Source organism: Novosphingobium chloroacetimidivorans, from assembly GCF_014204535.1.
In the GTDB taxonomy this organism is placed as follows: Bacteria; Pseudomonadota; Alphaproteobacteria; order Sphingomonadales; family Sphingomonadaceae; genus Novosphingobium; species Novosphingobium chloroacetimidivorans.
The window spans coordinates 54,857-111,599 of sequence record NZ_JACHLR010000003.1 but is presented as its reverse complement, the minus strand read 5'-3'; the positions used below and the strand labels follow the sequence as shown (position 1 = coordinate 111,599).

Here is a 56,743-nt window from a genome sequence, read left to right as displayed (position 1 = left end):
GTCATCTGCGATTCGATCTCGGCCGCCTTGGCTTCGACGAGCGCGACGATGTGGTCGAGCATGTCGGCCGACTGCACATGATGATCGGTCACGCCCGAGAGATAGACCATGTGCTTGCCATTGCCGCCGCCGGTAAGGCCGATGTCGGTCTCGCGCGCCTCGCCCGGGCCGTTGACGACGCAGCCCAGGACCGAGAGCGAGAGCGGCGTCTTGATGTGCGACAACCGCTTTTCCAGCGCCTCGACCGTGCGGATCACGTCGAAGCCCTGGCGCGCGCAGGACGGGCAGGAAACCACGCGCACGCCGCGGGTGCGCAGGCCCAGGGACTTGAGGATCTCGAAGCCGACGCGCACTTCCTCTTCCGGCTCGGCCGAGAGCGAGACGCGCAGGGTGTCGCCGATGCCGGCCCACAGCATGTTGCCGATGCCCAGTGCCGACTTGACGGTGCCGCCGATCAGTCCGCCCGCCTCGGTGATCCCCAAGTGCAGCGGACAGTCGGTCGCCTCGGCCAGGCCCTGGTAGGCGGCGACGGCGAGGAACACGTCGCTGGCCTTCACCGCCACCTTGTACTCGTGGAAATCGTGGTCCTGCAGCAGCTTGATGTGATCCAGCGCCGATTCGACCAGTGCCTCCGGGCAAGGCTCGCCGTACTTCTCCAGCAAGTCGCGCTCCAGGCTGCCGGCATTCACGCCGATGCGGATGGCGCAGCCGTTGGCCTTGGCGGCGCGCACCACTTCGGCGACGCGCTCGTTGGAGCCGATGTTGCCGGGGTTGATGCGCAGGCAGGCGGCGCCGGCATCGGCGGCTTCCAGGGCGCGCTTGTAGTGGAAATGGATGTCCGCGATCAGCGGCACTTTCGCCGCGCGGGCGATCTCGCGGAACGCCGCCGTGCTTTCCACGTCGGGACACGAGACGCGGATCAGGTCGGCGCCGGCATCCTCGCAGCGGCGAATCTGGTCGATCGTCGCCCCGGCGTCGCTGGTCAGCGTGTTGGTCATGGTCTGCACCGTGATCGGGGCATCACCGCCGACGGGGACCTTGCCGACCATGATCTGGCGGCTCTTGCGGCGCTCGATAGTGCGCCAGGGACGAATGGAGGACATGGGCGCTCATATACGCGCTTCGTGCGACAGGTGAAAGGCGGCTGTTGCGTCCGTGATCGACCAACGTGCGAGCCCTTGCGACGGGCGCGATTTCCTCGGTTGCGCCCCTGCGGCATGAGGCGGCGACCGTCAGGACCCGCTGACGACGACGAAGAGAACCACGACAAGAGGAGAGCAAATCCCATGAGGATCTCGCATCATTGGCTGCTCGTCGCCGCGCTGCTCGTGGCCAGCGCCGCGCCTTTCGCCGCGCCCCTGCTCGCTGCGCAACCAGCGCCGTGCCCGATGACGCAAGGCGACGACGGATACGGCTGTGCCCCGCCGCAGCCGCACGGGAGCGGGTACGGTCGACGTCCGCTTCGGCTTGACCAGCCGATGCGGGTTTCGCTGGAGGACAAGCCGACGCTCGCGATGGAGCAGCACATGCGGGCCTGAAGTACACGTGCGCGCGTCCGGTGAGATGGCACCTTTCGCGCGGTCCATCGTTCGGGCATGCAGCGCCGATGCTCGACCCGACCCACAACGACGATTGCGACCTCGACGGACCGCTCCTGTTCGGCCGCGTGCTCGACGGCCGGGGCGGCGCACGCGCGATCGGGTGGGAGGAGGCGCAGAACTGGCGATCCTCGCAAGCCGGGGAAGTGCTCTGGCTGCATATGTGCCGCACGGTGCCCGGCGTCCGCGCATGGTTGATGGACGCGCTCGCCGTGCCCGAGCCCACTGCCGAGCTGCTCACCAGCGACGCCACGCGTCCGCGCGCCTTCCGCGAGGGCGAGGCATTGGTGGCGACGCTGCGCGGCATAAACTTCAATCCCGGCGCCGAGCCCGAGGACATGGTCTCCATGCAGGTCTGGTGCGACGGCCAGCGGCTGATCACCCTGCGCCGCGTCGCCCTGCAGACCCCGCGCGATACGCGGCACGAACTGGACGAAGGGCACGGCCCGGTCGATGCCGGATCGCTGATCACATCGCTGACCGAGCACATGATCGACCGGATGAGCCACGTCATCCTCGATCTGGACGAGGCGATCGATACGCTGGAGGCCGGCGAGGTCGATTGCGCCGACAAGGCGACCCTCAATGAAATCACGCGCATCCGGCGCGAATGCCTGGCGCTCAAGCGCTACATGTCGCCACAGCACGAGGCGCTCGAGAACATTTCCCGCGATGCGCCCGCCTGGTTCGAGGAGCACGACCGGCGCGAGATCGCCGAATCGATCGATCGCCTTCGTCGTTATGTCGAGGATCTCGACATCAGCAAGGAAAGCGCGCTGGTTCTGCAGGACGACGTGCGCGCACGGCTGCTGGAGCGCAATGCGCGCACCCAGTCGCAACTGGCGGTCGTGGCGACGATCTTCCTGCCGCTCAACTTCATAGCCGGTCTGCTGGGCATGAACGTGGAAGGTATCCCGCATGCCAAGGACCCCTTCGCGTTCTGGGAAGTGGTGATGATCGGCGCGGCGATCGCGGGCGCGCTGTTGCTGCTGTTCCGTCGCCTGAGGTGGTTCTGAGCGACTGCCTGGTTCGCGGTGGGCTCAGGTCGCTCCGGCAAACACCCTCCGTCCAAACATGGCCGGCGAGAGCCACGGCGCCATCAACCCGTTGCTGCGCGAGGACGAGCCGGCGGCCGAATACGCCTATCGATGGGCGTCGACCCCTTTGATCAAGCCCGGACCACCCTATAACACCCGGCTGAACAGGAATTCCTCGTCGCGCTGTTCGCCGACCATGAAGTGGATGTCGGCCACCTTCTCGAACCCGTAGCGTGCGTAGAAGCGCTGGGCGCCATGATTGTCGCTGTAGACCGAGAGTTGTATCTCGCCTGCGTTTTGCACCCGCGCTTCGTCCAGGACCCAGTCCATCAGCGCGGCACCGATGCCGCGCCCGGTGACGGCAGGATCGGTGTAGAGCTGCTTCAACTCGATCACCCTCTCCGCCCGCGCGTGCTCGGGCCAGCCGCAGGCAAGGACCAGCTTGCAGAAGCCGATCAGCTTGCCATCGTCGTCGATCGCCAGGCGGATGCGCATGCCGGGATCGACGATCTCGGCGGCAGTCCTGGCGGGCGAGTGGCTGGCGGCGAGGAAGCCGCCGAGGTCCTGCTGGTTGTAGAGGTGTGCGAAGGCGGCGCAGAATGCGTCCGCGCCGAGCTGGGCGATGGTGGTGGCGTCTTCGGGAGTGGCGTCGCGCAGGATCATCCTCGCGACATTGCCGGATTGAGGGGACGCGTCAATCGGCGTAGTTGCGCCATACCTCTCCACCCCCAGCCTGCGGCTCGCGATCCCCCTCCCCAAGCAAGCTCCGGGAGGATTTCAGGACCGACCTAGGATCCTCCTCAAGCAAGCTCGGGGAGGGGGACCGCTCGGGGAGGGGGACCACCCACGAAGTGGGTGGTGGAGGGGTTAAGTGGTTTACTCTCCGCCGGCATCGCCCGAACCGGGCTGCGGCTGGCCCTGCTTGGTCGTGGGCGCGGCAGTCTCGATGCCCATGCACAAGTACTTGAGCTCCATGAAGTCCTCCAGACCGTACTTGGAGCCTTCGCGCCCCAGGCCCGACTGCTTGACGCCGCCGAACGGCGCGACCTCGGTGGAGATCAGGCCGGTGTTGATGCCGACCATGCCTGCTTCCAGCGCCTCGGCCACGCGCCACACGCGGCTGATGTCGCGCGCGTAGAAGTAGCTGGCGAGGCCGAACTCGGTGTCGTTCGCCATGCGGATAGCGTCGGCCTCATCGGTGAAGCGGATCACGCCGGCGAGCGGCCCGAAGGTCTCTTCCCTGGCGATCTTCATGTCGGCCTTCACGCCCGAGAGCACGGTGGGCTCGAAATAGCTGTGGCCGAGCGAGCTGCGCTTGCCGCCTGCCAGGATCTTGGCGCCACCGGCGAGGGCGTCCTGCAGATGCTCCTCGACCTTCTCGACCGCCTTCTCGTCGATCAGCGGGCCGACTTGCGTGCCCTCGTCCATGGCGTAGCCGATCTTCATCGCCTTGACCCGGTCCGCCAGTTTGCCAACGAATTCATCATAGACGCCGTCCTGCACGTAGAAGCGGTTGGTGCACACGCAGGTCTGGCCGCCGTTGCGGAACTTGGAGATCATCGCGCCTTCGATTGCGGCATCGACATCGGCGTCGTCGAACACCAGGAACGGCGCGTTGCCGCCCAGCTCCATCGAGCACTTCTTGATCGTCTCGGCAGACTCCTTCAGCAGCTCGCGGCCGATCTCGGTGGAGCCGGTGAAGGTGATCTTGGCGACTTTGGGGTTGCGCGTCAGTTCCGAGCCGATCTGGCCGGCGCTGCCGGTGACGACGTTGACCACGCCCTTGGGCACGCCCGCCATCTCGCACAACCGGGCGATCGCGAGCGCCGAGTAGGGCGTGGCCGAAGCCGGCTTGATCACCATGGTGCAGCCGGCGGCCAGCGCCGGGCCCAGCTTGCGGGTGATCATCGCGTTCGGGAAGTTCCAGGGCGTGATCGCGCCGACCACGCCGATGCCCTGCTTGATCACGACGATGCGGCGATCGGCGGCATGCCCCGGGATCACGTCGCCATAGGCGCGCTTGCCCTCTTCGGCGAACCACTCGATGAAGCCGGCGCCATAGGCGATCTCGCCCTTGCCTTCCGCGAAGGGCTTGCCCTGCTCGCGGCTGAGCAGTTCGCCCAGGTCGTCATGGTGCTGCATCATCAGGTCGAAGAGCTTGCGCATGATCCTGGCGCGCTCGGCGGCGGTCTTGGCGCGCCAGCCGGGCAGGGCGGCCTCGGCGGCCTCGATCGCGCGGGCGGTTTCAGCGGCGCCGGCCTTGGGCACCGTGCCCAGCACCTTGCCCGAGCCGGGATCGGTAACCTCGAAAGTCGCGCCGTTATCCGCGTCCACCCACTGGCCGTCGATGTAGCACTGCTGCTTCAGGAAATCGGTATAGGCCATGGGAAGAGGCATCCTCTCGCTTGCAAGCTGGGCGCCAAGGCTGAACGCAGTCAGCGTGGCGCGACGACGGCAGTGGAATAGGGATCGGTCCCGCGCGATGCAACCATGCGCCGATGCTGCAGGTGCCGATCGCATGTGAGTTCGATTGACGGCAACCAGCGCCTCGTTTAGTCTCAAGTTCGAACAATAATTCGCTATAGCGAAAAATCATGGAGAGGCGTTCTGGACTACGCAGGCTACATCGATGGCGCGTTCGTCGAGGGCGAGGGCACGGCCTTCGATGTCGAGAATCCGTCGGACGAAAGCATCGTCGATACCGTAACCGGCGTCTCCCAGGCGCAAGCGGTCGCGGCGATCGCCGCCGCGCGCCGCGCGTTCGACCACGGTGGGTGGTCGGGCCTGTCGATGAAGGAGCGGGCAAAGTACATGACCCGCTATGCCGAGGCGCTGCGGGCCCGTGCCGATCGGCTGAAGGAATGCGCGATCCTCGAAGCCGGTTGCCCGGTTTCCTCCAACGTCATGGGCGCGCAAGTGCACACGCCGCTGCGCATGACGGACGAGATCGTCGACCTGTTCCTGCGCCTGCCAGAGCACGAGGAGAACCCTCTCCCCATCCACGAGCGGGTGAACCCCTTCTTCACGGTGCAGAGCCTGAAGCGCTGGTCGCCGCTCGGGGTGGTTTCAGCGATTTCGGCTTACAACGTGCCGTTCTATACCGCGTTCTGGAAGGTGATCCCGGCGCTGATGGCGGGCGACACGGTGATCCTGCGGCCCAATCCACTCACCCCGTTGTCCTCGCTGGTCTTCGCCGAAGCGGCGGACGAGGCGGGTCTGCCCAAGGGCGTGATGAACGTGATCATGGAGCAGGGCCTTGAAGGCGGCCTGGCCATGACCACGCACCCGGACGTCGACATGGTCAGCTTCACCGGATCGTGCACCGTCGGCGCCAAGGTGGCCGAACAGGCCGCGCCCACACTGAAGCGGCTGGTGTTGGAGCTGGGCGGCAAGTCGGCGCAGATCTACCTGCCCGACGCGGTCGGCCGCGCGGCTTCGGCGGCGTCTTCGGTCTGCCTCTCGCACGCCGGCCAGGGCTGCGTGCTGGGCACGCGCGTGTTCGTGCCGCAGGAGAGCAAGGACCAGGTGCTGGAAGGCATGGCCAAGGCACTGGAAGGCGTGAAGATCGGCCCGGCGAGCGACCCCGCGACGGTGCTCGGCCCCGTGATCAGCGCCGGCCAGCGCGCACGGTGCGAGCACTTCGTCGAGGCGGCGGTGGCCGAGGGTGGCAGGGTGGTCGCGGGCGGCAAGCGGCCCGAGGGCCTCGACAAGGGCTTCTACTTCGAGCCGACCGTGCTCGACTTGCCGGACAACAAGAACCCGGCCGCGCAGGACGAGATCTTCGGGCCCGTCATCGGCGTGATCGGCTATCGCGACCTCGACCACGCGGTGGAGATGGCGAACGACTCCAAGTTCGGCCTCTCGGGCTGGGTGCACGGCGCGGACAAGGTCAAGGCGCTGGAAGTCGGCCTCAGAATCCGCAGCGGCGCGGTGAACATCAACGGCGCGCTGATGTCGAGCTACGCCAGCGGCGGCGGCATCAAGATGAGCGGCCAGGGGCGCGAGCGCGGCATCGAGGGCCTGCGCGAGTTCCAGATGATGACCACGCTGAACATCGGCGGGTGATGCAGGTGCGCTCCCAGATCCTCCCCTGCAAGGGGAGGTGGCAGTCCGCAGGACTGACGGAGGGGTGTCACCGGTGAAGGCGTGCGCAACCGAGAGGGTGACACCCCTCCACCACCGCCTTCGTCGGCGGTCCCCCTCCCCTTGCAGGGGAGGATCTTGGAGAGCGGCACACACATATAAGAACAAATACGGGAGAGCATGATGGACGGTCTGGTCCAAGGAAAGGTCGCCGTGATCACCGGCGCAGGCTCGGGTCTGGGCCGCGCGGCGGTGCTGCTGTTCGTGGAGCATGGCGCCAGGGTCGTTGCCGCGGACATCGATGCCGCCAACGCCGAGGAGACCGCCGCCGCGGCGAGGGCGAGTGGCGGCGAGGCGATCGCGATCGGCTGTGACGTGTCCGATCCCGCTTCGGTCGACGCCGCGGTGGCCAAGGCGGTCGAGGCGTTCGGCCGGCTGGACATCATGTACAACAACGCCGGGATCACCGTGAACCCGATCCCCGGCAAGGGCCTGAAAAGCCTGGTCGAGCTCGATCCCGCCGAGATGAAGCGCGTGCAGGACGTGAACGTCAACGGGGTCGTCTACGGTTGCCAGGCGGCGATCCGCCAGTTCGATCGGCAGGCAGAAGCGGGGCAGGCCGGGGCGGGGCTGGACAGCGGCGGCTGCATCGTCTCCACCGCGTCGGTCGCCGGGCTGATGGGCTACGGCGGCGTGTTCTACGGCACCACCAAGGGCGCGGTGGTCCAACTCACACGCGCGCTGGCGATCGAGGTGGCGGGCAAGGGCATTCGCGTCAATGCGGTATGTCCGGCCGGCATGCTCACCCGCTACGCCGGCATGGACCCGGACGGCGAGCACAAGGACCGGATCCTGGAGAGCATGGGCAACGCCCACCCGCTGGGCAAGGCGATCGCGCCGCGCGACACCGCCTCGGCGGCCCTGTTCCTCTGCTCCGACCTCGCATCGAACATCACCGGCGTGAACCTGCCGGTGGACGGCGGCCTGATGGCCGGCCGCAAGACAGGAGCCTGATCGATGGCGACGTGCCCCATGACCGGACGCAACTCGAACGCGCTCAACTCGCTGATGAGCGACAATCCGCGATATGCCGAGATGTTCGACGTCAACAGCCAGAGCGCCAATGTCGGCGTCGATGGCGACCGGGACTACACCGACGACATGAACACGCTGCGCGATCGGGCCCCCGTGCACCAAGGGTCGTTGCGCGGGTTGCTTGGCGTGCCCGAGATCGCCGGCCATGCCATGGGTCCGCCGCGTAACGAGATGACCTTCTTCTCGTACCGCGCCTGCGAGATCGGCTTTCGCGAGAACCTGCTGTTCTCCTCGGAAGGGTATAACGAGAGCGCGGGAGTGCGCACGATCGGCACCACGATCCTGTCGATGGTCGGCAAGCCGCACAAGCGCCTGCGCTCGGCCGCGCAGCCGTTGTTCAAGCGGCCCAAGGTGATCGACTGGTGGAACAAGCGCTGGATCGAGGAAACGGTCGACACGCTGCTCGACCGGCTGCTGGACCAGGAAACCACCGACCTGAATTTCGAGCTCTGCGCGCGACTGCCGATGGCGACGGTCACCCGCGCGATCGGGCTGGAGGGCGAGGACGTGATCGAGTTCCGCTACCAGCTGGACCGCGCGACCTTCGGAGCCGCCAATCTGCCGCCCGAAGAGTCCGCCGCTTCGCGCGCCTGGGTCGACCAGACCTTGCGCGACCTGATCGCCGAGAACACCCGCGCGCCGGGCGACAACCTCATCGCCGGGCTGCTCGCCGCCGAGATCGTCGACGAGGAGGACGGATACAAGCGCAAGCTGACCGAGGACGAGATCTTCGGTTACTGCAAGCTCACGATCTTTGCCGGCGGTGGCACCACCTGGCGGCAGCTGGGCATCACCATCGATGCGCTGATGAATCACCGCCAGTTCTGGGACGCCTGCCGCGAGGACCGCAGCCTGGTCGATGCCGCGGTCGAGGAGTCGCTGCGCTGGCGCTGTACCGATCCGATGATGCCGCGCGTCAGCACCGCCGACGCCGAAGTCGAAGGCGTGTTCGTGCCGGAAGGGACACGCGTCTACCTCTGCTTCGGCGCCGCCAACCACGACCCCGCGATCTTCGAGCGGCCGCTGGAGTACGACATCTTCCGCAAGAAGCAGGCGAACATGGGCTTCGGCTTCGGCCCGCACCGCTGCCTGGGCATCGAAGTCGCGCGCCAGGAAATGATCGTCGCCATCAACGGGTTGCTCGATCGCTTCCCGGACATGACGCTCGATCCCGCCAAGCCCAAGCCCGAGTATCGCGGGCTCGAACACCGCGGGATGACCGCCGTTCCCGTCAAGCTGCGGTGAGCGCCATGAAGCAGGTCGTCGTCGCGCGCTATGCCCAGGGCAATCCCAAGGCTTCGGACTTCCGGATCGAAGAGGCGGCCGAACCGCAGGCGGCCGAGGGCGAACTGCTGCTGCGGACGCTGTACATCGCCGTCGATCCGCTGCTGCGCTTCTCGCTGGACGAGAGCACGCTGACGGGCGGCGGGCGGATGGATCTGGGCGCGCCGATGATCGGGCCGACGGTCAGCCAGGTGATCGCCTCCAACCACCCGGACTATGCGGCGGGCGACTATGTCGAGGGCCGCACGGCGTGGGCCGAGACGACCGTCGTGGCGCCGGACAAGAGCGACTATCGCGGGCCCCCGCGCAAGCTCGACCCCGCGCTCGCGCCGGTATCGACGGCTCTGGGTGCGCTAGGCGGGCCGGGGCAGACCGCCTACGAAGGCGTGATCAAGGTCGGGCGGCTGCAGGTGGGCGAGACGATCGTGATCTCGGCCGCCGGCGGCGCGGTCGGCTCGATGGCGGGGCAGATCGCCAAGGCGCTCGGCGCACGCGCGGTCGGCATCGCCGGCGGGCGGGAGAAGTGCCAGGGCCTGCTCGACCTCGGCTTCGATGCCGTGGCCGACTACAAGGCGTCAGATTTCGCCGCGCAGCTCAAGGCGGCGCTGCCCGACGGCGCGGACGTGTATTTCGAGAACGTCGGCGGCGACGTGACGCTTTCCGTGCTGCCTCACCTCAAGCGGGGCGCGCGCATGCCGATGTGCGGGTTCATCGCCTATTACGGCCTCGGCATGGAAGGGCCGGGGCCAGATCACCTGCCGGGCTTCTACCGCCAGATCATGAACAAGGCGCTGGAGATCAAGGGGTTCGCCGGGCTCTTCGCGGGGCAGAAGGGCCTCGACGACATCGCCGGCTGGATGAAGCAGGGCAAGATCCGCTTCGCCGAGTCGTTCGTCGACGGCATCGATGCCGCGCCCGAAGCCTTCGCCAGCGTCTTTGCCGGCCACAATCACGTCGGCAAGCTGCTGGTGCGCGTGGCGCCCGCGATCTAGGGATCGAGCTGTGGGTGCAAGCTGGCGCCGCACACCAAACGAATTACCGTCACCCCGGGCCTGCTTCGGGGTCTGACGTGGCGGCGCAGCCCATCCAGAGTGCGAGGACCGGACGCGCCGCGCCGGCCTCTACGGGTTCTGGCTCGTGCTGGCGCTGGCGCCGAACTCGTTGTTGTCGCCGGGGAAGACCTCGACCCGGTCCCGCTCGTCCGCAGCGCCACCCTTGAGCACGAAGCGGCGGTCGCAGTAGCCGCACTCGACATAGCCCTTCTGGTCGATCTCCAGGTACACGCGCGGATGGCCCAGTGCGGCTCCGGCGCGAATGTCGGTGGCGCCATCGCAGTACACGCGGCGCTTGTCGGTGGTGACGGTCTCGGGCGGGTTGATCATGGGATCGCCATTATCAGCGCGAGGCGAAGCGATCCAGAGGCTTGCAGCACTACGTCGTCCCGCGCCTGACCCGGGACCGGTTCCGGCATCGACGAACCTGGCTGCGCACGCGGGAGAGGTTGCGACATGGCGAAACCGGTCCCGGGTTCGAGCCCGGGGGGACGTCAGCACGCCAGCTCGCCCTTTACCGCGCCCGTCGCATGCCCCAAATGCCGGGCATGACCGATACTCCCGCCATCCAGATCCGTGACCTCGTCAAGCGCTACGCCCCTGCTGGAAGCGGGGAGGGCAAGCTGGCGTTGAAGGGCGTCAGCCTGGACATCCCGGCCGGCAAGATCTTCGGCCTGCTGGGGCCCAATGGCGCGGGCAAGTCGACGATGATCAACATCCTGTCGGGCATGGTGCGCAAGACCTCGGGTTCGGTCTCCATCTGGGGTTTCGACATCGACCGCGACCAGCGCAATGCCAAGCGCTCGATCGGGATCGTCCCGCAAGAGATCGTGTTCGACCCGTTCTTCACGCCGTTCGAAGTGCTGGAGAACCAAGCGGGCCTCTATGGCATCGCCAGGCACTTGCGCCGTTCCGAGGAACTGCTGCGCGCCGTCCACCTGGCCGACAAGCGCGACGCCTATGCCCGTGCGCTGTCCGGCGGCATGAAGCGGCGGCTGCTGATCGCCAAGGCGCTGGTCCACCAGCCGCCGGTGCTGGTGCTCGACGAGCCGACTGCGGGGGTCGACGTGGAACTGCGCCGCCAGCTCTGGGAGCTCGTCACCGAGATGAACCGCGAGGGCGTCACCGTCGTCCTCACCACGCACTACCTGGAGGAAGCCGAAGAGTTGTGCGACCGGATCGCCATCATCAACCACGGCACCTGCATCGCCAACAAGCCCACCCGCGAGCTGGTCGGCATGGCACGCGAGAAGGTGGTGGAACTGACGCTGGATCGCGATCTCGGCCAGCTGCCGGTCGACGCCGCCTTCATCAAGAGCGAGAAGACCGGCGAGCGCACGATCGCGATTACGTACAACAAGGACGTCAGCAACGCGGGACAGGTGCTGGCGGCGGTGCAGGCGCAAGGCTTCACGATCGTGGACGTCACCACGCGCGAGGCCGACCTGGAGGACGTTTTCGTCAGCTTGACGAGTGAGGCTCGGCCGGCGTGATCGGCGGGGGCGATGGCACTGGTGGTGCGGGATGATCGAGTCGCTGGTCGGTTTTCCAGTTGCCGCGCGACAACCGGCGGATTCGTCGCCCGCAATGGCGGCAATCGCCCACATAGCTGACCCCATCCCACTGAGTCGTCGACCGTTTGGGCGTGTGCTTGTTGAAAAGGCACAAAAATCTCTTCAGCACCATGAACATGATCCCTTCCGCCGGACGGCGGCCTTCGACTTCGAAAAGCTTGAATTTTGGTCTCAACGACGTGCCCCCCGGTACGTCGTTTACTACGGTAAGCTCTTTATATATTTGCGGATCGCCGTCTGCAACGCGGATGCGTGGTTAATTGCAAAATGTTGCGGGCGCGTCGCGTTGACGGCAAGGAAGCGCGATGGATGACTTGAACGGCGGCACGGAGCCGACTTACGACGTGATCATCGTCGGCTCGGGTGCGGCGGGGCTGACCGCCGCGCTGGCGCTGGCCCAGACGCTGAAGGTGCTGGTGCTGGCCAAGGGCGAGCTGACCGGCGGCTCCACGGCCTGGGCGCAGGGCGGCATCGCCGCTGTGCTCGACGCGGGCGACACGTTCGACGATCACATCCGAGACACCATGGTGGCGGGAGCCGGACTGAACCGGCTGGAAACAGTCGAGTTCGTGATCGAGCGCGCGCCGCACGCGATCGAGCGGCTGGTCGAGCTGGGCGTGCCATTCAACACCGACGGAGAGGCGCTGCACCTGACGCGCGAGGGCGGGCACTCGCATCGTCGCATCGTCCACGTCGCCGATGCCACTGGCTGGGCGGTGCAGGCAGCGCTGCTCAAGGCCGCGCAGGACAATCCCAACGTGACCCTGCTGCCGGGCCGCGCCTGCATCGACCTTATCACCGGCAAGCACGAGGCGCGCTACTCCGGTTCGGGCCGGGTCTGGGGCGTCTACGCGCTCGACCAGGAGAGCGGCAAGGTGGAGGCCCACACCGCGCGCGCCACGATCCTGGCCACGGGGGGCGCGGGCCGCGTCTACCAGTTCAGCACCGCGCCGCGCGGGGCCACCGGCGACGGCATCGCCATGGCCTGGCGCGCGGGCGCGCGGGTCTCCAACATGGAGATGATGCAGTTCCACCCGACCTGCCTCTACAATCTGGAGGTCAAGAGCTTCCTCATCACCGAGGCCGTGCGCGGCGAGGGCGGGCACCTGATCAACCCGCGCACCGGCAAGCGGTTCATGACCTACTACGACCCGGAGCGCCTGGAGCTGGCCCCGCGCGACGTCGTGGCCCGCGCCATCGATGCCGAGATCAAGCGCTTCGGCTTAGACTACGTCCACCTCGACATCAGCCACCAGAGCCCTGAGTTCGTGCGCGAGCACTTCCCCAACATCTACGAGAAGCTGCTCGGCCTCGGCATCGACATGACCCGGCAGCCGATCCCGGTGGTGCCCGCGCAGCACTACACCTGTGGGGGCATCCTGATCGACCTCGACGGGCGCACAGACCTGCCGGGCCTCTACGCCGCGGGCGAGTGTACCGAGAGCGGCCTGCACGGCGCCAATCGCCTTGCCTCCAACTCGCTGCTGGAATGCTTCGTATTCGGCGAGGCGGCGGCGGCGCACATCCTCGACCATTGGGACGCATTCGACGCGCCGCCACCGGTCAAGCCGTGGGACGAGAGCCGCGTCTCCGAGCCGGACGAGGAAGTGGTGATCAAGCAGAACTGGACCGAAATCCGCCGGTTCATGTGGAACTACGTGGGCATCGTGCGCACCACCAAGCGGCTGGAACGCGCGCAGCATCGCATCAAGCTGCTGAACCACGAGATCGAGGAATACTATCGCCACTTCCGCGTCTCGACCGATCTGGTCGAACTGCGCAACCTGCTGCAGAGCGCGGAACTGATCGTGACCTCGGCCCTGAAGCGCCACGAGAGCCGGGGCCTGCACTATACGCTTGATTACCCGGAGACGGCGGCGGAGGCGGTGGATACAGTGCTGGTGCCTTAAGGTCCTCCCCTGCAAGGGGAGGTGGCACGCCTGCAAGGCGTGACGGAGGGGTGTCCCCGCCCGCGCGCATGCACGACTGGGTGACACCCCTCCACCACCGCTTCCAGCGGCGGTCCCCCTCCCCTTGCAGGGGAGGATCAAAAGCGAAAGGGAGAGCACAGATGGATCAAAAGACCGCCTTCATCACCGGCTCATCCCAAGGTATCGGCGCCGCCACCGCCCGGGCGCTTGCCGCGGACGGATACCGCGTGATCGTCCACTACGGCGGCAATCGCGTGCTTGCCGAGGAGGTCGCCCGGTCGATCCGCGAAGCCGGCGGCACGGCCGAGCTGGTCGGCGGCGATCTGGCCGACCCTGCCACTCCTGCAACGCTCGCGCGGCAGATCGCGGCGCTCTGCCCCGAAGGCTTGCACGCGCTGGTGCTCAACGCGGCCGTCATGCCGGGCAACTCCGACATCGCCGCTTGCACCCCCGACATCTTCGACCAGCTGACCGCGGTGAACCTGCGCGCGCCGTTCTTCCTGCTGCAAAGCCTGACGCCGATCCTCGCCGAAGGCGCAAGCGTGGTGTTCCTCTCGTCGCTGACGGCGCGGCGGGTGACGGGGGCGGTTGCCGCCTACGGCGCGATGAAGGCGGCGATCGAGCACCTGGTGCGCCGCGCCGCCGCCGAGCTCGGCGACCGTTGGATCCGCGTCAATGCGGTCGCTCCGGCCACGACCGCCACCGGGCCGATTGCCGCCTGGACGCAGACCGAGCAGGGCCGCGACATGACGATCGCCGTGCAGGCGCTGAAGCGGGTCGCTCAGCCCGAGGACGTCGGCGATGCCATCGCCATGCTCTGCTCGGACCGCGCCCGCTGGATTACCGGCGCGGTGATCCCGGTGGATGGCGGGGCGATGCTTTAAGCGCTCAGCCGACCCCGAGCAGGCGGCCGACGAAGATCAGCACGATCGCGCCGATGATCGAGGCCAGGCATCCCGCGCGATTGAAGTCGCCCGCGCCGCGGCTGGTGACCAGGCCCGCCACGAGCGAACCGCCAATGCCCAGCAGGATGGTCGCGATCCATCCCATGTTGACCGAGCCGGGATAGAAGAACCGGGCGAGCACGCCGATGATCAAGCCGCTGATGATTGCGCTGATGATGTTGATCATGGACCTTCGCCTTCCACTCGAGTTCGCAACCGTACCGCAACGCAGCATCGGCGTGCCGGTTGCGCGAAGTCTCGCACAGGCGCGTTGGCGAGCCAAGTCCAAGGCGGGCGATCCCGCTGCCGTTCGACGAATTGACCCGGCGCACCGGCCCGTGACACACTGTGCATCACAAGGCCACGAACGGCCGGCGCGGGTAAGAGGCGATCGATGAACTTCGGCTTGAACGACGACCAGCAGATGCTGCGCGACAGCTTCGCGCGCTTCCTCGACAGCGAGAGCAGCATGTCCCGCGTCCGCCAGGCATTGGAAGGGGAGGGCTTCGATCCCGCGCTCTGGTCCGGTCTCGCAGATCTCGGCACCTTCGCGATGCGCGTGCCCGAGGAGGCGGGAGGCCTCGCCATGGGTACGCTCGACGCTGCCCTGGTGCTGGAGGAAGCCGGCCGCACGCTTGCGCTGGGGCCGATCGCCGAAGCGATTCTCGCCGCCCGCCTGATCGCGCTCACCACCGGCGAGGGCATCGACGCGGTGATCGCGGGCGAGCAGGTGGCGACCCTGGCCTTTCGCGATGTGGCCGAGGAGCCGGTGCAGTGGCTGAACGGCGGCGACCGCGCCGACCTCGTCATCGCCCGGCATGGCGACGATCTGGTGATGGTGGCACCCGCCGACGCCCACCGCCGCGTGGATGAGACGCTGGCCGCCAACGGCATCGCCGAAGTCGATCTCGGCCGCGCGCCCCGCACCGTGCTCGCCTCCGGTCCCGAGGCACTGGCGCTGTTCGCGGCGGCGCTGGAGGAGTGGAAGCTTCTCACCGCCTGTCAGCTGCTCGGCCTGGCGCGCGAGGCGGTGCGCCTCGCCGCCGCCTATGCTTGCGAGCGCAAGGCTTTCGGCGTGCCCATCGGCACGTTCCAGGCGATAAGCCATCCGCTGGCCAACTTCATCACCGAGATCGAGGGCGGCCGCGCCTTTGCCTGGAAGGCAGTCCACATGGTCGCGACCGGCGAGCCGCAAGCCGGCGCCGCGATTTCGCTGGCGCTGTGGTGGGCCGCGAAGGTCGCCAGCACTTCGGCGATCCAGAGCTTGCGCACGTTCGGCGGCTATGGCCTCACCACCGAGTACGACATCCACCTCTACAACTTGCGCGCCAAGGCCACCGCGCTGGTCTGGGGCGATTCCGCGCGCCTGCTGGAGGAAGCGGGCCGCCGCCTCTACGCGGGCGAACCGGCGGTGCTCCCTGACGTGGGCCCGGTTTCGATCGACTTCGACCTGGGCGAAGATGCCCGCGCGCTGGCTGCCGAGGTCGATCGGTTCTTCGAGGAGACCTTGACGCCCGAGCTGAAGGCCCACGCGCATTACTCGTGGGACGGGCACCATCCGGCGGTGCACAAGAAGCTGGCCGAAGCGGGCCTGCTGTTCCCCGAGCTGAGCCCTGCGCAAGGCGGCCGCGGCGCCAGCCCCTATGCCCGCTACGCCGCGGCGGACGTCTGGGAGGAGCACGGCTGGTCGGGACATGCCCGGGGCACGACGATGATGGCCGCGGCGATGATCGACAAGTTCGGCACTGACGAGCTCAAGGCCGAAGTGCTGACCAGGATCCTTGCCGGTGAGGCAGTCTGCTCGCTCGGCTATTCCGAGCCGGGCTCGGGCTCCGACGTCTTCTCGGCCCAGACCAAGGCCACGCCCGATGGCAATGGCTGGCGGATCGACGGCACCAAGATGTTCACCAGCGGCGCCAACCTGGCCGACTACGTGCTGATGCTGTGCCGGACGAACCCGGACGTGGCGAAGCACAAGGGCCTGACCATGTTCATCGTGCCGCTCATGGCCGACGGGATCGAAGTGCAGCCGGTCCACACCTTCCAGGACGAGCGCACCAACATCACGTTCTACGACAACGTGAAAGTGCCCGACACCTGGCGCATCGGCCCGGTCGATGGCGGCGTGCGGGCGATGAGCGCGGCGCTGGAGCTGGAGCACGGCGGCGGCGGCTTCGCCAAGGCGCACGGGCTCCTGATTCGCATGGCCGAGGACCTGGCGCGCGAGATCCGCTTCGCCGGCAAGCCGCTGATCGAGGATCCCGCCGCGCAAGTCCGCCTGGCCAGGGCGCGCGCGCACCACATGGTGGGCGAGATGCTGGTGCTGCGCTCGCTGTGGAGCGTCGAGGAGAAGCAGGACCTGCCCGCCTGCGGCCCGATGGCCAAGGTGTTCACCTCCGAGAAGTTCTTGGAGGACGGCTCGGACCTGCTGGACCTGACGGCGCCGCTATCCCTCTCGAAACGCGATGGCGCGGCGGCCCACGTCAACACGGCTTACCGCCATGCGCATGGCACCACGATCTACGCCGGCACCAGCGAGATCCACCGCTCCATGATCGCCGAACGCGCGCTGGGGTTGCCAAGGACGCGGGCCTGAGATCCTCCCCTGCAAGGGGAGGGGGACCGCCTGCGCAGCAGGTGGTGGAGGGGTGTAACCCTCTCAATCGCTCACTACGATGCCGGTGACACCCCTCCGTCACGCAGCTGACGCCGCGCGCCACCTCCCCTTGCAGGGGGGGATCGGGCCACTCCACCCGCCGCAAGCCTGATTCCATTCGTCGCTCAGGAATGTGGAAAAAGAAAACGGCTCAGCGGACCATTTCCCTCTTGCGTATCGATCGAGCCAAGGACTTCCGGCGCGTCGCGGCGCTACCATGCCCGGCGATGTCGCCGATCCGCCCCAAGGCGCGACACTTGCACGGGATTCTCAATCGGGCACTATGGGTTGTGGGCGGTTGATCCGGGGGGCTCAACACCTAGATTCAAGCAAGCGGCCGGGAACGGCACCTTGCCTGGCGAGAACGAGGGTACAGCGGCCTTTGTGTCGGCGTAGCAGGAGCGTTGTTCCTGTTTTGTGCCGATGCTACGCTAAGCCTCTCGCGATTCGAAATGCAGATTATGGCGAGAACGCCAGCAAGGGGTACGCGACGTGGACTTCAGGACGGGCAACGAAGGGCCGATAGACACCGTGGATGCCGACCAGACCGAGCTGACATTTGCCGAGAAGCCGGCGGCCAAGGCTAACGAGCCCAGTGTCGCCGAGCCCAGGCCCGCCGAGAGCACGAGGAAGGGTGTCGCCATGGACAAGACCGATGCCGCCACCGCCGAACTCGTCGCCGAAGCACCGGCGTCCGTGAAGCCGGCATCTCCTAAAAAGCCGGACGATTCCAAGACCATCAACGCGCGCCGGTTCACGATCGTCACCGACGACACCCGCGATGCGCTGCTGACCGAGTTCGGCAAGGACACGCTGGACGATCGCTACCTGCTGCCTGGCGAGAAGTACCAGGACCTGTTCGCCCGCGTCGCCGACGCCTATGCCGATGACCAGGCGCACGCCCAGCGGCTCTACGACTACATCTCGAAGCTGTGGTTCATGCCCGCGACGCCGGTGCTGTCGAACGGCGGCACCGGTCGTGGCCTGCCGATCTCGTGCTACCTCAACTCGGTCGACGACAGCCTGGAAGGCATCGTCGCCACCTGGAACGAGAACGTCTGGTTGGCCAGCCGTGGCGGCGGCATCGGTACCTATTGGGGCTCGGTGCGCGGCATCGGCGAGCCGGTCGGCCTCAACGGCAAGACCAGCGGCATCATCCCGTTCGTGCGCGTCATGGATTCGCTGACCCTCGCGATCTCGCAAGGATCGCTGCGCCGGGGTTCGGCCGCCTGCTACCTCGACGTCTCGCACCCCGAGATCGAGGAATTCCTCGAGATCCGGAAACCCTCGGGTGACTTCAACCGCAAGGCGCTCAACCTGCACCACGGCGTGCTGCTGACCGACGAGTTCATGGCCGCGGTCCGCGACGGCGCCGAGTTCGCGCTGCGCAGCCCCAAGGACGGCTCGGTGCGCGGGTCGGTCGACGCGCGCGCGCTGTTCCAGAAGCTGGTCGAGACGCGCCTCGCCACTGGCGAGCCCTACATCGTGTTCTCCGACACGGTGAACCGCATGATGCCGCGCCACCATCGCGAGCTAGGCCTCAAGGTCTCGACCTCGAACCTGTGCTCGGAGATCACGCTGCCCACCGGCCGCGATCACCTGGGCAACGACCGCACCGCGGTGTGCTGCCTCTCCTCGCTCAACCTGGAAACCTGGGACGAGTGGAAGGGCGAGAAGCACGTGATCGAGGACGTGCTGCGCTTCCTCGACAACGTGCTGCAGGACTACATCGACCGCGCGCCGGACGAGATGGCGCGTGCCAAGTACTCGGCCGCGCGTGAGCGATCGGTCGGCATGGGCGTGATGGGCTACCACTCGTACCTGCAGAAGAAGGGCATCGCCTTCGAAAGCGCGATGGCCAAGGCGCTGAACATGCAGATGTTCCAGTACATCAACCAGAAGGCCAACGAGGCCTCGATGCTGCTGGCGAACGAGCGCGGACCTTGCCCCGATGCGGCGGACGTGGGCGTGATGGAACGCTTCAGCTGCAAGATGGCGATCGCTCCGACCGCCTCGATCAGCATCATCTGCGGCGGCACCTCGGCCTGCATCGAACCGATCCCGGCCAACATCTACACCCACAAGACGCTCTCGGGCAGCTTCGTGGTGAAGAACCCGTACCTGGAAAAGCTGCTCGCCTCGAAGAGCAAGGATTCCACCAACGTGTGGAACTCGATCCTGGAGCACGGCGGCTCGGTGCAGCACCTCGACTTCCTCAGCCCGGAGGAAAAGGCGGTCTACAAGACCAGCTTCGAGATCGACCAGCGCTGGCTGCTGGAGTTCGCGGCCGACCGCACGCCCTACATCGACCAGGCCCAGTCGCTGAACCTCTACATTCCCGCCGATGTCGACAAGTGGGACCTGATGATGCTGCACTTCCAGGCCTGGGAGAAGGGCATCAAGTCGCTCTACTACCTGCGCTCCAAGTCGGTGCAGCGCGCCGGTTTCGCCGGCGGCGTGGAAGCCGACAACACGCCCGAGGCGCCCAAGTTCGAGATCGGCGAGACGACCGACTACGACGAGTGCCTCGCCTGCCAGTGAGGTGAGCGGGGCGGGGTTGAGACATCCACCTCGCACTGGCGCTGAAAGACTGCGCGGTTTTAGATCCTCCCCTGCAAGGGGAGGGGGACCGCCGCCGCAGGCGGTGGTGGAGGGGTGTAACCCTCTCGGTCGAGCACTCCGGCAGCGGTGACACCCCTCCGCCAGCCGCTTCGCGTCTGCCACCTCCCCTTGCAGGGGAGGATCTGCGAGCTTGACATTTAGAACCACATAGGTTACTTGGCCTCGCAGGTCGGATGCAGACGAGCGGCTTTCAGGCCTGTCGCCCTTGCCCGCACCACCTGCGGCCGGCGCTTTCGACGGGCGTCTGCAACCATGCGAAGCCTTGCTCTCGTTCGCGAGAGGCCGGCGGCAAGCTGCGAGCCCGTCTCGCCGGCGCTTCGCGTATCAGGGCCGAGCCGGTGGCGCTTACGCCTTCCCACGCCGGACGTTCGCAATCTTGGAAGCTGCGAGCCAACCCTGTCGCGCCAGGGCAGCGCCGACCGCATACGTCCGACGTTTCATCTGTGGCGTTACCCCGCACTCGCCAGCGGGGGATGACCTGTGCTCTCAGATCCTCCCCTGCAAGGGGAGGGGACCGCCGCCGCAGGCGGTGGTGGAGGGGTGTAACCCTCTCGGTCGCGCACTCCACCAGCGGGGACACCCCTCCGTCACGCCTTGCAGGCGCGCCACCTCCCCTTGCAGGGGAGGATCTGAGAGCACCTTGACCTCCCCGGACCGGGGAGGGGGACCGCTCGCGCAGCGAGGGGTGGTGGGGACTCGCGTCCTCATCCGAGCTTGCCGGCGAGCCCCGGAGATGCCGAGACTCCCCTCCACCACGCTTCGCGCGGTCCCCCTCCCCGTGCCGGGGAGGACAGGGCAAATCTTTCCCTGCAAGGGGGCGGGCACCCCCAGCTTAGCTGGTAGTGGAGGGGAGGATGTCGTCCCGCCTGTCCTCACCCGCACCGTGAAAGACAGGCGCGCACGAAAAAGGCGGCCGGTTCGCACCGGCCGCCTCTTCGAATTTGCCGATTGCGCGCCCGTCAGGGCACGTTGGTATCGCCCGCATCGTCCTGGTTCGCGCCGCCGACGGCCTTGTCGCCGCCTTCCAGCTTCGGCGGCTTGGCAGCCAGCGCACCGGCGGCAGCCTGGGTGCCCGAGGGCGTGGGCTCGGCGCCCTTGCCGGCCGGAGCCACGTCGGCGCCCGCAGCGGGAGCGGCCGGCAGCGGCAGGTTCGACCCTTGCGTGTTGAGGTACGCGATCAGGTTGGCGCGGTCTTCGGCCTTGGACAGGCCGGCGAAGGTCATCTTGGTGCCCGGCGCGAAGGCCTTGGGGCTCTTCAGCCACTCGTTGAGCAGGTCGAAGGTCCAGTTGCCGCCCTTGGTCTTGAGCGCGTCGGAGAACGCGAAGCCGCCGGCGCCCTGGCCGATCGCCTCGCCCACCACGCCGTGCAGGTTGGGGCCGATGCCGTTGGCGCCGCCGGCGTTGATGGTGTGGCACGAGGTGCACTTGGCGAACACCGCCTCGCCCTTGGCCGGGTCCGCCGTCGCCAGCAGCGCCGCGATCGGCTGCTCGGCCGCGCCTTCGCCGCCTTCTTCCTCGACGCCCTCAATCACGTAGCCCAGCTTCTCCGGGCGGTGCGGTTTGTTGGCGCTGAAGTAGTGCGAGCTCAGGCTGCTCAGACCCAAGGCCACGACGCCCGCGAACAAAGTCCAGCCGGCGATGGTATTGAAGCGATCTTCCATTAAGCGTGCCCCGGGAGAATTTTGGTCAGCTGACTGGCTCCGCGCTCTAGTGTCGCGCGGGAGCGAGTGCAAGAGCCATTGCGGCGCCATGGTGCCGGAGCCCATTGCGGTCCTCGGCACGGCGGCTTAAGCGCCCGGCACCATGGATTCCTACCCGCAACCCGCCCGCGCGCTCGTCGCGCAGATGGAAGCCGCCGCCGCTTCCGATCCGGCCCGTGTGCTGGCGCTGCAAGGCGCGCCCGGCTGCAACGGCCACCGCGCCGCGCTGGAATACGATCCGAACTGCCTGCCGCTGCCCTGCTTCGCGTTCGAGGACGCGCTCGACGCGGTGAAGGACGGCCGCGCCGGCCGCGCGATCATCCCGATCGAGAATTCGCAAAACGGGCGTGTCGCTGACATCCACTTCCTGCTGCCCGAAAGCGGGCTGACAATCGTGGGCGAGCACTTCATGGCGATCCGCCACGCGCTGATGGGGCTTGGCAAGGGGCCTTTCACCGGTGCCTACAGCCACTCGCAGGCATTGGGCCAGTCGCGCCATTTCCTGCGCAAGCGCGGGATCGTGCCGCTGTCCTACCCCGACACCGCCGGAGCCGCGGCCTACGTGCAGGAGCAGGGCGACACCACGGTGGCGGCGATCGCGCCGGCGCTGGCGGCGGAGCTGTACGGGCTGGAGATCGTGGAGGACCGGGTCGAGGACGCGGCCGACAACATGACCCGCTTCGTGGTGCTTGCGCGCGAGGCGCTCGACCCGGCGAGCCTGGCGGGCCCGACGATGACGACCTTCATCTTCGAGGTGCACAACGAGCCGGCCTCGCTCTACAAGGCGCTGGGCGGTTTCGCGACCAACGGCGTCAACATGACCAAGCTGGAAAGCTACCAGGTCGGCGCCAGCTTCGCGATGACGACGTTCTATGCCGACATCGAAGGCGCCCCCGGCGATCCGCGCATCGACCGCGCGCTGCAGGAGCTGGCGTTCCACTGCAAGTACGTGCGCATGCTGGGCAGCTACCCGCAGGGCCGGGCGCGGGGCTGAGGCCCCGGCTCCTCCTCTTGTAGGGGAGGTGGCGCGCCTGAAAGGCGTGACGGAGGGGTGTAACCCTCTCGGTCGAGCACTCCGCCGGCGGTTACACCCCTCCACCACCTACGGTGGTCCCCCTCCCCTTGCAGGGGAGGACCTCGTAGCATCCGCTTGCGCCGCCACTTCACCCATGCCACCACTCGCCCGGTGAGCGGGAGCGGCCCCAACAGCGCGGATGCGGCGGCAACGCGTGACTGGGAGTCGGTGCGCGCCTCTGCCGACATCCAGTTCGCGCCCATGCCCCCGATCAAGCCGCCCGCGACGCCCGCCTGGCTCGAATGGCTGGGCAAGGCCTTGCGCGCGGTGTTCGGACCATTGGCGGAGTGGCTGATCGTCGCCTGGCCCTGGATCCAGAGGGGGCTGGTCGTGCTCGCCGTGCTGCTGGTCCTGTTCCTGGCCTGGCGGCTGCTCGGACCGTTGATCGCGCGATGGCGGGGCCGGGCGAGCCCCGACGAGACCTGGACGCCCAGCCGCGAGGAAGCCCTGGCGCTGCTGGAAGATGCCGACCGGCTCGCGGCGCAAGGCCGCTTCGGTGAGGCGGCGCACTTGCTGCTTTTGCGCAGCGTCGGCCAGATCCGCGCGCGGCGGCCCGGCACGCTGGTGCCGGCCAGCACCGCGCGCGAAATCGCCAGCCTCCCGCAACTGCCGCAAGGCGCACGCACCGCCTTCGCCGTCATCGCCGAGCGGGTGGAGCGCTGCCTGTTCGCCCTGCGCGATCTCGACGCCGGTGACTGGCAGACCGCGCGCGCGGCCTATGCCGAGTTCGCGCTGGCGGACTTGCGCGCATGAGCGAAGCCGCGACCACGCCGGTCGGCGCGAACCCGTTCACCGGCCGCACGGCGCTGGCGCTGGTGCTGTTCGGCTGCCTGGTGTTCGTCGCGCTGCTGTGGATGATCGGCAACGGCCTGGCCGATGGCGAGGCGAACAACGGCGGCGCCCATGCCGAAGGGCGTGGCCTCAACGGCTACGCCGCGCTGGCCCGGTTGCTGGAGGCGCGCGGCCATCCGGTGCGTCGCAGCCGCACCGATCGCGGCTTCGAGCAGCCGGGCTTGCTGATCCTGACGCCGCCCGCCGACGCCAATGGCGAGGACATCGCCGAGGCGGTCGATCGCCATCGTCCTTTCGGCCCCACGCTGGTGATCACGCCCAAGTGGGCTTCGGTGCCGGCGGCGGGGGGCGACTTGCCGGTACGCAAGGGCTGGGTCCAGCTGGTTGGACCCAGCCCGCCGAACTGGCCGGGCTTCCTTGACGAGCTCACCGTCAATCTGGCCCGCGGCAAGCGTGGCGAGACTGTCGGCTGGTATGCGCGTGGCATCTCGGGCGCGTTTCCCGATCCGCGCGTGACGATGTTCGGCGCAGGGCCAGGTCTGGTGCCGCTGGTGACCGGCAGCGATGGACGGATCTATGTCGCCTATCGTGACGACGGCGAGTTCCCCTCGCTCGCCGGGCTGGCTTCGCGCCCGCGTGACCGGGCCACACATGACAGGTCTGCGCGCTATCCCCTGATCGTCGTGTTCGATCCCGACTTGCTGGACAACTACGGCATGGCGAGCCTGCCCAGCGCGCGCCTTGCCGCCACCCTGGTGCAGGCAAGTGCCGGTGCCGACGCGCCTGTCATCTTCGATCTCACTCTCAACGGACTGGAGCGCAAGGCCAACCTGCTGACGCTCGCCTTCACCCCGCCGTTCCTGGCCGCGACGCTGTGCCTGCTGCTCGCGGCGGCGGCGACCGGCTGGCGCGCCTTCCTGCGCTTCGGTCCGCCGCTGGCGCCGGCGCGCTCGATCGCTTTCGGCAAGCGCGCGCTGGTGAGCAACGCCGCCGCGCTGATCGTGCGCTCGCGCCGGCTGCACCTGCTGGGCGCGCCTTATGCAGAGGCCGCGCGCCAGCGGCTCGCCCGCGCCTTCGCGCTGCCGCGAACGGGGGACCTTGCCACGGAGACCGCGGCGCTCGATCGCGCGGCGCGGGCGGCCGGCAGCGGCGATCATGCTTTCTCGAACCTTGCCGCAAGGCTCGGCCGCGCGCGCTCGGAGCGCGAGCTGGTCAAGGCGGCCGCAGAACTTCACGCGCTCGAAAGGACGCTCACGAAATGACCGTTTCTCTGAACGAGGTGGCCGATCTCGCCGCCGCCATCCGGGGCGAGATCGCCAAGGCGGTGGTCGGCCAGGCGGAGATCGTCGACCACCTGCTGATCGCGCTGATGGCGCGCGGGCACGTCCTGCTCGAAGGACCTCCGGGCACGGCCAAGACGTTCCTGGCGCAGAGCTTCGCGGCCAGCCTGGGGCTGGACTATGGGCGAATCCAGTTCACGCCCGACCTGATGCCGGGCGATATCCTGGGCTCCAACCTGTTCAACTTCCAGACCAGCACCTTCACCCTGACGCGCGGGCCGATCTTCCGCGAACTGCTGCTGGCGGACGAGATCAACCGCACGCCGCCCAAGACGCAGGCCGCGCTGCTGGAAGCGATGCAGGAGCGACAGGTGACGCTGGACGGCACGCGTCACCAACTGCCCGCCCACTTCACCGTGGTGGCGACGCAGAACCCGATCGAGAGCCAGGGCGTCTACCCGCTCCCCGAGGCGCAGCTCGACCGTTTCCTGTTCAAGCTTTCGGTGCCCTATCCGAGCCACGAGGAGGAGCGGCGGATCGTCACCCGCTATGCCGAGAACCGCGGCCTGCCCGATCCGGTCGAGCTTGGCGTGGTGCCGGTGGTGACGCCCGAGCGCCTAGCCGAGGCGACCGAAGCGGTGGCGCAAGTCACGCTGGCGGAGCCGGTCGCCGACTACGTGGTGCGGCTGGTGCGCGCCACGCGCGAGAGCAACGACTTGTCGCTGGGCGCCTCCCCGCGCGCGGCGGTACTGCTGGCCGGCGCGGCGCGGGCGCGGGCGGCGCTGGAAGGGCGCGACTACGTGCTGCCGGATGATGTCAAGGCGCTCGCCGCGGCATGCCTGCGACATCGGCTGGCGCTGAGCCCCTCGGCCGAGATCGAGGGGCGGCAGGTGGAGGACCTGGTCGCCTCGCTGGTCGCCGCCACCGAGGCGCCGCGTTGAGGGTGCGCTTCTTTCGCGCCATACAATCCCCCCTCCCCGGCGGGGAGGGGATGGGGGTGGGGGAGCGACGCCGAAGGCGGCGCGTCCGCGCTGGCATCGGAAACCCCCACCCATCCTCCCTCTTGAGGGGGAGGATCTTGGTTGCGTTCGAGGCGGGACTTGGAGCTGAGATCCAGGGGCAAGCATACTCGCATGTGTGCTCTTCCCCGCCTCGATCCGCATCACCTCCCCCTAGACCCTCGTCATTCCCGCGAAGGCGGGAATCCATCTCCTGCGCTATCTGCTCGGGCGACGGTGAGGGCATAGCAAGGGATCACGGCATACATGCGCCTCGCACTGACCGCGACGAGGGCGGCAAGGTCAGCAGATGGATTCCCGCCTGCGCGGGAATGACGAAGGTTGGGTGCAAGGCCGCTTGAGCCCCATCGTCCCCACCGCGCGCACGGTCGCCATCCTCGCTGCTCTGGCACCGCTGGCGGTGCTCGTCGCCGCCATCGCTCCAGGCGCACGGCTGGCGGTCGTCGCGCTCGCTCTGCTGGTGCTGCTGCTCGCCATCGTCGACGCGCTGCTCGCCGGGAGCCTCGACAGCTTCACCGTCACCGTGCCCGGCGATGCCGAAGTCGGCGCCGAGCACCACTTCGCCTTCCACGCCCATTTCCGCGGCGGTCGCCGCAGCGAGGCCGAGGCCGCGCTCGCCTGTGACCCGCGGCTGGTGGAGGGCGGCCGCGCCTCCGCCCCGCTGGCCGGGCAGGCGGACATGATCGGTCGCGCTCCGTTCACCCCCTCGCGCCGGGGCACCGGCCGCGTCGCCACTGCCTGGCTGCGCTGGACCGGGCCGCTGGGCCTGGGCGCGCGCCAGCACGCGCGAGCGCTCGACCAGGAGGTGCGCGTCTGGCCCAATCTCTCCGACGTACGCTCGCCAGCGCTGCAGACCTTCCTGCGCGACGCGCAGTTCGGCCTCATCGCCCGGCGCATTCGCGGCGAGGGCACCCAGTTCGAGGCGCTGGCAGAGTATCAGCCCGGCATGGACCGCCGCCGCATCGACTGGAAGGCATCGGCCCGGCACCGCCATCTCTATGCCAAGGAGATGGAAACCGAGCGCAACAACCAGATCGTCTTCGCCTTCGACTGCGGCCAGGCGATGTGCGAGCCGGTCGCCGGCATGGCCCGCATCGACCGCGCCACCAGCGCCGCGCTGACCACCGCCTATGTCGCCCTGAAGGGCGGCGACCGCGTGGCGCTTTACGGCTTCGCAGCCAGGCCCGAGGCGATGAGCCCGTTCGTCTCCGGCTCGGCCCAGTTCCATCGCCTGCAACGCGCCGCCGCCGCGCTCGATTACCGACCGGAGGAGCCCAACTTCACCCTCGCCATGGCCACCTTGTCGGCACGGCTGACCCGGCGCTCGCTGGTGGTGGTGTTCTCCGACTTCACCGATCCCACCGGGGCGGAACTGATGGTGGAGAGCGTCTCGCGGCTGGTGGCGCGCCATGTCGTCCTGTTCGTGACACTGGCCGACAGCGAGCTGGAGGAACTTGCGGTCGCGACGCCGGGCGATCTCTCCGCCGTGGCAAGCGCTGTCTCGGCCGACGGGTTGCTGCGCCAGCGCGCGCGGGTGCTGCAGCGCCTGCGCCAGCTGGGGGTGGACGTGATCGAGGCGCCCTGGGACAAGATTGGCACGCGGCTGCTCGACGCGTACTTCGCGATCAAGCGCAAGGGGGTGATCGGGTGATGGTGCGCAGCGCCCCTGCACCAATGAATTTCGTCATCCCCGCGAAGGCGGGGATCCATCTCCTGCCCTGGCGTAACAGGAACCACCTGGAAATGGATTCCCGCCTTCGCGGGAATGACGAGATTTCAGAGTTCGAGGTCATGTGGTGATGCCAGCCGGTTCCGACCCCCTTACCCCCGACCCCCTCGTCAGCGCCCTCCTGCGCTCCGACCGCTTCCGCGTCGAGCGCGAGGCGGACTGGCGCCGCCTGGACGCAATCGTCACCGCCATGGAGAAGGGCCGCCTGCGCCGCGTGCCCGATGCCGACCTCATCGCCCTGCCGCAGCTCTACCGCACCGTCGCCTCAAGCCTCTCGATCGCACGCGCGATCTCGCTCGATGCGGCGACGCTGGGCTACCTGGAGGCGCTGGTGCAGCGCGCCTGGTTCGTGGTGTACGGACCGCGCTCCTCGCTGGGCGACTGGCTGCGCGGCTTTCTGGGCGGTGGCTGGAGCCGGTCGGTGCGCGGCCTCGGCCTGGACCTCGCGATCGCCTTCGCGGTAATGTGCGCGGGCGTGCTGGTCGGCTGGCTGCTCGTGGCGCACGATCCGGATTGGTACCAGGCGCTGGTGCCCGGCCAGTTCGCCGACACGCGCGTTCCTGGCGCCAGCCGCGAGGCCTTGCGCGCGACGCTGTTTGGGAACAGCCAGCAGGATGGAATGGGTGCGTTCGCCGCCTACCTGTTCAGCAACAACGCCGGCGTCTCGATCCTCGCCTTTGCGCTGGGCTTCGCGTTCGGCGTGCCGACGCTGCTGCTGCTGGTGCAGAACACCGCGATCCTGGGCGCGATGCTGTGGCTCTACCATGGCGCCGGTCTGACGCTGGACTTCGCTGCATGGATCTCGGTCCACGGCACCACCGAGCTGTTCGCCATCCTGCTGTCGGGCGGCGCGGGCCTGCACATCGGGCGCGCGATGGCGTTCCCGGGGGAGCGTAGCGTGCTTGCCGCGGCGTCCGAGGCGGGCAGGCGCGCCGCGCAAGTCATGGCCGGCGTGGTCATCATGCTGGTGGTGGCGGCCATCCTGGAAGGCTTCGCGCGCCAGCTGGTCGACAACACCCCCGGCCGGCTCGCGATCGGCGGTTTCATGCTGGCGCTGTGGTGCGCCTACTTCTTCGCCTTCGCGCCCGGGCGCTCGCCGGGCCACGCAGGATCACGCCGCTGATGGCGCGCACGGCCGCCATGCCCAGGCGCCAGGCGCGCAGCAATCGCGACCGCATGCTGATCACGCCCGAAGGCGTGGCACTGCCGCTCACCGTGGCCAGTCGCGGTGCGCGCGCAGGGGCCTTGCTGCTCGACTTCGTGTTCCTGGGCACCGTGTTCGTGGTGGTGACGATTGCGCTGATCTCGCTGGCCGGCGGTGTCGCCCAGCTGATCGGTCGTTTCGGCAGCGGCGGCGAGGCGCCCGCGGCGCTGCAGTTCCTGATCGTCGTGTGGATGATCGCGACCTTCCTGCTCCGCTACGCCTGGTTCCTGGTCTTCGAGCTGGGGCCGCGCGGCGCGACGCCGGGCAAGCGGCTGAGCGGCATCCGCATCGCCGCGCGCGATGGCGGGCGGCTCACCGCCGAGATGGTCATCGCCCGCAACCTGCTGCGCGATATCGAGCTGTTCCTGCCGGTCGCCTTCATCGCCTCGGCCGGGGTGGAGAGCCCGCCCGCCTGGCTCGCCGCGACCGCCTGGTTCGCAATGTTCCTGCTGTTCCCCTGCTTCAACCGCGACCGCTTGCGCGCCGGAGACGTGATCGCCGGAACCTGGGTGGTCGAGGCCCCGCGCCGCAAGCTGGAGGCGGCAATGAGCGTTCCGGCGGTACCCTCGGCTGCCTCGTCCGCCTACCTGTTCACCGAAGCCGAACTGGCGGTCTACGGCGAGTACGAGCTGCAGACGCTGGAGCGCATCCTGCGCGAGGATCGCGATGCCGCGATCGAGTCGGTGCAAGCGACCATCGCCGCCAAGATCGGCCGCGACCCTTGGGTGCCGGATTCGCGTGCGTTCCTGGAGGCCTACTACGCCCAATTGCGCGCGCGGCTGGAGGCAGGCATGCGGATGGGGCGGCGCAAGGCGGACAAGCATGCGGGGGATGCATCGTGATTGCTCTGCGGATCGTGCGCGATGACCTCACGGGACCTGAAATCCTGGCGCTGCTGCAGCTGCACCTTGACGAGATGCACCGATGGAGCCCGCCGGAAAGCGTCCACGCCATGCCGGCCGGGCGCCTGCGCCAGCCGGACGTGACATTCTTCAGCGCCTGGGATGGCGAGACGCTCGCCGGGTGCGGCGCGATCAAGCACCTCGACGCGCAGCACGGCGAACTCAAGTCGATGCGCGCGGCGCCGGAGTACCGCGGCCGGGGCGTGGGCCGGGCGATCCTCGACCACCTCCTCGCCGAAGCGCGCGCACGCGGCTATGCGCGGGTGAGCCTGGAGACCGGCCGCCCCGAGCCGTTCCATGCGGCGCAAGCGCTCTACCGGGCGAACGGCTTCGTCGAATGCGCGCCTTTCGGCGACTACGTGTCCGACGACTTCAGCATGTGCCTGACGCGAGTGCTGTGACGACGACGCTCGCTACGTCCCCACGATGCGCTGAACAGGCGTTCAATTTTCGGCTTCACCCGCAAGCGTTTTGGCCCTAGCCAAAGCGTCGAAAACTTCGGGAGGATGCTAAGATGAGCTACAAAGTCGCCATCGTCACCGGCGCGGCAGCCGGAATCGGCGCGGCCTGCGCCAAGCGGCTGGCCAGGGAGGGCGTCGCGGTCGGCGTGCTCGATCTCGACGAGGCGCGCTGTGCCGACACGGTCCAGGCGATCAAGGATGCAGGCGGCACCGCCATCGCGCTCGGCGCAGATGTGTCGAACCGCGCCTCCGCCAGCGCCGCGATCGAGAAATGCCGCGATGCGCTCGGCCCTGTCACGATCATCGTCAACAACGCCGGCGTCACCGACTTCACCAAGTTCGAGGACCTGACCGACGAGCGTTGGGACTTCGTCTACGCCGTCAACGTGCGCGGGCCGATGATCATGACGCAGCTGGTCCTGCCCGACATGAAGGCGGCGAACTGGGGCCGGGTGGTCAACATCTCGTCCTCCAGCGGGCAGACGGGGGCTATCAACATGATCTGCTATTCCTCGTCCAAGGGCGCGGTGATCACCATGACCCGCTCGATGGCGCAGGAGTTCGGACCTTACGGTATCACCGTGAACAACATCCCGCCCGGCTCGGTGATGGGCACGATCATGTCCGAGGAGAACCGCGACCGCTTCCAGATCCCCACCGAAGTGCTGCTTCAGACGATCCCGGTGCGCCGCATGGGCGAACCCGACGACATCGCCAACGCCTGCGCATGGCTCTGCGACGAGCGCAGCCAGTACGTCACCGGGCAGACCATCGGGGTCAACGGTGGGCGCGTGGTGAGCTGAGGGAAGTTCGTGTGAAGGGGTGGCAAGAACTCTGACAACCGTCGCCCCCGCGAAGGCGGGGGCCCCGCTTCCTTGCCGCACAGGGTGAGGAAGAAAGAACAAGCGGGGTCCCCGCCTTCGCGGGGACGACGAGAGACGTCGGGTCGATCGAGGGCGATACAAAGCAGCCATCAAGTGCCATTACGTGTGAGCGCAGGCACGTGGTGGGCTGATGATCGGATCCTCCCCCTGCAAGGGGAGGGGGGCCGCCAGCGTAGCCAGTGGTGGAGGGGTGTAAGCCTATTTGTGGAGCACTGCGCCGAGGGTGACACCCCTCTGTCAGTCCTGCGGACTGCCACCTCCCGTTGCAGGGGAGGATCTAAAGTGGCCAACAGAAAAGGCCGGCGAGGGCACTCCCCCACCGGCATTTTTGCATGTCTCAACCGTAATCAGGTCTGCTTGGGATCGCCGGCCGGACCGGCCTGCTTGTAGCGCTCGATCGCCTCGAGCGTGATCTGCTGCGCCTCGGCGCGGCCGCCCCAGACGCCGACGCGGACCCACTTCTTCTTTTCCAGGTCCTTGTAGTGGGTGAAGAAGTGCTCGATCTGCTCCATGACGATGCCGGGCAGGTCGTCCTTCTCGGACACGTTGGAGTAATAGGGGAAGACGGTATCGGCAGGCACGCAGACCAGTTTCTCGTCGCCGCCGGCTTCGTCTTCCAGGTTCAGCACCGCGATCGGACGGGCCGCCACGACCGAGCCGGGCACGAACGGCGAGCGCGCGATCACCAGCGCGTCGAGCGGATCGCCATCGGGCGAGAGGGTGTGCGGCACGAAGCCGTAGTTGGCGGGGTAGCGCATCGGCGTGTGCAGGATGCGATCCACGAACAGTGCGCCGGACGCCTTGTCGAACTCGTACTTAACCGGCTCGCCGCCGACCGGAACCTCGATGATCACGTTCAGACTTTCAGGTGGATTGTCTCCAACGGGAATCATGTCGATACGCATGGCGGTCCTTCTCTCCTGCAGCGTCTACGCCGCGGTTGACTTGGGTGCGGGCGGCTTAGCGGGCGTAATGCTGCGCCGCAACGTGAATTCATGCTTGCTATTGGGTAAGGTTGCGTGGGGGACAGCGCACGCAGGCCACGGCCCTGTGCGCATACTCGTCATCCCCGCGAAGGCGGGGATCCATCTCCTGAGTTCGCGTTTGACCAACTACCTGGAGATGGATTCCCGTGTTCGCGGGGATGACGAATGAGCGGAGACGGCCTAGCCCTTGGGTGCCAGCAGCCTGTCCAGCCCGGTGTCCTTGCTGCCCGCCCGCTCCAGCCACGGATAGCGCAGGCCGCCGTTCCAGGTGACCGGCACCGTCTGGTACTGCTCGCCGCGCTTCACCAGCAGTTCGATCGGCTTGTTGCTCGTCTTGGCCGCGACGACCGCGTCCTTGATCACCTCGGGCGTGTAGGCCGTGGCATTGACCGCGACGATCTTCGCGCCCTTGACCACGCCGGCATCGAACGCCGGACCATCCCACACCGCCGATGTGACCTCGCCCTCGTTGTTGACCGCCAGGCCCAGCGAGTACGTCAGGTCCAGCGTCTTGCGATCCTTCGACGCGCCTTCGGTGTAGGGGTTGGGCTTGTCCTTCCAGACCAGCTTGTATCCGGCCTTCTCGATCCCGGCGAGCGGCGCGGGTGCATTCGGGGTGTAGAGCCGATCGCGCAGGAAGCTTGCCCAATCGTAGGCGTAGACCCCGTTCAGCGTGGCGACGACATCGTCGAAGGTGTAGGTGAGCTCGCCCCAGTCACCGTCGCGCATGCCGAAGAAGGCGCGGGCGAAATCGTCCAGGCCCTTGGCGCCGCGCGTGCCCTGGCGGATCACCTGGTCGGCCTCCAGCCAGACGAGCGCGCCTTCGTTGTAATAGTCTTCCCCGCGAGTGAGCGAATCGTGTGGCAGGGCCTTGCGGCCGTTGATGATCGGATCGTAGGTCGTGTCCTCGACCGAGCGCCAGGCGCGGCCCGGCAGGCCTTCGGAGTAGCGCCCGGCCTGTGCCGCCAGCGCGCCCAGCACCACCTCCTTGCTCTGCACGCCCGAGCGCGCCGCCAGCACCAGGCCCCAGAACTGAGTCTGGCCTTCGTAGACCCACAGCAGGGAATTGCGCATCGGGTACTGGTACTCCGGCGTCCACAATTCGGCCGGGCGCCGGTACTTGCCGTTCCAGCTGTGCACCAGCTCGTGCGGCATGACGTTGCGGTCCCAGTCCATCTCCTTCCAGTCGACCCAGGTGTTGGGTTCCATCTGGTTCTCGCTGGAGCGGTGGTGTTCCAGGCCGATGCCGCCCATCCGGTCGGTCAGCGCCAGCATGAGGTCGTAGTGATCGAAATGGCGGGCGCCGAACAGCGCGGTCGCCTCGGTGACGAGCTTGCGGTAGGTCTCCAGGTGCTCAGGCTTGATCGCCAGGTCGCGCGGGTCGTCGGCGACGGCATCCAGCTTGACGTTCTGCCCAAGGTCCCAGCTCTTGGCGTGCAGGCCGGCGAAGATAGGAGAATCGACCAGGGTCGCGTAATCGACCTTGCTCCAGCGCACCACGTCGCCCTGCCGGCTCATGCCGTCCAGCGCGGTGAACACGCTCCAACCCGCCGGCACCTTGACCTGCGGGACCACCTGGATCCGGCGAGCATAGTACCCGGCCGGGTAGAGGCTCATCTTCTCCCACTGCAGGTTCAGCATTTCCTGCGTCATGGTGATGCGCCCTTCCGATGCCTGCAACGGCGAGGTGTGGACGAACCTCGCGGTGACGGTCTTCGTGCCGTCGGGCAGGGCGAGGTGGAAGGCGTTCACCTGCACGTCGTCGCGCTGCCAGCGCAGCGGCTTGCCGTCCGCCTCGAAGCGGATCTGCGCGAACAGGGCCAGGCTGTTGCGGGGACTATGACCACCGGGGATCCACAGCGGTTCCAGCAGCGTCAGCTCGCGCGTGCCGGCGGCGACCGGGATCGTCTGCGTCACGGCATAGACGCCGCGGCGGGTGTCCGTGGCATCGATGGTGAGCGTGATCGTGCCCGGATATGCGACATCGCGCGCCGGCGGGAGCGCAGGCGGCAGGGCGACGGCTTCTGGCGCGGTGTTGCCGGTGGCTTGCTGCGCCGCTGCGGGGGTGGTGATGGAGAGAGTGGCGAATGCGAGCGGTGCGACCGCGTGGATTATCTTCATGCAACATCAATGCTTAGGCAATCTGGAAACTGCAAGCCTCAGTATCGCGAAGAAGACGCGAGTCGCATCCTTCGTCACCCTGAACTTGCTTCAGGATCTATCATGCCGAGAGCCCGGTGCTTCGAGCACGCAAACCGCACTGGCAGTTGGCCGGCAAGCAACCCGGTTACAACTGCGCAAAAGGCCCTGAAACAAGTTCAGGGTGACGATGAATTGGATCGAAGGCTGGTGCCCGTCGCCGCCGCCACCTTTGCTTCACTGCGCGTGTCGGCTAAGCGCGCGGACGATGAACACCACCCCCCAAGCCATTCGCGGGACGCAGGACATCTTCGGCCCCCAAGCCGAGGCCTTCGCCCGCGTCGTCGAGACCTTCGAGCGCGTCCGCAAGCTCTACCGCTTCCGCCGTGCGGAGATGCCGGTGTTCGAGAAGACCGCCGTGTTCTCGCGCTCGCTGGGCGAGACGACGGATGTCGTCTCCAAGGAGATGTACTCCTTCGAGGATCGCGGCGGCGAATCGCTGACGCTGCGGCCGGAATTCACCGCCGGCATCGCCCGTGCCTTCATCACCAACGGCTGGCAGCAGCACGCGCCGTTGAAGGTCGCCACGCATGGCCCGCTGTTCCGCTATGAGCGGCCGCAGAAGGGGCGTTATCGCCAATTCCACCAGATCGACGCCGAAGTGATCGGTGCGCCCGAGCCGGCGGCGGATGTCGAGCTGCTGGTCATGGCCGATCACCTCCTGCGCGAGCTCGGCATCGCCGACGGCGTGACGCTGCAGCTCAACACGCTGGGCGATGCGGCGAGCCGCGATGCCTGGCGCGCCGCGCTGGTCGAGTACTTCCGCGCGCACAGTGCCGAGCTGTCGGAGGATTCGCAGGACCGGCTTGAGCGCAATCCGCTGCGCATCCTCGATTCCAAGGACCCGCGCGACCGGCCCTTCGCCGATGCGGCGCCGCGGATCGACGATTACCTGTCGGCAGAGGCGCAGGACTTCTTCGGTGCGGTGACGCAAGGGCTCGAAGCGGCAGGGGTGGCGCACACCCGCGCTGCGGCCCTCGTGCGTGGGTTGGATTACTATCGGCACACCGCGTTCGAGTTCGTCACCGACCGGCTGGGCGCGCAAGGCACCGTGCTGGGCGGCGGGCGCTACGACGGCCTGATGGAGGCACTCGGCGGTCCGGCTACTCCGGCGGTCGGTTGGGCGGCGGGCATCGAGCGCCTGGCGATGCTGGTCGCCGATGCGGGCGAGGTGGCTGAAGCCAAGGCGGACGTGGCGATCATCCCGCTCGGGCCGGCGGCGGACACCGCGTGCCTGGGCCTCGCCGCGACGCTGCGCCGTTCGGGGCTGGCGGTCGACATGGGCTATCGCGGCAACATGAAGAAGCGGATGATGCGCGCCAACGACAGCGGCGCCCGCTTCGCGCTGATCGTCGGCGACGAGGAACTCGCCGCCGGCGAGGCAATGGTGAAGGACCTGATCACCGGCGACCAGGAGCGCGTGCCGCTCCATGCCATTCCCTCGCGGATCGGCAGCAATGGCTGACATGTCCCAGATCCTCCCCTGCAAGGGGAGGTGGCAGTCCGCAGGACTGACGGAGGGGTGTAACCCTCTCGCGAGCGTGCGACACCAGCGGGGACACCCCTCCACCGTCCGCTGTGCGGACGGTCCCCCTCCCCTTGCAGGGGAGGAACTCGCGGTCCCATGAGCACCATCTCCGAACATCGCCTGCAGCAGCTCGCCGGTCGGTTGTCCGAGCTCGAAGCGCGCCTCGCCTCTGGCACGCTGGAGGGCGACGCCTTCGTCAGCACCTCGCGCGACTATGCAGAGCTGGAGCCGGTCGCCCGCATCGCCTCCGAGGTGCTCGCCATGCGGGGGGAGCTGGAGAGCTTGCAGGCTCTCCAGGATCCCGATCCCGAAATGCGAGCACTTGCCGAGGAGGAGGTCGCGCGCCTCAAGGCCGAGCTGCCCGAGGCCGAACGCCGGCTCGCGCTCGCCATGCTGCCGCGCGACGCCGCCGATCAGCGCCCGGCCATGCTCGAGATCCGTGCCGGCACCGGCGGTGACGAAGCCGCGCTGTTCGCGGCCGACCTTTATCGCATGTACGAGCGCTACGCCGTCGAGCAGGGCTGGCGGGTCGAAATGATCAGCGCCAGCGCCAGCGATGTCGGCGGTTTCAAGGAAGTGGTGGCCAACGTCGCGGGCACCGGCGTTTTCGCCAAGCTGAAGTTCGAGAGCGGCGTCCACCGCGTCCAGCGCGTGCCGGTGACCGAAAGCGGCGGGCGCATCCACACCTCCGCCGCCACCGTCGCGGTGCTGCCCGAGCCGACCGAAGTCGACGTCCAGATCGACGACAAGGACCTCAAGATCGATATCTACCGCGCAAGCGGCGCCGGCGGCCAGCACGTCAACACCACCGATTCGGCGGTGCGGATCACCCACTTGCCGAGCGGCCTGGTGGTGATCTGTCAGGACGAGCGCAGCCAGCACAAGAACAAGGCCAAGGCCATGCAGGTCCTGCGCACCCGCCTGTACGAAAAGATGCGCGACGAGGCGCAAGGAGCAGAGGCCGAGGCGCGCAAGGCCATGGTCGGCTCGGGCGATCGCTCGGAACGCATTCGGACGTACAACTTCCCGCAAGGCCGCGTCACCGACCACCGCATCAACCTGACGCTGCACCGCTTGCCGGAAGTGCTGGAGGGCCCGGGCCTCGCCGAGATGATCGATGCGCTGATCGCCGAGGACGAGGCCAAGCGCCTGGCGGCGATGGATGGGTGAGGGAAGGAAACTTGCGTCGCATGCATTTCGTCGCCCCCGCGCAGGCGGGGGCCCCGCTATCTTCCCGCGAACCGGCTTGAGCCAGAAGAAAGCGGGACCCCCGCCTGCGCGGGGGCGACGGGCTTTCGCCGATCGTTCCTGCCGATGACGTCGCCCGTGACCAAAGCCATCCGCGATGCGGCAGCCGAGCTTGCCGCCACCAGCGACACCGCCCGGCTCGATGCCGAAGTGCTGATGGCCCATGCGCTGGGTGTGAGCCGCTCGGACCTGCTGCTGCGCCACATGGGCGACCCGGCACCCGCCACTTATGCCGCCTTGACCGAGCGCCGCTTGCGCCACGAACCAGTCGCCTACATCACCGGCACGCAAGAGTTCTTCGGCCTGCCCTTCGGCGTCGGCCCCGAGGTTCTCATTCCCCGCGCCGACAGCGAAGTGCTGGTCGAGCGGGCACTCGCTGCACAGCCTGATGCCCGGCGCGTCCTTGACTGCGGCACCGGCTCGGGCGCGCTGCTGCTCGCCACTCTGGCGCACCTGTCGGGGGCCGAAGGCATCGGCATCGATCGTAGCCCGGGCGCAGTCGCCTTGGCGGCGGCCAATGCGCAGGCCTTGGGATTGGCGGATCGCGCGACGATGCTGCCGGCCGACTGGTCGCAGGAGGGGTGGGACGAGACGCTTGGCCGCTTCGATCTCGTGCTCGCCAATCCGCCTTACGTCGAGGCGGATGCCGACCTTGCGCCATCGGTCCGGGCCTACGAACCGGCAGGCGCGCTGTTCGCCGGAGCCGACGGCCTCGACGATTATCGGCTGCTCATACCTCAGCTGGCCCGCCTTCTGGCTCCGGACGGCACCGCTTTTCTGGAAATCGGCGCGAGCCAGGCCGAGGCGGTCCGGTCGCTCGCCGAGGAGAGTGGCTTTGCCACGCAAGTCCATCAGGATCTGGGCGGCCGCGCACGGGTCGTCGAATTAGCGCTGCGGACATAAGATTTCGCTTGGAATTTGGCGGCGCACCGCCTAGGTCAGAGATCGAACCGGCCTATGGACGTGGATTTTCCCATGCCCGGTTCGACTCCAGCATTTGCATTCGGTCGCGGCGGGGGAGTTGCGATCCGGCAGATGTCGGGATCACGGCCGTCGGAAAGCGACCCGTGATGGAGCGACATGCGGCATTGCGGATTTCGACCAGCTGGCCTGGCGGGGTACCGACTGATCCGGGGTTTTGAGGAACGCTATCCTTGAATAACAATCGTAATAATAACAACAACCGTCGGCGTGGCCGGGGGAATAACAATCGTCAGCAAGGCGGGCAACAGCTCAACCGGATCGACAGCAGGGCGCGCGGCAACGCGCCACAGATGCTCGAGAAGTATCGCAAGCTCGCCCACGATGCGCACCTGAACGGCGATCGCGTGACGGAGGAGTACTACCTCCAGTTCGCCGATCACTATTTCCGTGTCATCGCCGACCAGCGCGTGCGTCAGGAGGAGCAGCGCCAGCCGCGTCCCAACGACCGTCCGGGCGAGTACAACGAGGAAGAGGCCGAGGACGACTACTACGCCGATCCCAACTCGCCGTACGATCGCGCGGGCAACTATGCCCCCTCGATTCAGAACGGTGGCCAGAACGGCAACGGTCAGCAGTCGCAGAACGGCAATCACAGTGCCGGTCAGAACACGGGCCAGAACGGCCAGGCCGAGTCCGGCAACCGCCAGGGCTACGGCGGCGAGAACCGGGGTGATCGCGCTGAGCGCAATGACCGCAACGAGCGCAATGACCGCAACGAACGCGGTGATCGCGGCCGTCGCGGCGAGCGCCAGGATCGTCCCGAGCGCCAGGATCGTCCCGAGCGCCAGGACCGTGCCGAGCGTACCGACCGCGCGCCGGTAGAGGCGGCAGCCGCTCTCGCGCCCGAGCAGCAGCCCGACGCGGCGGGTGAGCCGACCCTGTTCGAGCCAGCCGAGAACCCGTTCGTGCGTGAAGCGCGTCCGGCCCGCGCACCGCGCGGTCGCAAGCCGCGTCGTGACGAGGCGACCGAGACCGGCGCCGCCCAGTCCGAGCCTGCCAATCTCGATCCGGCCATGCTGCCGCCGGCGATCTCGCCCCGTCGCGAGGAAGCGCGCGCCGAGGCGACCGCCGCTCCGCGCGACGACGTCGCCGAAGAGGCACCGGCCAAGCCCAAGCGCCGTACGCGCCGCGCCGCGCCGCCGGCCGACGATGCCGCCGGCGCTCTGCCCGAAACGGTAAACTGACGCTGGAGGACGCGCGGCGCGGCACTATCGCTTGCGCCGCGCGTCCCCTCCCGGCAAGCCGCTGCGCATGGATTCAGCACCCACAGCACCAGGACCCGGAGCACTTCGCAAGCCGCTGATCGCCATCCTGCGGCACTCCCATATCGGCGCGCTCGTCGCCGGGTCGCTTGCGGCTTGCGGCTTCCAGCCGCTGGCGTGGTGGCCGCTCACCATCCTTGGCGTGGTCTGGCTGATCGAACTGGTTGGCCATGCCCATCGCGCGCGCCGTGCCTTCCTGCTCGGCTGGCTGTTCGGCCTCGCTCATTTCACCATCGGCGACAACTGGATTGCCACGGCGTTCACCTATCAGGCGCAGATGCCTGCCTGGCTGGGCGGGATCGCGGTGGTGCTGCTCTCGCTCTACCTCGCGGTTTTTCCGGGTGTCGCCACGCTCGGCGCATGGCTGCTCGCGCGCGGCTTCGGCGCGGAGCGCACGCCCGGCCGCGTGTCCCTCGGCATCGCGCTGGCGGGCTGCTGGATCGTCACCGAGTGGATGCGAGCCTGGGTCTTCACCGGGTTCGCCTGGAACCCGCTTGGCGTGGCGCTGCTCGGACCCTTCGCCAGCCAGGGACTGGCGCTCCTGACGCCGTGGATCGGCACGTACGGGCTGTCCGGCGTGCTGGTGCTCATCGCGGCGCTGGGACATCACGCCATCCGCAGCGCGCGCGCCAGCAACGGCTCGACGCGCGCCGGCTGGCTTGCGGGCGCCGGCCTGCTCGCCGTGGGGCTAACCGCGTTGATGCTGCTCCCTGCCGGCTACCTCGACCGGCAAGAAGGCGAGATCCGCTACACGCTGATCCAGCCCGACCTGCGCCAGGAGACGCTGGACGACCCGCGCAACTTCGAGCCGCACTTCATCAAGATGGCGCGGCTCACCATGCCAAAGGACCGCGGCGAGCGCCGGCTGGTGCTCTGGCCGGAGTCCGGCCTCGCCGACTACTTGCGCGATGGCTACCCCGACTACTTCTATCGGCAGATGACCTACGAAGCCGATCCGGTACTGGCGCGCCGCCGGATCGGTCAGGTGATCGGGCCCTACAGCCTGCTGCTGACCGGCGCGGTCGATCTGGTGATGAAGAACGACGACGCCGTCGCCGCCCGCAACTCGGTCACCGCGATCGATGGGCGCGGCAACATCCTGGATGGCTATTCCAAGGCGCACCTCGTCCCTTACGGCGAGTACCTGGCGCTGCGCTGGCTGCTGGAGCCACTGGGCGCGACGCGATTGGTGCCGGGCGCGCTGGACTTCTGGCCGGGGCCGGGCCCGCGCACGTCGGACTTCGGGACGCTGGGCAAGGCGGGCATCCAGATCTGTTACGAGATCGTCTTCTCGGGCGAGGTGGTCGATCGCCGCGAAAGGCCGGATTACATCTTCAACCCGTCCAACGATGGCTGGTTCGGCAGCTGGGGTCCGCCGCAGCACCTGGCGCAGGCGCGTCTGCGCGCGATCGAGGAGGGGCTGCCGGTGCTGCGCTCCACCACCACCGGGATCAGCGCGGTGATCGACGCCGATGGCCTCGTGCGTCAGTTCGCGCCGATGCATCTGGCCACCAGGCTCGACGGGAAGATTCCGCCGGCGCATGAACCGACGTTGTTCGCGCGCTTCGGCAATGCCTTGCCTCTGGCCCTGGCCGTGCTGCTCCTCGTTCTATCGGTGGTTGCACGCAGGCGCCGAAGGGCCTAATCCCACCTATAAAGATTTCTTTATATGATGGTGACCGATGCGTAGCGATTATGTCTTCACCTCCGAAAGCGTTGCCGAGGGTCACCCCGACAAGGTCGCGGACCAGATCTCCGACGCGATCGTCGACCTGTTCCTCAGCAAGGATCCCGAGGCGCGGATCGCCTGCGAGACGCTGACGACGACGCAGAAGGTCGTCCTGGCGGGCGAGATCCGCTGCAAGGGCGTGTTCGAGAACGGCAAGTGGGCCGAGGGCGCGCTGCAGGAGATCGAAGACACCGTGCGAGCCGTGGTGCGCGACATCGGTTACGAGCAGGATGGCTTCCACTGGAAGACGTTCGACTTCTCGAACAATCTGCACGCCCAGTCGGCCCACATCGCACAGGGCGTCGATGCCAGCGGTAACAAGGACGAGGGCGCTGGCGACCAGGGCATCATGTTCGGCTTCGCTTGCGACGAGACGCCCGACCTGATGCCGGCGACGCTCGACTACAGCCACAAGATCCTGCACCGCATGGCCGCCGACCGCCATTCCGGCGCGGCGCCGTTCCTGGAGCCCGACGCCAAGAGCCAGGTCACCCTGCGCTTCGTCGATGGTCGTCCGGTCGCGGCCACCGCGATCGTCGTTTCGACCCAGCACAAGGAAGGCTACGACGAGGGCGAGCAGGAAGCCGAGCTCAAAGCCTATGTGAAGAAGGTCGTGGCCGACGTGCTGCCGGCCGAACTGCTGAGCGAGCAGACCGTCTACCACATCAACCCGACCGGCAGCTTCGTGATCGGCGGCCCCGATGGCGACGCAGGCCTGACCGGCCGCAAGATCATCGTCGACACCTATGGCGGCGCCTCGCCTCATGGCGGCGGTGCGTTCTCGGGCAAGGACCCGACCAAGGTCGACCGCTCGGCTGCCTATGTCACCCGCTACCTCGCCAAGAACGTCGTCGCCGCAGGGCTGGCGGCGCGCTGCACGATCCAGGTCTCCTATGCGATCGGCGTCTCCAAGCCGCTGTCTCTCTATGTCGACACGCATGGCACCGGCACCGTGCCGGACGAAGTGCTAGAGGCAGCGATCGTGCAAGTGGCGGCGGACAAGCTGGGCGGTCTCACCCCACGCGGCATCCGCGTCGGCCTTGGCCTGAACAAGCCGATCTACCGTCCGACCGCCGCTTATGGCCACTTCGGCCGCAAGCCCGAAGGCGAGCTGTTCCCGTGGGAGCGCACGAACCTTGGCGATGCGCTCACCGCGGCGGTGGCAGCCCGGACGGACAAGCTCGAACCCGCCGAGTAGGATTGGCGATGGAAGGGTGATCGCATGACGTACGAGACGATCGCCCAAGTGGAGGACCTGCGCGCGATGCTGGCGCGCGGGGCCGACGTGCTGGTGCTCGATTGCGAGTTCGACCTCGGCGATCCCGATCGGGGACGGGCGCTGTATCTGGAGGCGCACCTGCCGGGGGCCCGCTATCTGGATCTCGAACTCGATCTATCGGGCGAAGTGACCGGCAGCAACGGACGCCACCCGCTGCCGGCGCGCACCGCCTTCGCGGCGACGATGCGAGGCTTCGGGCTGAAGTCGGGACAGCAGGTCATCGCCTACGACGGCAACGGCGGGATCTACGCCGCGCGGCTGTGGTGGATGCTGCGATGGCTGGGCCATGGCGCGGTCGCGGTGCTCGATGGCGGGCGGCAGGCCTGGGGCGACGCCGACCTGCCGTCCGAGTCCGGCGAACCCGGACCGGTGCGCGAGGGCGACTTCATGCTGGGCGAGCCGCTGGTCGGACAGCCGATCACCGCGCGCGAGGTGCTGGCGAATATCGGCACTGGCGAACTGCAGGTCATCGACGCGCGCGATGCGCAGCGCTTTGCCGGCGCGCCGCATCCGCTCGATACGGTGTCCGGGCACATTCCGGGTGCGAGCAACCGCTTCTACCGTGACAACTACGATGCGAATGGGCGCTTGAAGAAGCCTGCGGAACTGGCGGAGGCGTTCGGGACAGCGCTGAACGGCAAGACGCCTGAGCAGGCAGTGCTGCAATGCGGCTCAGGCGTGACCGCGTGCCACAACCTGCTGGCGATGGAAGTGGCGGGCCTGAAAGGCGGGCGGCTCTATCCCGGATCATGGAGCGAGTGGACGAGCGATCCCTCGCGTCCGGTGGAAAGGTAGCCTCCACGCCGGACGGCGACGGGTGCTCCCTGACCGTCCTGCACCTACTTGACCGACATCCGTCGTCCCCGTGCATGCGGGGGGCGCTTTCCTGTTTAACGTCGAAGAGAGAAGCGGGGTCCCCGCCTGCGCGGGGACGACGTGGTATATTGTACCGGGCGGGCAGTGGAACGCGAGCAGGTATTCCTGACGGCGCTGCCTACTTCGCCAGTTCGGCCTCGATCGCTGCCACCAGCGCCGGGTCCTCGGGCGTCATCGCCGGCGCGAAACGGCCGACCACCGTCCCATCCTTGCCGATCAGGAACTTCTCGAAGTTCCACAGCACTTCGGGATCCTCGTTGGGCGTCATGCCATAGCCCTTGAAGCGCTCCTTCATGCTTTCGACATCGCCCTGCTTGCCAGGCACGGCTTCGATCAGCGCGGCATAGAGCGGCTGCTTGGCCGGGCCGGTCACGTCGGCCTTGGCGAAGAGCGGGAACGAAACGCCGTAGTTCAGCTGGCAGAACTCGACGATCTCCTCGTGCGTGCCGGGTTCCTGCGCGCCGAAGTCGTTGGCCGGGAAGCCGAGCACTTCGAAGCCGCGATCTTTGTAGGTTTCGTAGAGCTTTTCCAGGCCCTCGTACTGCGGCGTGAGGCCGCACTTGGACGCGACGTTCACCACCAGCAGCACCTTGCCGGCATGCTGCGCGAGGGTGTCGGGCTTGCCGTCGATGCGGGTCAGCGCGATGGTGGCGAGGTCGGCCATGTTCAATCTCCCGTAGGTTGCGCGAGGGGTATGGAGCGCCGGCATGACGGCGGCAAGACGCTAGCTGCCTGGCGCAACGCCCGCGTGCATACACTCCGCTCGGCTCGATCGAGGCGGGCGACCAAGCCTCAGCTTTCGTAGTGCGCCGTCGTCTTCGCCGCCACTTCGTCCGCGGTCACGCCGGGCGCTAGTTCCACCAGCCTGAAGGGGCTCGCGTGGTCCGGTCGCGCGAAGACGCACAAGTCGGTGACGATCATGTCCACCACGTTCCTGCCGGTGAGCGGCAGCGTGCAGGCCGGGATGAACTTGGGGCTGCCGTCCTTGGCGGTGTGCTCCATGACGACGATGATCTTCTTGACCCCGGCAACGAGGTCCATGGCGCCGCCCATGCCCTTGATCATCTTGCCCGGGATCATCCAGTTGGCGATGTCGCCGTTCTGCGCGATCTCCATCGCGCCCAGCACGGCGAGATCGATGTGGCCGCCGCGGATCATCGCGAAGCTCTGCGCGCTATCGAAGTAGGCCGAGTGCGGCAGTTCGCTCACGGTCTGCTTGCCGGCGTTGATCAGGTCGGCATCGACCTCGTCGGGATAGGGGAACGGGCCGATGCCCAGCATGCCGTTCTCCGACTGGAGCGTCACCGTCATGCCCGCGGGCACGTGGTTGGCGACGAGCGTCGGGATGCCGATGCCGAGGTTCACGTAGAAGCCGTCCTGCAATTCCTGCGCGGCGCGGGCGGCCATCTGGTCGCGATTCCAGCTCATCAGGCGGTCTCCCTCTCACGGGTCGTGGTGAACTCGATCTTCTTGTCGTAAGGCGCGCCCAGGACCAGGCGCTGGACGTAGACGCCCGGCAAGTGGATGGCATCGGGATCGAGGCTGCCCACCGGCACGATCTCCTCCACCTCGACCACGCAGACCTTGCCGCAGGTGGCGGCCGGCACGTTGAAGTTGCGTGCGGTCTTGCGAAACACGACGTTGCCGGTCTCGTCCGCCTTCCACGCCTTCACCAGCGCCAGGTCGGCGAAGATGCCCTGTTCCAGCACGTATTCCTCTTCGCCATTCGGGCCGTTGAAGACCTTCGTCTCCTTGCCCTCGGCGATCAGGGTGCCGACGCCGGTCTTGGTGTAGAAGCCGGGAATGCCGGCGCCGCCGGCTCGCATGCGCTCGGCCAGGGTGCCCTGCGGGCAGAACTCCACCTCCAGCTCGCCGGAGAGGTATTGGCGCTCGAACTCCTTGTTCTCGCCCACGTAGGACGAGATCATCTTGCTGACTTGCCTGGTGCGTAGCAGCTTGCCGATGCCTTCGTTGTCAATCCCGGCATTGTTGCTGGCGAACGTCAGGTTCTTGACCCCGCTGTCGCGCACCGCGTCCAGCAGCCGCTCGGGCAGGCCGCAAAGTCCGAAGCCGCCGCTCGCGATCAGCAGGCCGTCGCGCAAGAGGCCGTCCAGCGCGGCCGTGGCATCGGGGTAGAGCTTCTTCATCGTGCGGGCTCCCGTGTCATGCGCCTGCTGCGCTGCAATGCTTTGCGGCGCCGATAGCCGAAGGAGCGGGGCCGGGTCCAGTTCCGAAAGCGGTGCACGGACACTGGGACATCGTTCTCTGCTGCGATGCAGCAAAGTGGCGAGACCGCCCCTCACCACAGCAACAAAGTTCACCAGGCATGCCCACAGTTTAAGCACATTGCTTGCCCTGCAAGGGCGGTGAACCTCCTGCGGCCCCCTGTCTTGCTCGGTTGGCTGCGTCGCGCGGGCGATCGGATGCAGTTTGCGCAACTGTACTGAAAGTTTTCGCACTTGCACAAAAAGGGCGTGAACGGCATATCGAAAGTGCCTTTCAGGCATCCTCTCCCAAAACTTCCATGGCCCGGTCGGTAACGATCGGGCCTTTTTTCTTGCCTTCCCGCGCCCGGCTTTCGAGCGGGTGCACGCTCGCGCGCTTGCTCGGAACCGAGCCCACCTTCCACCCATTGGTTTGCAATCGCCGACTCTCGTTCCTAGCTCGGCGTCAGGCCCGGGGCGGGCCGCTTACCGAGGGAAGGGAATTGCGATGGCGGAAGCCGCGGTCCAGACGGAAGACAGGACGATCAAGCTGCAGGTCGCAGCGGCTCGCCAGGAAGAGAGCGGGCACGGCATCGCTCGCCTGTCGCGCGCGTCCCTGTCCGCCCTCGGCGCGCTGGAAGGGGACGTGCTGGAGATCACCGGCAAGTCCACCACCGTGGCGCGCGCCGTGCTCGGCTATCCCGAGGACGAGGAGCTGCAGGTGATCCGCCTCGATGGTTTGCAGCGCGGCAACGCCGAAGTGGGTTCGGGCGAGCACGTGAAGGTCGCCAAGGCGGAGTCGCGCCCGGCCCAGCGCGTCGTCTTCGCGCCGGCGCACAAGGAGATGCGGCTGCAGGGCCCGGCGCAGGCGCTGAAGCGCAATTTCTTCCAGCGGCCGATGATGCAGGGCGATCTTGTCGCCACCACCGGCCAGCAGCAGGTCGCCGACCTGCCGCCGCAGCTGCGCCGCATGTTCAACGCGCCGGCCTATTCGCTGACGCAGATCCGCCTCAACGTCGTGTCGACCGTGCCCAGGGGCATCGTCCATATCGACGAGAACACCGAGGTCGAGCTGCGCGAAGTCTACGAGGAAGCGCAAAGCCCGCGCGGTGACATCAACTACGACGACGTCGGCGGCATGTCCGACACCATTCGCCAGCTGCGCGAGATGGTCGAGCTGCCGCTGCGCTACCCTGAGCTCTTTACCCGCCTGGGCGTCGATCCGCCCAAGGGCGTCCTGCTGCACGGCCCGCCGGGGACGGGCAAGACGCGCCTGGCGCAAGCCGTGGCGAACGAGAGCGACGCGACGTTCCACTCGATCAATGGGCCCGAGATCATGGGCTCGGGCTATGGCGAGAGCGAAAAGGCGCTGCGCGAGGTGTTCGAGGAGGCGGGCAAGTCCAGTCCCGCGATCATCTTCATCGACGAGATCGACTCGATCGCGCCCAAGCGTTCGCAGGTCCACGGCGAGGCGGAGAAGCGCCTGGTCGCCCAGCTGCTGACCTTGATGGACGGGCTGAACTCGCGCGCGCATGTCGTCGTCATCGCCGCCACCAACCGGCCCGATGCGATCGACGAAGCGTTGCGCCGTCCCGGCCGGTTCGACCGCGAGATCGTCATCGGCGTGCCCGACGAGAGCGGCCGGCGCGAGATCCTGGGCATCCACACCCGCGGCATGCCGCTGCAGGGCGTGGACCTGAACGAGATCGCGCGCACCACGCACGGCTTCGTCGGTGCCGACCTTGCCGCGCTCGCTCGCGAGGCGGCGATCGAGGCCGTGCGCCGGATCATGCCCAAGCTCGACCTGGAAGCCCGCACGATCCCGGCCGAGGTCCTCGAAAGCCTGTCGGTCGGTCGAGACGACTTTCTGGCGGCCTTGAAGCGCGTGCAGCCCTCGGCGATGCGCGAGGTCATGGTGCAGGTGCCCAACATTGGCTGGGCCGATATCGGCGGACTCGACCAAGCCCAGCTCAAGCTGCGCGAAGGTGTCGAGCTGCCGCTGAAGAACCCCGAGAGCTTCCACCGCCTCGGCATCCGGCCGGCCAAGGGCTTCCTGCTCTATGGGCCTCCGGGCACCGGCAAGACCTTGCTGGCCAAGGCCGTGGCGAAGGAGGCGGAAGCCAACTTCATCTCGATCAAGTCGTCCGACCTGCTCAGCAAGTGGTACGGCGAGAGCGAGCAGCAGATCGCCAAGCTGTTCAGCCGGGCGCGTCAGGTGGCACCTTGCGTGATCTTCATCGACGAGATCGACAGCCTGGTGCCTGCGCGTGGCAATTCCATGGGCGAGCCGCAAGTGACATCGCGCGTGGTCAACACCATGCTGGCCGAGATGGACGGCATGGAGGACATGCAGTCGATCGTGGTGATCGGTGCCACCAACCGCCCGGCGCTGGTCGATCCGGCGCTGCTGCGGCCGGGCCGGTTCGACGAATTGGTCTATGTCGGCACTCCCGACGAGGCCGGGCGCGAGCACATCCTGGGCATTCACACGTCCAAGATGCCGCTGGCGTCCGATGTCGACCTTGGCCGCATCGCCCGCGCGACCGAGCGCTTCACCGGTGCCGACCTAGAAGACGTGGTCCGCCGCGCCGGCCTGATCGCGATCCGCAAGAAGGGCTCGGACGTGATGAACGTCGATCGTGCCGACTTCGACGAGGCGCTGGAGGACAGCCGCGCCACCGTGACCGTGGAGATGGAGGAAGAGTACGCCCGCATGAAGGGCGAGCTGAAGAAGCGCGCCATGGCAGTCGAGCCGATCGGCTTCATCGTCCCGGGCATGGTCGAGCCCCGCCGCGAGCGTAAGCACGACCACTGATGTGCGAAAGGCGGGGCTTGTGCCCCGCCTTTCACGCGTTGTGGCCAGCGCTTCACTCGGAAAGTATCGTCACGCTGAACTCGTTTCAAGGTGACGAAGGGGTGCTCCATCCACTTGCCGTTGCCCTAAGAATGCAAGGGCGTGGAGCATGTCAGTGGTATCCAGGTCGGCCGCCCCTCGCCGACAAAGCGGCTATCGCTTCGGCGCGGCCAACTGCTCTGCCAGAGCGGTGTTCCCCTGTGCCGCCACGACGCTCGCGGCCGAGCGGCCCGCGGCATCGATCACCTGCGGGTCGGCACCCGCCTTCAGCAACATGCCGACCTGCTGCGTGCGGTTGAACAGCGCAGCCATCATCAGCGCCGTCTGGCCTGCGTTGTTGCGGGCATCGACGTCGCACGTCTGGCGCAGAAGCATCGCGGCGATGCGATCGTCGCCCTTGAACGCGACGCCCATCAGCGCGGTGTTGCCCTGGCTGCGGTCCGCCTTGCATGGATCTGCACCGGCTTTCAGCAGTGCGTCCACCGCTGCGGCCTGGCCGTTGTAGGCTGCCAGGATCAGCGGCGTGAAGCCGCGCCCCTCATAGGCGTTCACGTCGGCGCCTTGCCGGACCAGCAGCGGGATCAGGTCGGCGCGGCCCAGCTTCGCCGCCTCGAATAGCAGCTCCTGCCTCCGCTCCAGTGATGGCAGCGCGGCGGAAGCGGAGGCGCTGGGCGATGGCGGCGTCGTGACTGCCGCCGCCGGAGCGGAGGCAGCCAGGATCGAGGCGAGCAGCAGCGACGGCATCACGGCTGCCCCGCATAGCGCTTGTCGACCGCGGCAGTGTATTCGGCCACGGCACGCTCGACTTCGCCCATAGGCACCTTGACCGCCTTCGCGAGCCGAGCACCCAGGTCACGGTCGGCCTGGGTAAAGTAGCTGACCATGACCACCTTGGTGCGCATCGAGGTGACCACGCCAAGGTCGCCCGCCAGGTTCTTGACCAGGTCGGCCTTGTCCGCCGGCTTGAGCGAACGATAGAACTGGCCTGCCTGGTCGAACGGTTCGGTCTTCGAGATCGGCGCGGTCCGGGCGATCGCATCGACCTTGTAGGGCGTCGGCGCGAACGACGGGTCGACGGTCTTGGGATCGAGGACCGAAGGGAAGTAGTTCACGTCGACCTTCTTGTTGGCCAGTGCGGTGTCGAGTTGTCCGTCCTGGTAGTTGTTCACCACCGGCACGCGCGGCTTATTCACCGGCAAGTCCATCACGTTCGCGCCGACGCGATAGCGCTGGGTGTCGGAGTAGGAGAACAGGCGGCCCTGCAGCATGCGATCAGGCGACGCCTCGATGCCGGGCACCAGATTGGCAGGCGCGAAGGCGGATTGCTCGGTCCAGCGGAAGAAGTTCTCCGGCACCTGGTTCAACGTCAACTCGCCGATCTTGCGGAACGGCACTTCAAGCCACTCCTTGGTGTCGTCGAACGGGTTGTAGCTGAGCTTGCCCAGCTCGTCCGGCGTCATCGTCTGGAGCATCACGTCCCAGGTCGGATTGTCGCCCGCGGCAATGGCGCTGTACAGATCGTCGGTCAGGTAGTTGAACGGCGCCTTGTTCGCGGCATCGCCGTTCAGGTTCTTGACGCCCTGACGGCTGATCAGCCGGAACTTCGCCCAGGTGACCTTGCCGTCCTTGTCGACCAGCTTGAAGGCATGGACGCCGTTGCCGTCCATCGTCCGGTACGAGGCCGGAGTGCCGAGGTTCGAATAGACGTGCACCAGCATGTTGGTGGCCTCGGGCGTGCCCGAGAAGAACTCGAACAGGCGGTTGGGATCCTGCTTGTTGGTCACTGGCGACGGCTTGAGCGAGTGGATCATGTCGGGAAACTGGATCGCGTCGCGAATGAAGAAGATCGGCAGGTTGTTGCCGACAAGGTCCCAATTGCCCTGATCGGTGTAGAACTTGATCGCGAAGCCGCGCGGATCGCGCAGTCCCTCGGGCGAGCCGCTGGGATGGATGACGGTGGAGAAGCGCACGAAGACCGGGGTCTCCTTGCCCGTCGCGAACAGCGATGCCTTGGTCACGTCCGACAAGTCGGTGGTCGCGCGAAACACGCCCAGCGCCCCGGTGCCGCGCGCGTGGACGACGCGCTCGGGAATGCGCTCACGGTCGAAGCGGGCGAGCTTCTCGATGAGCGTGGTGTCTTCCAGCAGGACCGGGCCCGCATCGCCGACCGCGAGCGAGTTGCGGTTTGAGCCGATCGGCGCGCCGTTGTCGCGCGTCATCTGCGCAGGCGCGGCGCCCGGCTGTCCGGCAGCGGCGTCGACGGTGCCGGCCACACCGGCCTGGTCGGCCGTGGGCTTGTAAGCGGCGAGTGGGGCAGCGACCGTCGTCATCCGGTCCTCGACCTGGGTGGACGTCTGCCCGGCGGCGCCGGTGAATGGGACCAGAGCGGCGGCGCCGAGCAGCGCCAAGCGATACGAAGCCTTCATGATCTTCTCTCCTCCTGTTGAAGGCTTGAAGATGCAGCAGCCTCACGGCTTGTGCCAAGGACTTCGGCACATCAGACTGATCGGAGAATGCGCTCAGTGGCGCGGCAACAATCCGAAAAGCTAATGATTGTAGCGGGCGGCGGCGTTCCCGCTCGATGCTCCGTCGACGGTGGCGTCAAGCATCTGCGCACCGGCTGCCAACTCCAGCGGTGATACCGGCAGCATGCGCCGGCGTACCAGGGCTTCGGGCTGGTTGCGACGAATCCAGTCGATCATGCCTTCGCGGATCTCGCAGCGCAGGTCGAACAGCGTCGGCCCGTCCTTGGCGCTCATGAGCAGGCGCACCTCCATGGCATCGGCACTGTGATCGGTGACTTGCAGGATCTGCGCGCGCTTGTCCCACAGGCGATGGGAGGTGATCTGGCGGGTGTACTCCTCGCGGATCGGGCCGATGTCGGCGCCGGGGTCGAGGTAGATCATCACCGTGCCCAGCAGTTGCGCAGTGCTCTTGGTCCAGTTCTGGAAGGTGTCTTCGAGGAAGCGGGTGGTCGGCACCACCAGGCGGCGATCGTCCCAGACACGCACGACGACGTAGGTGGTGCGGATATCCTCGATCCGGCCCCACTCGCCATCGAGGATCACCACGTCGTCGATCGAGATCGGCTCGGTCAGCGCCATCTGCAAACCGGCGATCAGAGCCTTCAAGGCCGGCTGCGCGGCGGCGCCCACCGCCAGCGCGGCAAGGCCGGCGGACGCCATCAGCGTCACGCCGATCTTGGCCACGCCCGGTATCGACAGCAGCATCAGCGAAACGGTGAGGAAAACGATGCCGAAGCTGACGATGCGGCTGATGATGCCCAGCCGCGTGCGCCGACGGCGCGCATTGCGGTTGTCCTCGACCGAAATGTCGTAGCGCAAGTACATCGTCTCGACGAAGGTGCGCAGGATGGCGAGCGCAATCCAACCGATCAGCACCGGCATGACGAAGCCCGCGACCTTGTCCCAGGCGCTTGCCAACGCCGGGGTCTCACGCGCCGCGATGATGACGCCCAGCGCCACGAACGACCACCGCGTCGGTCGCCCGAGCCGGTCGACAAGGATGTCGTCCGCCTTGCTGCGGCTGGCGCGGGCAATGCGCGCGCTGACACGGTAGAGGATGGTATGCACGAGAAGCGCCGCCAGCGCCCCGACGGCTGCGGCAATCACGGCGACGATCGTCCGCTCCGCCCACAAAGGGACGCCGGTGATGTAGTGCTCGATCAGATGGATCATGCCGGGCTAACGATGCTGCGGTGCAGCAAGTTGCACGTTAAATCGTGCCGCGGGCACGGATAAGCGTCAGGCCTGCTTGATGTGCTGCGGGAAATCGCGGAGGATCGCAGATCTCAGGCGATCTTCAGGGCATTTCACTTCATGAACGACGAACCTGTCAAAGGACCCGCTTCGTACTTTCCGTCGATCGAGAAGAAGTACGGTCGTCCCATCTCGGAATGGCAGGCTCTACTGCGCGAACGCCTGCCCGCCAAGCACATGGAGCTGGTCGCGATGCTCAAGAACGATCATGGCATGGGTCATGGTCATGCCAATGCGCTCGTCGCCCACACCTTGTCGCAAGACAAAGGGTAATGTCTGGCCTGCCATGATCCGCTAGTGCGCCGTGCCCCAGCTGTCGCCCGAGCCGATCTCCACCCCCAGCGGCACATCCAGCGTCACGGCCGGCAACGCCGCTTCGGACATGACCCGCTCGATCACCGGCCTGGCGGCGGCGACATCGCCCGCCGGCAGCTCGAACACCAGCTCGTCGTGCACTTGCAGCAGCATGCGCACGTCCTTCAGCCCGGCGTCGGCCAGAGCCGGGCCCATCCGCGCCATGGCGCGCTTGATGATGTCGGCGCTGGTGCCCTGGATCGGGGCGTTGATCGCCGCGCGTTCCGAGCCGGCACGCTCGGCCTGGGCCTTGGAGGTGATGCGCGGGAACCAGGTCTTGCGGCCGAACAGCGTCTCCGAATAGCCGCGCTCCCGCACGGTCTCGAGCGTCGAGACGATGTAGCGCTGAATGCCCGGGAAGCGCTCGAAATAGCGATCGATCATCGCCTGCGCCTCATCGGATTCTGTGCCGAGCCGTCCGGCGAGGCCCCAGCGCGAAATGCCGTAGAGGATCGCGAAGTTGATCGTCTTGGCCCGCCCGCGGGTGTCGCGATCGACTGTGCCGAACATCTCCATCGCCGTGCGGCTGTGGATGTCCTCTCCGGCGGCGAACGCCTCCTTCAGGGGCGGCACGTCGGCCATGTGTGCAGCGAGGCGCAGTTCGATCTGCGAGTAGTCGGCGCTGAGCAGCACGTTGCCCGGCTCGGCGACGAAGCAATCGCGGATCTGGCGGCCGATCTCGGTGCGGATCGGGATGTTCTGCAGGTTGGGATCGGTCGAGGACAGGCGCCCGGTCTGCGCGCCGACGAGCGAGTAGCTGGTGTGGACGCGGCCCGTGGCGGGGTTGATCGCCGCCTGCAGCGCCTCGGTGTAGGTCGAGCGCAGCTTGGTCAGCTGTCGCCATTCGAGCACCTTGGTGGCGACCTTCGCGCCTTGCGCGGCGAGGCCCTCCAGGATCGCCTGGTCGGTCGAGTACATGCCCGACTTGCCCTTGCGCCCGCCCTTGTAGCCAAGCTTGTCGAACAGCACGTCGCCCAGCTGCTTGGGGCTGCCGATGGTGAATTCGAACCCGCAATGGCCGAAGATCTCGCATTCGAGAGCGGTGACGGCGGTGGCGAACTCCTTGGACAGGCCGGCAAGCTTCTCGCGATCGACCTTGATGCCGTGGCGCTCCATCTGCGCGACGACCGGGATCAGCGGGCGGTCTACCCGCTCGTAGATCCGCGTGCCGCCTTCATGGCTAAGGCGGGGCTTGAGCAGCTGGTGGAGCCGCCAGGTGACGTCGGCATCCTCGGCGGCATAGCGGGTGGCGCGGTCCAGCGGCACTTCGCCGAACGGGATCGCCTTCTTGCCGGTGCCGCAAATGTCCTTGAACGTCAGCGTCTTGTGGGAGAGGTGCCGCTCGGACAGCTCGTCCATGCCGTGGCCGCCGCCGATGCCCTCGATCTGGCGCCCGGCGTCGAGGCAGAACGAGATGATCATGGTGTCGTCGATGGGGGCGACGTGGATGCCCCCCACTCTGTCGCCGACGCGGGCAAAGACGTTGAGGTCGTACTTTATGTTCTGCCCGACCTTGAGGACGGCATCGTCCTCCAGCAGCGGCTTCAATAGCGCCAGCGCCTCGTCCAGCGGGATCTGCTCGGGGCGCTCGGCGAACATGTCGCTGCCGCCGTGGCCGAGCGGAATGTAGCAGGCATCGTTGGGTCCCAGCGCCATGCTGATGCCGGCCAGGTCCGCGCGCATGGCGTCGAGCGCCGAAGTCTCCGTGTCGATCGCGATCAGCCGCTTCTCGTAGGCGCGGGCGATCCACGCCTCCAGGTCGGCGACCGTGGTGACGCACTTGTATGCGTCGAGGTCCACCTTGGGCCACTCCGGCATGTCCTGCCGCGCGGCGCCTTCGATCGGATTGGCGCCGGCGGTGACGGGCTTGCTGGGGTGCAGCTGCGTGGTGCGCTCGGGGCTGCCGTGCCCGCCGTCCAGGCGCTTGAGCAGGCTGGTGAAGCCATGCTTGGAGAGGAACGCCGCAAGCGGTTCGGGAGGGATCGCCGTCAGCTTGAAGTCGTCCATCTCGATCGGCAGCGGGCAGTCTTCCTTGAGCGTCACCAGCTGCTTGGAGAGGCGCGCCAGGTCGGCATGCTCGATCAGGCGTTCCTGCAGCTTGCCCTTCTTCATCGTCGGCGCCGCCGCCAGCGCCGATTCAAGATCGCCATAGTCCTGGATCAGCTTGCTGGCGGTCTTGGGGCCGACGCCGTAAACGCCCGGCACGTTGTCGACAGAGTCGCCCATCAGCGCCAGCACGTCGCCGACCTTCTCAGGCGGCACGCCGAACTTCTCGACCACCTCGGCCACGTCGATCCGCTGGTTCTTCATGGTGTCGAGCATGTCGATGCAGCCACCTTCGATGCCGTCATGCGGTTCGCCGCACTTGCCCACCAGCTGCATCAGGTCCTTGTCGGATGAGACGATGGTCACGTCCCAGCCGCGCTTGACCGCCGCGCGCGCATAGCTGGCGATGATGTCGTCGGCCTCGACGCCCGGTTCCTCGATGCAGGCCAGACTGAAGGCGCGCGTCGCATCGCGGATCAGCGGGAATTGCGGCACCAGGTCCTCGGGCGGAGGGGGGCGATGCGCCTTGTACTGGTCGTACAAGTCGTTGCGGAACGAGGTGCTCGCCTTGTCGAGGATGACGGCGAGGTGGGTCGGCCCGTCCGCCTTGTTGAGGTCCTCGGCCAGCTTCCACAGCATCGTCGTATAGCCATAGACCGCGCCCACCGGCGTCCCTTCGGGGTCGGTCAGCGGCGGGAGACGGTGGTACGCTCGGAAGATGTAGGCCGATCCGTCGACCAGGTAGAGATGCTGCTTGGGCTCCATGGCGCGCGTGGTAGCAGCAGGGGGGACCATGATCCAGCGAACGTGGGAGCCAGAGCAGTACCCAGGTCGGTCGGTGGGCCGGAGCCGCTGGCAAAACTCTGTGTCCAAAGAATGGCGTGCGACGAGTTGCGGCTCAACTTGGCGACCAACGCTTGCATAGATGCGGTAAGCCGATTATCGACGCGAACGAAGTCTAGCCGTGAGGTTGGCTTTAGCGGGTCATGCTCCCGCAGGTCCGGAAAAACAATTCAAGGGTACTACACAATGCGCAAGATCGTTCTCGCTGCTGCAGCTGGCCTCGGCCTGCTGACGATGGCCGCTTGCTCGGAAAAGACGCAGGACGCCGCTGAAGCCACCGCAAGCTCGGCTGCTGAAGATCTTTCGGCCAGCGCCAGCGACGCTGCCGACGCTGCCGGCGATGCCGCTGGCGAAGCTTCGGAAGCCGCTGCCAACGCAGGCGACGCTGCCAAGGAAGCCGGCGCCAAGGCCGCCGACGCTGCTGGCGACGCTGCCGCTGCCGCTTCGGAAGCCGCTGCCGACGCCGAAGCCGAGCTGAAGAACTAAGCTTCTTCTCTCGACTGAGACAAAAAGAGGCGCGCTGGCCCATCCAGCGCGCCTTTTTTCGTGCCTGTTGCGCAGGTTCGGATCGACGCGCGGCAACCAAACGCGGGCTGATGGCTTAGCCTTGTTCCTCTTCACGGAGACTGCGATGATCCTGGGAGTCGTGCTGGCGGGCGGTCGATCGACACGCTTCGGGAGTGACAAGGCCTTGGCCGAGGTCGACGGGCACAGCCTGATCTCGATCGCGGTCGACACGCTGGCGGGCTGGTGCGAGCATGTCGTCGTGGCCGGTCGGGCGACCGCTCCTGCGCCGACGTTGCCCGATTGGCCGCGCCCCGACATGGGGCCGCTGGCGGGGCTCGCGGCGGCGCTGCATCTGGCGGTGGACGAGGGCTACGACGCGGTGCTCAGCTGCGGCGTCGACTCGCTGGCGCTGCCCGATGACCTGCCGACGCTGCTTGGTGCCGCACCGGCATATCTGGCGTCTCAGCCCGTGATCGGCATCTGGCCGGCCACGGCCGTGCAGGCGATCGAGACCATCCTGCACGGCGAGGGCCCGCACTCGCTCTACGGTTTTGCAGAGACGATCGGTGCGCGCAGCGTGGAAGTGGCTCGGCCGCCTGCCAACATCAACACTCCGGACGATCTCGCCGCCCTGCAGCGCCAGCGCCAGCGCCGCTGACGCAGACGATCACGGGCAGGCTTGCTGCATGGCCATCCACACGGGTCGCTCGTTACGGCTCAAGGCTGCCACGTCGAAGCTGTAGCCACCCGCGACCGTGACGATGAGGTTTGCAAGGCCGAGCGAGCCGAGCTTGGCGCGCAGCCGCGAAAGCTGCACGGCCATCGAATTGCTGCTCGAGCCGCGACTCGCGCCCCAGATCTCGTCGGCCAAAATCTGCTTGCTGACGGTTTCGCTAGGTACCTCCGACAAGCGCCAGAGCAGCGCGAATTCGAGCGGATGCAGCCCCATCTTGCGCCCGCGATAAGCCGCTTCGCGCGCGAAGAGATCAAGCTCGAGTTCGCCGATGGTGCGTTGGCGCGGCAGCCATGCGGCCAAGTCGTGAAGGCGCCGGGCTCTGGCATCGACTTCGACGAGCGTCGCCTCGTCGCTTACTGCTTCGCCGAAGCCTTGTGCCAGCAGGCGTGCCCGCGTGACCCCGGCGT

At 67.4% G+C, this 56,743-nt stretch carries 48 protein-coding genes (2 of these 48 cut by a window edge); 32 read left to right on the top strand and 16 right to left on the bottom strand.

The window, feature by feature from the left end; genetic code table 11:
* Window positions 1-1,103, bottom strand: partial view of a flavodoxin-dependent (E)-4-hydroxy-3-methylbut-2-enyl-diphosphate synthase gene (gene ispG / locus HNO88_RS04595; RefSeq protein ID WP_184242906.1) — the 5' portion only. The gene continues 34 nt to the left of window position 1, outside the view; the window shows 1,103 of its 1,137 coding nt (coding positions 1-1,103); it begins with the start codon at window positions 1,101-1,103; the stop codon falls past the left edge of the window.
* Window positions 1,104-1,286: 183 nt separating this feature from the next.
* On the opposite strand from ispG, the gene HNO88_RS04590 reads away from it, so the two are divergent.
* Window positions 1,287-1,538 carry a hypothetical protein gene (locus tag HNO88_RS04590; protein ID WP_184242905.1) on the top strand — a complete coding sequence of 84 codons (252 nt, stop codon included), beginning with the start codon at window positions 1,287-1,289 and terminating at the stop codon, window positions 1,536-1,538.
* Between the two features lie 68 nt (window positions 1,539-1,606).
* A complete protein-coding gene (locus HNO88_RS04585; protein WP_184242904.1) occupies window positions 1,607-2,614 on the top strand; it encodes a CorA family divalent cation transporter in 1,008 nt (335 codons plus the stop codon).
* Window positions 2,615-2,782: 168 nt separating this feature from the next.
* On the opposite strand, the gene HNO88_RS04580 is transcribed toward HNO88_RS04585, so the two are convergent.
* Window positions 2,783-3,298 (bottom strand): GNAT family N-acetyltransferase, encoded by a 516-nt coding sequence (locus tag HNO88_RS04580; RefSeq protein ID WP_184242903.1) that lies wholly within the window; start codon window positions 3,296-3,298, stop codon window positions 2,783-2,785.
* A gap of 213 nt (window positions 3,299-3,511) precedes the next feature.
* Window positions 3,512-5,020, bottom strand: coding sequence for an NAD-dependent succinate-semialdehyde dehydrogenase (locus HNO88_RS04575; RefSeq protein ID WP_184242902.1), 1,509 nt, complete (start codon window positions 5,018-5,020; stop codon window positions 3,512-3,514).
* A gap of 186 nt (window positions 5,021-5,206) precedes the next feature.
* Here HNO88_RS04575 and HNO88_RS04570 point away from each other — a divergent pair, with 186 nt between their 5' ends.
* The 4 genes from HNO88_RS04570 (at window position 5,207) to HNO88_RS04555 (ending at window position 10,089) form a co-directional block, all read left to right on the top strand.
* On the top strand, window positions 5,207-6,700 hold the full coding sequence (locus tag HNO88_RS04570; RefSeq protein ID WP_312856999.1) for an aldehyde dehydrogenase family protein: 1,494 nt from the start codon (window positions 5,207-5,209) through the stop codon (window positions 6,698-6,700).
* Between the two features lie 201 nt (window positions 6,701-6,901).
* Window positions 6,902-7,732: an SDR family NAD(P)-dependent oxidoreductase gene (locus HNO88_RS04565; protein ID WP_184242901.1), complete on the top strand. Its 831-nt coding sequence runs from the start codon at window positions 6,902-6,904 to the stop codon at window positions 7,730-7,732.
* 18 nt (window positions 7,733-7,750) lie between these two features.
* Window positions 7,751-9,058 (top strand): cytochrome P450, encoded by a 1,308-nt coding sequence (locus HNO88_RS04560; RefSeq protein ID WP_221419831.1) that lies wholly within the window; start codon window positions 7,751-7,753, stop codon window positions 9,056-9,058.
* A gap of 5 nt (window positions 9,059-9,063) precedes the next feature.
* A complete protein-coding gene (locus HNO88_RS04555) occupies window positions 9,064-10,089 on the top strand; it encodes an MDR family NADP-dependent oxidoreductase (protein ID WP_184242899.1) in 1,026 nt (341 codons plus the stop codon).
* A 129-nt stretch (window positions 10,090-10,218) separates the two neighbouring features.
* Here the strand turns inward: HNO88_RS04555 and HNO88_RS04550 are convergent, their stop codons facing one another.
* A complete protein-coding gene (locus HNO88_RS04550) occupies window positions 10,219-10,479 on the bottom strand; it encodes a zinc-finger domain-containing protein (protein ID WP_184242898.1) in 261 nt (86 codons plus the stop codon).
* A gap of 218 nt (window positions 10,480-10,697) precedes the next feature.
* Between HNO88_RS04550 and HNO88_RS04545 the strand changes: the two genes are divergently transcribed.
* From HNO88_RS04545 to HNO88_RS04530, 4 genes are all read left to right on the top strand, one after another.
* Window positions 10,698-11,642, top strand: a complete 945-nt coding sequence (locus HNO88_RS04545; protein ID WP_184242897.1) for an ABC transporter ATP-binding protein — start codon at window positions 10,698-10,700, stop codon at window positions 11,640-11,642.
* Between the two features lie 31 nt (window positions 11,643-11,673).
* Window positions 11,674-12,036 (top strand): hypothetical protein, encoded by a 363-nt coding sequence (locus HNO88_RS04540; protein ID WP_184242896.1) that lies wholly within the window; start codon window positions 11,674-11,676, stop codon window positions 12,034-12,036.
* Window positions 12,029-13,633: an L-aspartate oxidase gene (gene nadB, locus HNO88_RS04535; RefSeq protein ID WP_184242895.1), complete on the top strand. Its 1,605-nt coding sequence runs from the start codon at window positions 12,029-12,031 to the stop codon at window positions 13,631-13,633. Before HNO88_RS04540 ends, nadB begins: the two co-directional genes overlap by 8 nt.
* A 161-nt stretch (window positions 13,634-13,794) precedes the next feature.
* The gene (locus HNO88_RS04530) at window positions 13,795-14,538 is read left to right on the top strand and encodes an SDR family NAD(P)-dependent oxidoreductase (protein ID WP_184242894.1); all 744 of its coding nucleotides are present in this window, start codon (window positions 13,795-13,797) and stop codon (window positions 14,536-14,538) included.
* A 4-nt stretch (window positions 14,539-14,542) separates the two neighbouring features.
* Here HNO88_RS04530 and HNO88_RS04525 read toward each other — a convergent pair whose 3' ends face one another.
* Window positions 14,543-14,785 (bottom strand): GlsB/YeaQ/YmgE family stress response membrane protein, encoded by a 243-nt coding sequence (locus HNO88_RS04525; RefSeq protein ID WP_184242893.1) that lies wholly within the window; start codon window positions 14,783-14,785, stop codon window positions 14,543-14,545.
* Between the two features lie 207 nt (window positions 14,786-14,992).
* On the opposite strand from HNO88_RS04525, the gene HNO88_RS04520 reads away from it, so the two are divergent.
* Window positions 14,993-17,194, top strand: coding sequence for an acyl-CoA dehydrogenase family protein (locus tag HNO88_RS04520; protein WP_184242892.1), 2,202 nt, complete (start codon window positions 14,993-14,995; stop codon window positions 17,192-17,194).
* Window positions 17,195-17,896: 702 nt separating this feature from the next.
* The gene (locus HNO88_RS04515; protein WP_246381204.1) at window positions 17,897-19,795 is read left to right on the top strand and encodes a ribonucleoside-diphosphate reductase subunit alpha; all 1,899 of its coding nucleotides are present in this window, start codon (window positions 17,897-17,899) and stop codon (window positions 19,793-19,795) included.
* A gap of 1,040 nt (window positions 19,796-20,835) precedes the next feature.
* Here HNO88_RS04515 and HNO88_RS04510 read toward each other — a convergent pair.
* Entirely contained in the window at window positions 20,836-21,537 is a 702-nt protein-coding gene (locus HNO88_RS04510) for a c-type cytochrome (RefSeq protein WP_184242890.1), read from the bottom strand.
* A 142-nt stretch (window positions 21,538-21,679) separates the two neighbouring features.
* Between HNO88_RS04510 and HNO88_RS04505 the strand changes: the two genes are divergently transcribed.
* The 9 genes from HNO88_RS04505 (at window position 21,680) to HNO88_RS04465 (ending at window position 30,841) form a co-directional block, all read left to right on the top strand.
* Window positions 21,680-22,570 (top strand): prephenate dehydratase, encoded by an 891-nt coding sequence (locus HNO88_RS04505; RefSeq protein ID WP_184242889.1) that lies wholly within the window; start codon window positions 21,680-21,682, stop codon window positions 22,568-22,570.
* Between the two features lie 156 nt (window positions 22,571-22,726).
* Window positions 22,727-23,404: a hypothetical protein gene (locus tag HNO88_RS04500; protein WP_221419830.1), complete on the top strand. Its 678-nt coding sequence runs from the start codon at window positions 22,727-22,729 to the stop codon at window positions 23,402-23,404.
* The gene (locus HNO88_RS04495; RefSeq protein ID WP_184242888.1) at window positions 23,401-24,705 is read left to right on the top strand and encodes a DUF4350 domain-containing protein; all 1,305 of its coding nucleotides are present in this window, start codon (window positions 23,401-23,403) and stop codon (window positions 24,703-24,705) included. The genes HNO88_RS04500 and HNO88_RS04495 overlap by 4 nt, the downstream gene beginning before the upstream one ends.
* Window positions 24,702-25,664: an AAA family ATPase gene (locus HNO88_RS04490; protein WP_184242887.1), complete on the top strand. Its 963-nt coding sequence runs from the start codon at window positions 24,702-24,704 to the stop codon at window positions 25,662-25,664. The genes HNO88_RS04495 and HNO88_RS04490 overlap by 4 nt, the downstream gene beginning before the upstream one ends.
* Window positions 25,665-26,031: 367 nt before the next feature.
* On the top strand, window positions 26,032-27,393 hold the full coding sequence (locus tag HNO88_RS04485) for a DUF58 domain-containing protein (RefSeq protein WP_184242886.1): 1,362 nt from the start codon (window positions 26,032-26,034) through the stop codon (window positions 27,391-27,393).
* 148 nt (window positions 27,394-27,541) lie between these two features.
* On the top strand, window positions 27,542-28,594 hold the full coding sequence (locus HNO88_RS04480; protein ID WP_184242885.1) for a stage II sporulation protein M: 1,053 nt from the start codon (window positions 27,542-27,544) through the stop codon (window positions 28,592-28,594).
* Window positions 28,594-29,517, top strand: a complete 924-nt coding sequence (locus HNO88_RS04475) for an RDD family protein (RefSeq protein WP_246381181.1) — start codon at window positions 28,594-28,596, stop codon at window positions 29,515-29,517. The genes HNO88_RS04480 and HNO88_RS04475 overlap by 1 nt, the downstream gene beginning before the upstream one ends.
* Complete coding sequence (locus tag HNO88_RS04470; RefSeq protein ID WP_184243087.1) at window positions 29,511-29,978, top strand: GNAT family N-acetyltransferase; 468 nt, start codon at window positions 29,511-29,513, stop codon at window positions 29,976-29,978. Before HNO88_RS04475 ends, HNO88_RS04470 begins: the two co-directional genes overlap by 7 nt.
* Before the next feature lie 113 nt (window positions 29,979-30,091).
* The gene (locus HNO88_RS04465) at window positions 30,092-30,841 is read left to right on the top strand and encodes an SDR family NAD(P)-dependent oxidoreductase (protein WP_184242884.1); all 750 of its coding nucleotides are present in this window, start codon (window positions 30,092-30,094) and stop codon (window positions 30,839-30,841) included.
* A 428-nt stretch (window positions 30,842-31,269) separates the two neighbouring features.
* Here HNO88_RS04465 and ppa read toward each other — a convergent pair whose 3' ends face one another.
* Window positions 31,270-31,827 (bottom strand): inorganic diphosphatase, encoded by a 558-nt coding sequence (ppa, locus tag HNO88_RS04460; RefSeq protein WP_184242883.1) that lies wholly within the window; start codon window positions 31,825-31,827, stop codon window positions 31,270-31,272.
* A 261-nt stretch (window positions 31,828-32,088) separates the two neighbouring features.
* Window positions 32,089-34,029 (bottom strand): M61 family metallopeptidase, encoded by a 1,941-nt coding sequence (locus HNO88_RS04455; protein WP_184242882.1) that lies wholly within the window; start codon window positions 34,027-34,029, stop codon window positions 32,089-32,091.
* Window positions 34,030-34,315: 286 nt separating this feature from the next.
* On the opposite strand from HNO88_RS04455, the gene hisS reads away from it, so the two are divergent.
* The 7 genes from hisS (at window position 34,316) to HNO88_RS04420 (ending at window position 42,932) form a co-directional block, all read left to right on the top strand.
* On the top strand, window positions 34,316-35,572 hold the full coding sequence (gene hisS / locus HNO88_RS04450) for a histidine--tRNA ligase (protein ID WP_184242881.1): 1,257 nt from the start codon (window positions 34,316-34,318) through the stop codon (window positions 35,570-35,572).
* Between the two features lie 159 nt (window positions 35,573-35,731).
* On the top strand, window positions 35,732-36,805 hold the full coding sequence (gene prfA, locus HNO88_RS04445; protein WP_184242880.1) for a peptide chain release factor 1: 1,074 nt from the start codon (window positions 35,732-35,734) through the stop codon (window positions 36,803-36,805).
* Window positions 36,806-36,949: 144 nt separating this feature from the next.
* Entirely contained in the window at window positions 36,950-37,786 is an 837-nt protein-coding gene (gene prmC, locus HNO88_RS04440; RefSeq protein ID WP_184242879.1) for a peptide chain release factor N(5)-glutamine methyltransferase, read from the top strand.
* 251 nt (window positions 37,787-38,037) lie between these two features.
* A complete protein-coding gene (locus tag HNO88_RS04435) occupies window positions 38,038-39,051 on the top strand; it encodes a DUF4167 domain-containing protein (RefSeq protein ID WP_184242878.1) in 1,014 nt (337 codons plus the stop codon).
* A gap of 67 nt (window positions 39,052-39,118) precedes the next feature.
* A complete protein-coding gene (lnt, locus tag HNO88_RS04430; RefSeq protein ID WP_184242877.1) occupies window positions 39,119-40,774 on the top strand; it encodes an apolipoprotein N-acyltransferase in 1,656 nt (551 codons plus the stop codon).
* 37 nt (window positions 40,775-40,811) lie between these two features.
* Window positions 40,812-42,056, top strand: a complete 1,245-nt coding sequence (metK, locus tag HNO88_RS04425) for a methionine adenosyltransferase (RefSeq protein WP_184242876.1) — start codon at window positions 40,812-40,814, stop codon at window positions 42,054-42,056.
* Between the two features lie 24 nt (window positions 42,057-42,080).
* Window positions 42,081-42,932, top strand: a complete 852-nt coding sequence (locus HNO88_RS04420) for a sulfurtransferase (protein WP_184242875.1) — start codon at window positions 42,081-42,083, stop codon at window positions 42,930-42,932.
* Window positions 42,933-43,131: 199 nt separating this feature from the next.
* On the opposite strand, the gene HNO88_RS04415 is transcribed toward HNO88_RS04420, so the two are convergent.
* The 3 genes from HNO88_RS04415 to HNO88_RS04405 form a co-directional block, all read right to left on the bottom strand.
* A complete protein-coding gene (locus HNO88_RS04415) occupies window positions 43,132-43,677 on the bottom strand; it encodes a glutathione peroxidase (RefSeq protein WP_184242874.1) in 546 nt (181 codons plus the stop codon).
* A 128-nt stretch (window positions 43,678-43,805) separates the two neighbouring features.
* On the bottom strand, window positions 43,806-44,441 hold the full coding sequence (locus HNO88_RS04410; RefSeq protein WP_184242873.1) for a CoA transferase subunit B: 636 nt from the start codon (window positions 44,439-44,441) through the stop codon (window positions 43,806-43,808).
* Window positions 44,441-45,160, bottom strand: coding sequence for a CoA transferase subunit A (locus HNO88_RS04405; protein ID WP_184242872.1), 720 nt, complete (start codon window positions 45,158-45,160; stop codon window positions 44,441-44,443). The genes HNO88_RS04410 and HNO88_RS04405 overlap by 1 nt, the downstream gene beginning before the upstream one ends.
* Window positions 45,161-45,725: 565 nt before the next feature.
* On the opposite strand from HNO88_RS04405, the gene HNO88_RS04400 reads away from it, so the two are divergent.
* A complete protein-coding gene (locus HNO88_RS04400; protein ID WP_184242871.1) occupies window positions 45,726-48,032 on the top strand; it encodes a CDC48 family AAA ATPase in 2,307 nt (768 codons plus the stop codon).
* A gap of 192 nt (window positions 48,033-48,224) precedes the next feature.
* Here the strand turns inward: HNO88_RS04400 and HNO88_RS04395 are convergent, their stop codons facing one another.
* The 3 genes from HNO88_RS04395 to HNO88_RS04385 all read right to left on the bottom strand — a co-directional run bounded on the left by HNO88_RS04395 (window position 48,225) and on the right by HNO88_RS04385 (window position 51,769).
* Window positions 48,225-48,815 carry an ankyrin repeat domain-containing protein gene (locus tag HNO88_RS04395; protein WP_184242870.1) on the bottom strand — a complete coding sequence of 197 codons (591 nt, stop codon included), beginning with the start codon at window positions 48,813-48,815 and terminating at the stop codon, window positions 48,225-48,227.
* Window positions 48,815-50,497 carry a catalase gene (locus HNO88_RS04390; RefSeq protein WP_281383985.1) on the bottom strand — a complete coding sequence of 561 codons (1,683 nt, stop codon included), beginning with the start codon at window positions 50,495-50,497 and terminating at the stop codon, window positions 48,815-48,817. The genes HNO88_RS04395 and HNO88_RS04390 overlap by 1 nt, the downstream gene beginning before the upstream one ends.
* Window positions 50,498-50,617: 120 nt before the next feature.
* Window positions 50,618-51,769, bottom strand: coding sequence for a mechanosensitive ion channel family protein (locus HNO88_RS04385; RefSeq protein ID WP_184242869.1), 1,152 nt, complete (start codon window positions 51,767-51,769; stop codon window positions 50,618-50,620).
* Between the two features lie 141 nt (window positions 51,770-51,910).
* Here HNO88_RS04385 and HNO88_RS04380 point away from each other — a divergent pair, with 141 nt between their 5' ends.
* Window positions 51,911-52,123: a DUF4287 domain-containing protein gene (locus HNO88_RS04380; protein WP_184242868.1), complete on the top strand. Its 213-nt coding sequence runs from the start codon at window positions 51,911-51,913 to the stop codon at window positions 52,121-52,123.
* Between the two features lie 21 nt (window positions 52,124-52,144).
* Here HNO88_RS04380 and polA read toward each other — a convergent pair whose 3' ends face one another.
* Window positions 52,145-55,015 carry a DNA polymerase I gene (gene polA, locus HNO88_RS04375; RefSeq protein WP_184243085.1) on the bottom strand — a complete coding sequence of 957 codons (2,871 nt, stop codon included), beginning with the start codon at window positions 55,013-55,015 and terminating at the stop codon, window positions 52,145-52,147.
* 264 nt (window positions 55,016-55,279) lie between these two features.
* On the opposite strand from polA, the gene HNO88_RS04370 reads away from it, so the two are divergent.
* Window positions 55,280-55,579: a hypothetical protein gene (locus tag HNO88_RS04370; protein ID WP_184242867.1), complete on the top strand. Its 300-nt coding sequence runs from the start codon at window positions 55,280-55,282 to the stop codon at window positions 55,577-55,579.
* Window positions 55,580-55,724: 145 nt separating this feature from the next.
* The gene (mobA, locus tag HNO88_RS04365) at window positions 55,725-56,258 is read left to right on the top strand and encodes a molybdenum cofactor guanylyltransferase (RefSeq protein WP_184242866.1); all 534 of its coding nucleotides are present in this window, start codon (window positions 55,725-55,727) and stop codon (window positions 56,256-56,258) included.
* Between the two features lie 9 nt (window positions 56,259-56,267).
* Here mobA and HNO88_RS04360 read toward each other — a convergent pair whose 3' ends face one another.
* Window positions 56,268-56,743, bottom strand: partial view of a winged helix-turn-helix domain-containing protein gene (locus HNO88_RS04360; RefSeq protein ID WP_184242865.1) — the 3' portion only. The gene runs 205 nt beyond the window's last position; the window shows 476 of its 681 coding nt (coding positions 206-681); its start codon lies off the right edge, out of view; it ends in the stop codon at window positions 56,268-56,270.

Excerpts from the sequence above, each read along its gene's own strand:
- HNO88_RS04590 (WP_184242905.1), top strand. The coding sequence starts at position 1,287 with ATGAGGATCTCGCATCATTGGCTGCTCGTCGCCGCGCTGCTCGTGGCC.
- HNO88_RS04585 (WP_184242904.1), top strand. The coding sequence starts at position 1,607 with ATGCTCGACCCGACCCACAACGACGATTGCGACCTCGACGGACCGCTC.
- HNO88_RS04580 (WP_184242903.1), bottom strand. The coding sequence starts at position 3,298 with ATGATCCTGCGCGACGCCACTCCCGAAGACGCCACCACCATCGCCCAG.
- HNO88_RS04575 (WP_184242902.1), bottom strand. The coding sequence starts at position 5,020 with ATGGCCTATACCGATTTCCTGAAGCAGCAGTGCTACATCGACGGCCAG.
- HNO88_RS04565 (WP_184242901.1), top strand. The coding sequence starts at position 6,902 with ATGGACGGTCTGGTCCAAGGAAAGGTCGCCGTGATCACCGGCGCAGGC.
- HNO88_RS04560 (WP_221419831.1), top strand. The coding sequence starts at position 7,751 with ATGACCGGACGCAACTCGAACGCGCTCAACTCGCTGATGAGCGACAAT.
- HNO88_RS04555 (WP_184242899.1), top strand. The coding sequence starts at position 9,064 with ATGAAGCAGGTCGTCGTCGCGCGCTATGCCCAGGGCAATCCCAAGGCT.
- HNO88_RS04550 (WP_184242898.1), bottom strand. The coding sequence starts at position 10,479 with ATGATCAACCCGCCCGAGACCGTCACCACCGACAAGCGCCGCGTGTAC.
- HNO88_RS04545 (WP_184242897.1), top strand. The coding sequence starts at position 10,698 with ATGACCGATACTCCCGCCATCCAGATCCGTGACCTCGTCAAGCGCTAC.
- HNO88_RS04540 (WP_184242896.1), top strand. The coding sequence starts at position 11,674 with ATGATCGAGTCGCTGGTCGGTTTTCCAGTTGCCGCGCGACAACCGGCG.
- nadB (WP_184242895.1), top strand. The coding sequence starts at position 12,029 with ATGGATGACTTGAACGGCGGCACGGAGCCGACTTACGACGTGATCATC.
- HNO88_RS04530 (WP_184242894.1), top strand. The coding sequence starts at position 13,795 with ATGGATCAAAAGACCGCCTTCATCACCGGCTCATCCCAAGGTATCGGC.
- HNO88_RS04525 (WP_184242893.1), bottom strand. The coding sequence starts at position 14,785 with ATGATCAACATCATCAGCGCAATCATCAGCGGCTTGATCATCGGCGTG.
- HNO88_RS04520 (WP_184242892.1), top strand. The coding sequence starts at position 14,993 with ATGAACTTCGGCTTGAACGACGACCAGCAGATGCTGCGCGACAGCTTC.
- HNO88_RS04515 (WP_246381204.1), top strand. The coding sequence starts at position 17,897 with ATGGACAAGACCGATGCCGCCACCGCCGAACTCGTCGCCGAAGCACCG.
- HNO88_RS04510 (WP_184242890.1), bottom strand. The coding sequence starts at position 21,537 with ATGGAAGATCGCTTCAATACCATCGCCGGCTGGACTTTGTTCGCGGGC.
- HNO88_RS04505 (WP_184242889.1), top strand. The coding sequence starts at position 21,680 with ATGGATTCCTACCCGCAACCCGCCCGCGCGCTCGTCGCGCAGATGGAA.
- HNO88_RS04495 (WP_184242888.1), top strand. The coding sequence starts at position 23,401 with ATGAGCGAAGCCGCGACCACGCCGGTCGGCGCGAACCCGTTCACCGGC.
- HNO88_RS04490 (WP_184242887.1), top strand. The coding sequence starts at position 24,702 with ATGACCGTTTCTCTGAACGAGGTGGCCGATCTCGCCGCCGCCATCCGG.
- HNO88_RS04485 (WP_184242886.1), top strand. The coding sequence starts at position 26,032 with ATGGATTCCCGCCTGCGCGGGAATGACGAAGGTTGGGTGCAAGGCCGC.
- HNO88_RS04480 (WP_184242885.1), top strand. The coding sequence starts at position 27,542 with ATGCCAGCCGGTTCCGACCCCCTTACCCCCGACCCCCTCGTCAGCGCC.
- HNO88_RS04475 (WP_246381181.1), top strand. The coding sequence starts at position 28,594 with ATGGCGCGCACGGCCGCCATGCCCAGGCGCCAGGCGCGCAGCAATCGC.
- HNO88_RS04465 (WP_184242884.1), top strand. The coding sequence starts at position 30,092 with ATGAGCTACAAAGTCGCCATCGTCACCGGCGCGGCAGCCGGAATCGGC.
- ppa (WP_184242883.1), bottom strand. The coding sequence starts at position 31,827 with ATGCGTATCGACATGATTCCCGTTGGAGACAATCCACCTGAAAGTCTG.
- HNO88_RS04455 (WP_184242882.1), bottom strand. The coding sequence starts at position 34,029 with ATGAAGATAATCCACGCGGTCGCACCGCTCGCATTCGCCACTCTCTCC.
- hisS (WP_184242881.1), top strand. The coding sequence starts at position 34,316 with ATGAACACCACCCCCCAAGCCATTCGCGGGACGCAGGACATCTTCGGC.
- prfA (WP_184242880.1), top strand. The coding sequence starts at position 35,732 with ATGAGCACCATCTCCGAACATCGCCTGCAGCAGCTCGCCGGTCGGTTG.
- prmC (WP_184242879.1), top strand. The coding sequence starts at position 36,950 with ATGACGTCGCCCGTGACCAAAGCCATCCGCGATGCGGCAGCCGAGCTT.
- lnt (WP_184242877.1), top strand. The coding sequence starts at position 39,119 with ATGGATTCAGCACCCACAGCACCAGGACCCGGAGCACTTCGCAAGCCG.
- metK (WP_184242876.1), top strand. The coding sequence starts at position 40,812 with ATGCGTAGCGATTATGTCTTCACCTCCGAAAGCGTTGCCGAGGGTCAC.
- HNO88_RS04420 (WP_184242875.1), top strand. The coding sequence starts at position 42,081 with ATGACGTACGAGACGATCGCCCAAGTGGAGGACCTGCGCGCGATGCTG.
- HNO88_RS04415 (WP_184242874.1), bottom strand. The coding sequence starts at position 43,677 with ATGGCCGACCTCGCCACCATCGCGCTGACCCGCATCGACGGCAAGCCC.
- HNO88_RS04410 (WP_184242873.1), bottom strand. The coding sequence starts at position 44,441 with ATGAGCTGGAATCGCGACCAGATGGCCGCCCGCGCCGCGCAGGAATTG.
- HNO88_RS04405 (WP_184242872.1), bottom strand. The coding sequence starts at position 45,160 with ATGAAGAAGCTCTACCCCGATGCCACGGCCGCGCTGGACGGCCTCTTG.
- HNO88_RS04400 (WP_184242871.1), top strand. The coding sequence starts at position 45,726 with ATGGCGGAAGCCGCGGTCCAGACGGAAGACAGGACGATCAAGCTGCAG.
- HNO88_RS04395 (WP_184242870.1), bottom strand. The coding sequence starts at position 48,815 with ATGCCGTCGCTGCTGCTCGCCTCGATCCTGGCTGCCTCCGCTCCGGCG.
- HNO88_RS04390 (WP_281383985.1), bottom strand. The coding sequence starts at position 50,497 with ATGAAGGCTTCGTATCGCTTGGCGCTGCTCGGCGCCGCCGCTCTGGTC.
- HNO88_RS04385 (WP_184242869.1), bottom strand. The coding sequence starts at position 51,769 with ATGATCCATCTGATCGAGCACTACATCACCGGCGTCCCTTTGTGGGCG.
- HNO88_RS04380 (WP_184242868.1), top strand. The coding sequence starts at position 51,911 with ATGAACGACGAACCTGTCAAAGGACCCGCTTCGTACTTTCCGTCGATC.
- polA (WP_184243085.1), bottom strand. The coding sequence starts at position 55,015 with ATGGAGCCCAAGCAGCATCTCTACCTGGTCGACGGATCGGCCTACATC.
- HNO88_RS04370 (WP_184242867.1), top strand. The coding sequence starts at position 55,280 with ATGCGCAAGATCGTTCTCGCTGCTGCAGCTGGCCTCGGCCTGCTGACG.
- mobA (WP_184242866.1), top strand. The coding sequence starts at position 55,725 with ATGATCCTGGGAGTCGTGCTGGCGGGCGGTCGATCGACACGCTTCGGG.